The following is a 43,127-nucleotide window of genomic DNA, read 5'->3' on the forward strand; positions in this document are numbered from 1 at the left end:
CACCTTCATCGGCTGGATGAGCCAGCTCGGCGACATCGCGATCCCGTTCGAAGACGAAGCGCAGATTCCGCTGAACCCGTTCTTCGCGCCGAATGCCGGCATCGTGCCGCAGCTCGAGGCGCGCATGGACGAACTGCGCCGCGCCGGCGATTCGTGCGGCGCCCGCATCGAGGTCCGCGCGCGCCAGGTGCCGGTGGGTCTGGGCGAACCGCTGTTCGACAAGCTCGACGCCGACATCGCCTACGCGATGATGGGCATCAACGCGGTCAAGGGCGTCGAGATCGGCGCCGGCTTCGGCGCGGTGGCGCAGCTTGGCAGCCAGCATGGCGACGAACTCACGCCGCAGGGCTTCCGCGGCAACAACGCCGGCGGGGTGCTGGGCGGCATCTCGACCGGGCAGGACCTGGTGGTGTCGATCGCCATCAAACCCACCAGCTCGATCCGCACGCCGCGGGCCTCGATCGACCGCGCCGGCCAGCCGGCCACGGTGGAGACCTTCGGCCGCCACGACCCCTGTGTCGGCATCCGCGCCACGCCCATCGCCGAGGCGATGCTGGCGCTGGTGCTGGTCGACCATGCACTGCGCCAGCGCGCGCAATGCGGCGACGTGCGGCTGCCCGTGCCGCCGATCGCCGGAACGGGCGGCTGACCGACCGCAGGCGGTGCCGGCGCCGCCACCCGCATCCCGTCCGGCTCGGATGCACTTCATCGCATGAGGTGACGCAACTGTCGCGCTGCGGTGCGCTTCGTCACCCGCAAGCCGCGCTTCGTCGCACACTCCGGTGTTCCCGCGGAACTCGAAGCCTAGACTCGCGGCCGCTTCACAAGAGTGGCAAGGACAAGGGGATCGCTCATGCGCAAAAGCCGGTGGATCGGGGGTGGTGTCGTGGTGGCCGTGGTGGTGATCGGCGCGGCGGCCGCGGTGATGATGGGCCAGCGCCAGGCCGGCGCCAAGGTGCCCGAGACGGCGGCCAAGGCCGGGCCGGCCGCGGCCTCGGCACCGTCGCTGGAGTTCCGGCCGACCGAGGTGGTGCAGCCGGCACTTGCCGCGATGCCCCGGACGATCGAGTTCTCCGGCCCGCTGGTGGCGCCGAACACGGCGGTGGTGCGGGCCAAGGCGGCCGGCACGCTGCTGGCGCTGCAGGTGAACGAGGGCGAACGCGTCAGCGCCGGACAGACGCTGGGCCGCATCGACCTGGCCGAGCTGTCCAATCGCGTGGCCGAGCGCACCGCCAACCTCGAGTCGGCCAAGGCCACGCTGGCGCAGGCCGAGCGCACCCATGCGTCGAACGAGCGGCTGGCGGCGCAGTCCTTCATCTCCCCGATCGCGCTGGAGAACTCGCGCGCCCAGGTGGACACGGCGCGGGCTGCACTGAATGCGGCCCAGGCGCTGCTGGACACCACCCGGGTCGGCCTGCGCGAGGCGGCACTGGTGGCGCCGATTTCCGGCATCGTGGCCAAGCGGCATGTGCTGCCGGGCGAGAAGGTGGCCGTCGAGCAGCAGATGCTGACCCTGGTGGACATTGCCAAGCTCGAGCTGGCCGGCACCGTCGGCACGCACGAGGTGGGCGCGCTGTCGCCGGGCATGCCGGTGCAGGTGCGGGTCGAGGGCACCGACAAGCCGGTGCAGGGCCGGCTGGCTCGCATTGCGCCGGCGGCCGAGCCGGGCACGCGCTCGATCGGCGTGACGATCGCGCTGGACAACCCGAAGGAAGTGCTGCGCGCCGGGCAGTACGCGCTGGCCAGGGTGGAATTGAACGATCCGCAGCAGCGCCTGTCGCTGCCCTTGCCGGCGGTGGGCAACACCTCGGGCCAGGACCATGTGTGGGTGATCGAGAACGGCGCGCTGCTGCGCCGCGCCGTCACGCTGGGCCGGCGCGACGATGCGGCCGGCCGTGTCGAGGTGCTCAGCGGCGTCGATGCCGGTGCCACGGTGCTGGCGGCCAAGTTCGACAACCTGCGCGAAGGCGCCAAGGCCTCGGTGGTCGCGACCAAGGCGGCCGCGGTGGCCTCGGCTGCTGCCTCCATACCCGCTAACCTGAAGTAGGAGCGGCACTATGTGGATGACCCGCGTCTCGATCCAGAACCCGGTGTTCGCCACCATGGTGATGGTGGCCCTGTGCGTGCTGGGCCTGTTCTCGTATTCGAAGCTGGGCGTCGAGCAGATGCCCGACATCTCCTTCCCCGGCGCGTGGATCGAGATCGCCTATCCCGGGGCCTCGCCCGAGGCGGTCGAGCGCGAGCTGACCAAGCCGGTGGAAGAGGCGGTCAACAGCATTGCCGGCGTCAAGCGCATCACCTCGCGCAGCCTGGAAGGACGTGCGCAGGCGAGCGTCGAGTTCTCGCTCGACGCCGACATGGCCCGCGCGATGCAGGACGTGCGCGACCGCATCGCGGCGATCCAGTCCGGCTTTCCGCGCGATGCCAAGGCGCCGCTGATCCAGCGCTGGAACAACGACAACAGCCAGCCGGTGGTGAACCTGGCGCTGCTGTCCAAGACCCGTGGCCCGCGCGAGTTGTCGATCCTGGGCGAGAACGCGGTCGGCAAGCGGCTGCAGCGGGTGGAAGGCGTGGCCCGCGTCGACATCAGCGGCCTGACGGTGCGCGAAGTGCGCATCGACCTCGATCCGTCACGCCTGCGCGCCTACGGCGTGACGCCGGCCGAGATCTCGACCGCGCTGCGCGATGCCAATGCCGACGAGCCGGTGGGCCTGCTGTCGGACAACGTGCAGGACACGATCCTGCGCGTGGAAGGCAAGATGCGCGACCCGAAGCTGATGGAAAACATCATCGTCGCGCACCGCAACGGACTGGCGCTGCGCCTGGGCGACCTGGGCCAGCTGGTCGAGCGCGAGAAGGAAGCCGACTCCACTGCCCGCATCAACGGCCAGCGCGCGATCAACTTCAACGTCTTCAAGCAGCAGGACGCCAACATCGTCGCTGCCGGGGACGCCGTCAAGAAGGCGATGGACGAGATCCGCAAGACGCTGCCGCCGGACGTCGAGCTCAAGCTTATCTACGCCTCCAGCGACTGGGTCAAGGGCTCGCTCGAAGGCCTGCGGCACACCCTGATCGAAGGCGCGCTGCTGACGGTGGCCATCGTCTTCCTGTTCCTGCACAGCTGGCGCTCGACCATCATCACCGGGCTGACGCTGCCGATTGCGGTGATCTCCAGCTTCATCGCGGTGTACGCCTTCGGCTTCACGCTGAACTTCATGACGATGATGGCGCTGAGCCTGTGCATCGGCCTCCTGATCGACGACGCGATCGTGGTGCGCGAGAACATCGTGCGGCACGTGCACATGGGCAAGGACCACCACACCGCCGCGCGCGAAGGCACCGAGGAGATCGGCCTGGCGGTGATGGCCACCACCTTTGCCATCGTCGCGGTGTTCGCGCCGGTGGCCTTCATGGGCGGCATCATCGGCAAGTTCTTCTACCCGTTCGGCATCACGGTGGTGGTGGCGGTGCTGGTGTCGCTGTTCGTCAGCTTCACGCTCGACCCGATGCTGTCCAGCGTCTGGAAGGACCCGCCGTCGGTGCGGCTGAAGCGGCTGCCGGTGATCGGCCACGCCATCCGTTTCACCGATGGTGCACTGGACCTGCTGCACCGGGTGTACGAGAAGGCGATCCGCTGGATCTTCTCGAACCGCCGCTGGCGCATCTGGCTGCCGGCCTATGGCCACGGCTTCGTCGGCGGCGTGCGCGACAAGGCCAGCAAGCGGCGCCTGCGCAGCGCGACGATCACGCCGCGCGGCATCGTCGCCGGCGCGGGGCTGCTGAGCTTCGTGATCGCGATCCTGCTGGCGCCGCTGGTCGGCAGCGAGTTCGTGCCGCAGACCGACCAGGGCTTCACGCAGTTGCAGCTGCGCATGCCGGTGGGGTCCAGCCTCGAGCGCGCCGATGCCAAGGTGCGCCAGATCGAGGAGATCATCGGCGCGATGCCCGAGATCGACACGGTGTCCACCTATGTCGGAGGCGCCGGCCAGCGCAACCAGGCGTGGCTGAACATTGCGCTGAAGGACAGGAAGGACCGCAAGCGCAGCCAGAAGGAAGTGGAAGACGCGATCCGCGAGGCCATCGCCAAGGTGCCCGGCACCGATTCGTCGGTGGGCTTCGACCGGCCGATCTACGTGGCCATCCTGGGCAGCGACGCCGAGGGCCTGGCGCGCGTGGCCACCGAGTTCTCCGAGAAGGTCAAGAAGATTCCCGGCATCGTCGATGTCGAGCTCTCGGTGAAGCCCGGCACGCCGGCCTATGCCGTGCGGCTGAAGCCCGGCGCGGTGCGCGAGCTGGGCATCACCGCGCCGCAGCTGGCCTCGTCGCTGCGGGCCTACGTGAACGGTGAAACGGCCACCTACTGGACCACGCCGGACGGCGACCAGGTGGACGTGGTGCTGCGGCTCAACGAGGCGCAGCGCGAGCGTGTGGACCAGCTGCGCGGGCTGCCGGTGGCCTTCGCGAAGGACGGCACGCCGGTGACGCTGGAAAGCGTGGCCGACATCGTGCCGGTGTTCAACCCCGAGATCATCCGCCGCCAGAACCTGCAGCGCCGCGAGGCCGTGTTCGCCGGCGTGCAGGGCCGGGCCGCCGGTGACGTGGGCGCGGACGTGCAGAAGCTGATCAAGCAAACCGTGCTGCCGCCGGGCTACAGCTTCGACGTGGGCGGCCAGATGCAGCAGCAGCAGGAGGCCTTCGGTGGCCTGCTCAGCGCGATGCTGCTGGCAGTGATCTTCATCTACATCGTGCTGGCCAGCCAGTTCGGCAGCTTCCTGCAGCCGATCGCGATCATGGCTTCGCTGCCGCTGGCGCTGATCGGCGTGATGCTGGCGCTGCTGTTCTGGCGCTCGACGCTGAACGTGTTCTCGATGATCGGCCTGGTGATGCTGATGGGCCTGGTGACCAAGAACGCGATCCTGCTGGTGGACTTCGCCAACCATGCGCGCAAGGCCGGCGCCACGGTGGCCGACGCGCTGCTGCAGGCCGGCCTGATCCGGATGCGGCCGATCATCATGACCACCGCGGCGATGGTCTTCGGCATGCTGCCGCTGGCCCTGGCGCTGAACGACGGCGGCGAGATCCAGGCACCGATGGGCCGCGCGATCATCGGCGGCGTGATCACCTCGACGATCCTGACGCTGGTGGTGGTGCCGGTGCTGTACAGCTACCTGGTGCGCGAGAAGAAGCCCGTCGCGAAGGCCGCGCCCGCGCCGCAGGCGGATGGCGCCGCGCTGGGCGGCGGGCTGCTGCCGCAGCACGCCCCCGCCGACAAGGAGTGAGCGTCAGGCAGCCTTGGCGAAGGCTGCCTGGCCGGTCTGCCGATAGACACCGCAGCCGATCACCAGCTGCGGGTCGAGCTGCACGACGAACGAGGCCTTGGGCTGCACCGCGCCCGTACCGGGGTTGACGATGTCGTAGTCGATCCAGCCACCGGTCCCACCGGCGGCGGCGAAGGCGTCCTCGACGAACTTGTCGCCATTGATCCCCGGCACCTCGTGCACGCGCTTGCCTTCCATGGCCGGCTTGGCGCCGTGCACGCGATAGGTGCCCTGGCGATCGACGACGAAGATGTAGAGGTCGCGGTCGACGTAGCCGCTGCCCGCGTCGTGCAAGGTGGCGTGGGCCGCGGCCAGGCCGCGTGACTTCACCAGCGCGAAGGCACGCTCGACGAGTGCCTTGGCCTCGTCTGCACTGCCTTGCCGCAGGCGGATCGAGGCCACCGCGCTGGACAGCGTCTTGGCACGATCCACCAGATCCTGCGAAGCGCCGGCCGATTGCTCGACCATCGTGGCGTTCTGCCGCGTGATCTCGTCGAGCTGGCCGACGCATTGCGACACCTGGTGCAACTCGCCGCTCTGGTGCGCGCTGGCCTCGGCGATCTGCCGCAGCGACTGCGACACATTGCGCACGCCGCCCACCAGTGAATCCAGCACCTGGCCCACCTCACGCGTCTGGCGCACCGAGCTGTCGACCTGTTCGCTGGAGCGGGCGATCAGCTGGCGAATCTCGCTGGCCGCGCCGCTGGAGCGTTGCGCCAGCTGGCGCACTTCGGCCGCCACCACCGCGAAGCCGCGTCCGGCCTCGCCGGCACGCGCGGCTTCCACCGCGGCATTGAGCGCGAGGATGTTGGTCTGGAATGCGATGCCGTCGATCACGCCGATGATCTCGGCCACCCGGCGCGAGCTGTCTTCCAGGCCGGCCATGGCCTCGACCGAACTGCGCATCGCGGCGCCGCCGGTCTCGGCCTCGGTCTTCAGGCGCTCGGTCAGCTGATCGAGCTGGCTGGCCGCCGCCGCATTGGAGGAGACCGCGTCGGTCAGCTGCTGCACCGTGGCCACCGTCTGGCGCAGGCTGGCGGCCTGCTGCTCGGTGCGCTGGGCCAGCGATTCGCTGCTTTCGGCCACCTGCTGGCCGGACATGCCGACACGCGCCGCGCTGCTGCGGATCTCGGCCACCAGCGAGGACAGCCGCATGTTCATCCCTTCGACCTGCGCGCCGATCTGGGCCAGTTCGTCGCTGCCCGGCAGTTCGATCTTGTGCGACAGGTCGCCGCCGCTGACGGCCTTGACGCCTGCGAGCAGGCTGTGCAGGCTGCTGCCCACGCTGCGCAGAAGCGACCAGCCCAGGAAGCCACCGAGGGCCAGCAGGCTGAAGCCGGTGCCCAGCACCCAGGGGGCGGCAGCCGGCGGCGTCCAGCCCAGCGCCACGGCACTGGTCAGTGCCTGGGCACCCGCCAGGGGCAGGCCAACCCAGGCCAGCTTGGTCGGCCAGGAAGCGGCGCGCATGAGCTGCACGCCCGCAGCGAACGGGTTGAGACGAAAACCGGACATCTGGGTACTCCTCGAACTGACGGTCGCAGCCATCCCAACTTGCAGGGGTGTCACGGGATCATCGGCTCGAAAGACCCTGAGTCATCCGCGGAAAAGATCGGCCCGCGGGCACCAATTCGGTGCTTTGCTCAGCACTCGACGATATTGACCGCCAATCCGCCGCGTGCGGTTTCCTTGTACTTGGTCATCATGTCGGCGCCGGTCTCGCGCATCGTCTTGATCACCTTGTCCAGGCTGACGTAGTGCGTGCCGTCGCCGCGCAGCGCCATGCGGGCCGCATTCACCGCCTTGACCGAGGCGATGGCGTTGCGCTCGATGCAGGGGATCTGCACCAGGCCGCCGACCGGATCGCAGGTGAGGCCCAGGTGGTGCTCCATGCCGATCTCGGCGGCGTTCTCCACCTGCGCGGGCGTGCCGCCCAGCACGGCGCACAGCGCGCCCGCCGCCATCGAGCAGGCCACGCCCACCTCGCCCTGGCAGCCGACCTCGGCGCCGGAGATCGAGGCGTTCTCCTTGTAGAGGATGCCGATGGCCGCGGCGGTGAGCAGGAAGTCCATCACGCCGCGCTCGGTGGCGCCGTGCACGAAGCGGCTGTAGTAGTGCAGCACCGCGGGCACGATGCCGGCTGCGCCGTTGGTCGGCGCCGTGACCACGCGGCCGCCGGCGGCGTTTTCCTCGTTGACGGCCAGCGCGTAGAGGTTGACCCAATCCAGCACCTGCAGCGGATCGCGCAGCGCGGCCTCGGGGTTGCTGGTGAGCGAACGGTACAGGGCGAACGCACGCCGCTTGACCTTGAAGCCGCCGGGCAGCACGCCCTCGGTGCGGCAGCCGCGCAGCACGCAGTCCTGCATGGTCCGCCAGATGCGCATCAGGCCGGCGTCGATCTCTTCGTCGGTGCGCCAGTGGCGCTCGTTGCGGCGCATCAGCTCGGCGATGCTGATGCCGTGCTGGCGCGTCGCGGCCAGCAGTTCTTCGCCAGTCTTGAACGGGTAGGGCAGCACCGTGGTGTCGGGCGCCACCGTCTTGTGGCGGCTGCCGTCGGCGGCCACCTCCTCGCTGACCACGAAGCCGCCGCCGACCGAGTAGTAGACCCGGTTGGCCAGCACCGCGCCGGCCCCGTCGAAGGCCTGGAAGCGCATGCCGTTGGCATGGAAGGGCAGCGTCTCGCGGCGGTGGAACACCAGGTCGGTGGCCTCGTTGAAGGCCAGCTGCAGCCCGTCGGCCAGGCCCAGGCACTGGTGGCGACGCACGGTGTCCAGCAGCGCCGGGATCTGCTCGACGTCCACCGTGTCCGGTTCGTGGCCCAGCAGGCCCAGCAGCACCGCCTTGTCGCTGCCATGGCCCTTGCCGGTGGCGCCGAGCGAGCCATACAGCTCGCACTGCAGGCGGGTCACGTCGTCGAGCTGCCCTTCGTGCGCCAGGCGCAGCATGAACAGGCGCGCCGCGCGCATCGGCCCGACGGTGTGCGAACTGCTCGGGCCGATGCCGATCTTGAACAGGTCGAAGACGGAGACGGCCATGGTGTTCTCCACGAGGTCTGGATCACGGGTTCGGGCCAGCGCCGGGCCGCTCCCAAGCGGCCCGAACACCCTCCCGGAGGGTGGCGGCAGTACCCTGCCGCCGGGTGCTCAGGTTATGCAGCTGCAGAAGAGATTGCGGTCACCATACACGTTATCGACGCGGCCCACCGGCGTCCAGTACTTCGCGCGGCGCAGGCCGGGCAGCGGGAAGCCGGCTTCCTCGCGGCTGTAGGCATGCGGCCAGTCGGCCTTCATCAGCGCCTCGGCCGTGTGCGGGGCATTGCGCAGCGGGTTGTCCTCACGCGGCCAGACGCCCTGTTCGACGCGACGGATCTCCTCTCGGATCGCGATCATCGCGTCGCAGAAGCGGTCGAGCTCGACGCGCGGCTCGCTTTCGGTGGGCTCGACCATCAGCGTGCCGGCCACCGGGAAGCTCAGCGTCGGCGCGTGGAAGCCGTAGTCGATCAGGCGCTTGGCCACGTCTTCGGCGCTGATGCCGCTGGCGTCCTTCAGCGGCCGCAGGTCGAGGATGCACTCGTGCGCCACGCCGCCGCCGGCAATGCCGGGCACCGCGCCGCTGAAGTGGATGTCGTAGTGCGGCGCCAGCCGCGCGGCAATGTAGTTGGCCGAGAGGATGGCCGTCTCGGTGGCCTGCTGCAGGCCTTCGGCCCCCATCATGCGCACGTACATCCAGCTGATCGGCAGCACCGCGGCATTGCCCAGCGGCGCGGCCGACACCGGCCCGACGGCGGCCGGGTCGCCGCTGCCCGGCGCGGCCGGCAGGAACGGCACCAGGTCTTCGACCACACACACCGGACCCACGCCCGGGCCGCCGCCGCCGTGCGGGATGCAGAAGGTCTTGTGCAGGTTCAGGTGGCTCACGTCGCCACCAAACTCGCCCGGCGCCGCCACGCCGACCAGCGCGTTCATGTTCGCGCCGTCCACGTACACCCGGCCGCCATGGCGGTGCACCAGCGCGCACAGGTCCTTCACGCCGGTCTCGAACACGCCGTAGGTCGAGGGGTAGGTGATCATCACCGCGGCCAGGTTTGCCGCATGCTGCACGCACTTGGCTTCCAGGTCGGCCAGGTCCACGCTGCCCTGCGCGTCGCACTTGACCACCACCACCTGCAGGCCGGTCATCTGGGCGCTGGCCGGATTGGTGCCGTGGGCGGATTCGGGAATCAGGCAGATGTTGCGGTGGCCCTCGCCGCGCGCCGCGTGCCAGGCGCGGATGGCCAGCAGGCCGGCGTATTCCCCCTGCGAGCCGGCGTTCGGCTGCAGGCTGATGCCGGCATAGCCGGTGGCCTGAGAGAGCCAGCGGCACAGCTGCGCGTTCAGTTCGGCATAACCCGCCAACTGAGCGGCAGGCGCGTAAGGGTGCACCTGGGCGAACTCCGGCCAGGTGATCGGGATCATCTCGCTCGTGGCGTTGAGCTTCATCGTGCAGGACCCGAGCGGGATCATCGAGCGGTCCAGCGCCAGGTCCTTGTCCGACAGGCTGCGGATGTAGCGCAGCATCTCGGTCTCGCTGTGGTGGGTGTTGAACACCGGGTGCGAGAGGAACTCGCTGCGGCGCAGCAGCTCGGGCGGCAGCAGCGGGTCGATGCCGGCTTCGAAGCGGGCGATGTCGGGCAGCGGAGCGCCCTGGGCGAACACCGCCCACAGCGCCTGAAGGTCGGCACGGGTGGTCGTCTCGTCGAGCGTGATCCCCAGGCTCGTGGCACTGGCGCGGCGCAGGTTCAGTCCGGCGGCCTGCGCGGCGGCGAACAGCGCGTCGGCCTGGTCGCCGCAGCGCAGCTCCAGCGTGTCGAAGGCGCTCTCGTGCACCAGGCTGCAGCCCAGCTCGCGCAGGCCGGCGGCCAGCACCGCGGTGTAGGCGGCCACCCGGCGGGCGATGCGCTTCAGGCCCTCGGGCCCGTGGTACACCGCGTACATGCTGGCCACCACCGCCGGCAGCACCTGCGCGGTGCAGATGTTGGAGGTGGCCTTCTCGCGACGGATGTGCTGCTCGCGCGTCTGCAGCGCCAGGCGGTAGGCCGGTGCGCCATGAACGTCGACGCTGACACCCACCAGCCGGCCCGGCAGCGAGCGCTTGAATTCGTCCTTCGTCGCCAGGTAGGCCGCATGCGGCCCGCCGGCGCCCATGGGCATGCCGAAGCGCTGCGTGCTGCCCAGCGCAATGTCGGCGCCCTGTTCGCCGGGCGGCACCAGCAGGGCCAGAGCCAGCAGGTCGGCCGCCACGATGGCCAGGCCGCCCTGCGCGTGCACTGCGTCGCACAGGGGCTTGAGCGCCTGCACGCGACCCGAGACGCCGGGGTACTGGAACAGCGCCGCGAAGCAGGGGGTTTCACCGGCCGCCGCGGCGGGGCCGACGACCACCTCGATGTCCAGCGGCCGGGCGCGGGTGCGCACCACCGCCAGCGTTTGCGGCAGCACGTCGTCGGCCACATAGAAGCGCTGGCTCTTGCTGCGGCCCACGCGCAGCGCCAGCGTCATCGCCTCGGCGGCGGCGGTGGCCTCGTCCAGCATCGAGGCATTGGCAATCGCCATGCCGGTGAGGTCGCAGACCATGGTCTGGAAGTTCACCAGCGCCTCCATGCGGCCCTGCGAGATCTCGGCCTGGTAGGGCGTGTAGGCGGTGTACCAGGCGGGGTTCTCGAGGATGTTGCGCAGGATGACGCCCGGCGTGTGCGTGCCGTGGTAGCCCTGGCCGATGAAGCTGCGCAGCACCTGGTTCTTGGCGGCGATGGTCTTCAATTCGGCCAGCGCCTGGGCTTCGGTGGCCGCCGGCGGCAGCGCCATGGCCTGCGCGCGGCGGATGCTGGCCGGCACGATGGCTTCGATCAGCGCGCGGCGTGAGGCAGCGCCGATCACCGACAGCATCTGCTGCTCGTCGGCGGCATCGGGGCCGATGTGGCGGGCAACGAACTCCGGGGCGTTCTCGAGTTCGGCAAGCGGCAGGCGGGCGGACTGAAGCATGGCAGTGCAGCGAAGCGGCAGATCAGGGGAGGGCGAAACGGGCACGGCGCGCAGCGCGGGGGGGAACTGGGGCGCAGGAGGGGCGCCGTGCCGGGAGGGGGCGAAGGTTCAGAGCGTCTTCAACAGCGCGTCGTAGGCGGGCGGGTCCATCAGCTGGTCGAACTCGCCCATGTTGGTGACATGGACCTTGAAGAACCAGCCGTTGCCCATCGGGTCGGTGTTGGCCAGCGCGGGCTCGGCGCGCAGCGCCTCGTTGACCTCCACCACCTCGCCACTCACCGGCATGTAGATGTCGGCGGCGGCCTTGACCGATTCGACGACGCCGGCCACTTCACCCTTCTTGTAGGTGCGCCCGACTTCCGGCAGGTCCACGAAGACCACGTCGCCCAGCGCGTCCTGCGCATGCAGCGTGATGCCGACGACGGCGGCTTCATGGTCTTCGATGTTGATCCATTCGTGGTCGGGGGTGAACATGGTGGTCATCGGCGTGTTCCTCGGTGTCGGCGGTGAAAGGGCGGGGGCGGTTCGCGGAAGCCCGGCTTCAGCGGTGGTAGCGGTGCGGCGTGAACGGCATCGGCGACACGCGCATCGGCACGCGCTTGCCGCGTACTTCGGCGTATACCTCGTGGTGGGGTTGCGCGTGGTTGGCGGCCAGGTAGGCCATCGCGACCGGCTCGAACACCGTGGGGCCCAGCGTGCCGCTGGTGACATGGCCGAGCTTGTGGCCGTGGCTGTCGAACAGCTGCGCGCCTTCGCGCACCGGCACGCGCTCGAGGCCCACCAGGCCCACGCGCTTGATCGTCGCGCCCGAGGCCAGCTGGCGCTCGATGACGCCGGCACCCGGGTAGCCCCCGGTGCGCGCGCCACCGGGACGCCGCACCTTCTGGATGGCCCAGGTCAGCCCGGCCTCGACCGGCGTGGTGCTGTCGTTGATGTCGTGGCCGTACAGGCACAGGCCGGCCTCGAGCCGCAGCGTGTCGCGCGCGCCCAGGCCCGCGGGCTTGACCTCGGGTTCGTTCAGCAGCGCGCGGGCCAGCGCTACGGCCTGCTCGGCCGGCACCGAGATCTCGAAGCCGTCCTCGCCGGTGTAGCCCGATCGGGTCACAAAGCAATCGGTGCCGGCCAGCAGGAAGTCGCCGCCGGTCATGAAGGTGAGTCCGGCGATGTCGGCATTCAGCCGCGCCAGCACCTTCACCGCCTGCGGGCCCTGCAGCGCCAGCAGCGCGCGCTCGGGCTGCGGCACCACGGTGCAGCGGTGCCCGATGTGGGTGACCAGGTGCTGGATGTCGGCGGCCTTGCAGGCGGCGTTGACGATCAGCAGCAGATGATCCGCGCGGCGCGTGACCATCAGGTCGTCGAGGATGCCGCCACCCGCGTTGGTGAAGAAGGCATAGCGCTGCTTGTGCACGGGCAGGTCGACCACGTCGACCGGCACCAGGGTCTCGAGCGCGGCCGCGGCGTCGTCACCGCGCAGCTGGACCTGGCCCATGTGCGAAACGTCGAACAGCGACGCGAAGTCCCGGCAGTGGCGGTGTTCGGCGAGGATGCCGCCGGGGTAGTGCACCGGCATCGAGTAGCCGGCAAACGGCGTCATCTTGGCGCCGAGTTCGAGGTGCAGGTCGTGCAGCGGGGTCTTCAGCAGGTCGGCGGTCATGACAGCTCTCCGAGGGCAATCCGGCGCCCACCCGGAGGTGGGGGCTGCCCTCGCTGTCCGCTTTACCTGAGAGATTGGCGACACCGGGGATACCGGCGCCGCTTGCCCCTTCGGTGGGCGGGCTCGATGACCCGCCTCTCTCCAGTGAGGAACGCCTCGCGGCAACGAAGCGCTTGCCAGTCCTTTTGCCTGAGCGTTCGAGGTGGCAGCCTCTGCGCCTTCGGCGGCTTCGGGTGAAGCTCTCTCCTGACCAGGTCAGTGTAATGCAAGGCATGCGCAGTGGCAGCAGAATCGCCGGATGATCGAGGAAGCCCCACCCGCCGCCGAACTGCGCCAGTTGCTGCGCCGCACGCGCACGATCGCCGTCGTCGGCCTCTCGGCCGAATGGCACCGGCCCAGCAACTTCGCGGCCAACTACATGCTGCAGCACGGCTACCACGTGATCCCGGTGAACCCGCGCTATGCCGGCACCGAGGTGCTGGGCCAGCACTGCGTGGCACGGCTGGAAGACATTGCCGAGCCGGTGGACATGGTCGACGTGTTCCGCAAGACCGATGACGTCGGACCGATCGCCGACAGCGCGATCGCGATCGGCGCGAAGTGCCTGTGGCAGCAGATCGGCGTGGTGAACGTCGAGGCGGCCGAGAAGGCCCGCGCGGCAGGCCTGGCGACGGTGATGAACCGCTGCGTGAAGATCGAGCACGCCCGGCTGTTCGGCGGCCTGCATTGGGTGGGCGTCGACACGCAGGTCATTTCCGCCAAGCGCCGCGCCTGAGCAGCAACCCGACGACGACACGATGAGCGACCACCGCTTCCGCCCCGAGACGCTGGCCATCCACGCCGGCCAGGTGCCCGATGCCGAGACCGGCGCCCGCGCGCTGCCGATCTACCAGACCACCAGCTTCGTGTTCGACAGCGCCGAGCACGCGGCCAGCCTGTTCAACCTGCAGACCTTCGGCAACGTCTACTCGCGGCTGTCGAACCCCACCGTCGCGGCGCTGGAGGAGCGCGTGGCCGCGCTGGAAGGCGGGCGCGCCGCGGTGGCGTCGGCCAGCGGCATGGCGGCCGAGGCGATGGCGCTGATGACCATCCTGCAGCAGGGCGACCACGTGGTGGCCGCCGGCGCGCTGTACGGCGGCACGGTGACGATGCTGGCGGTGAACCTGGCCAAGTTCGGCATCGAGACGAGCTTCGTCGACGCCACGAGGCCCGAGGCCTTCGCTGCGGCGATGCGACCGAACACCCGTGCGGTGTTCGCCGAGAGCCTGGGCAATCCAAGCCTGGCGGTGCTGGACATCCCGGCGGTGGCGGCGGTGGCGCACGAACACGGCGTGCCGCTGGTGATCGACAACACCGTGCCGAGCCCATTCCTGTGCAACCCCCTGGCGCTGGGTGCCGACATCGTCGTGCACTCGGCCACCAAGTACCTGGCCGGCCATGGCACCACGCTGGGCGGCGTGCTGGTCGAGGGCGGTCGCTTCCCGTGGGACAACGGCAAGTTCCCGGGCATGACCGAGCCCTCGGCCGGTTACCACGGCGTGAGGTTCTACGAGACCTTCGGCGACTTCGGCTTCACGATGCGCGCCCGCATGGAGACGCTGCGCGTCTACGGCGCCGCGCTGCAGCCGATGGCGGCCTGGCAGATCCTGCAGGGCGTGGAAACCCTGCCGCTGCGCATGGAGCGGCATTGCGCGAATGCGCGCGCGGTGGCCGAGTTCCTGCGCAGCCATCCGCGCGTGGGCTGGGTCAACTACCCCGGCCTGCCGGACCACCCGCAGCACGCATTGCTAACGCGGCAGATGCGCGGCGCCTCCGGCCTGCTGGCCTTCGGCGTGAAGGGCGGGCTGGCAGCCGGCGTGCGCTTCATCGAGGCCGCCCAATTCATGAGCCATCTGGCGAACATCGGCGACACCCGCACGCTGATCATTCACCCGGCCTCGACCACGCACCGCCAGCTCGACGAAGCCCAGCAGCTCGCCGCCGGCGTGCCGCCCGACATGGTCCGCATGTCGGTCGGCCTGGAGCACATCGACGACATCCTGTGGGACATCGATCAAGCCCTGGCCGCCGCGGCGGCCTGACACTTCAGCGGCCGTACACCTTGCCGAACAACTGCCAGGTCTTGCCGTCGAAGCGCATCAGCTGCTCGCGCTCGATCGGATAGAAGTCGTCAGGACCTGTCTTGACGATCACGCCCGGCAGCAGCATCGGCAGTGTCAGGTCCAGGCTGGCTGCCTGCTTCATCACGTTGTCGTGCGTCAGGTTGTCGCCGCATTGCTTGAGCACCTGCACCAGCGTCTGCGCCACCGTATAGCCGTAGACGTTGAAGTTGTCCTTCAGGTCGCCCTTGGGGTGGTACTGCTTCATCCAGGCGAGCCAGTCTTCCCACTCCTTTCCCTTCTGGAACTGCGGGTCGGTCGGGTCCTTGATGTAGCCGGCGGTGATGATGCCCAGCGCGTTGTCGACGCCGGCCGGCGTCAGCACCGAGCCGACCGAGCTGGACACGCTGTTGAGGTATTGCGTCGGCTTCCAGCCGATCTCGGCCGCCTTCTTGATGGCCTGTGCCGCGAACTTCGGTGTGGTGATGTTGAAGAAGGTGTCGGCGCCGGAGTTCTTCAGCGTCAGCATCTGGCTGTCGACCGTGGGGTCGGTCACCTCGTAGCTCTGGCGCGAGACGATCATGGTCTTGGCCTTGTCGCCCAGGCCGTCCTCGAAGCCCTTGAGGTAGTCCTTGCCGTAGTCGTCGTTCTGGTAGAGCACCGCGATCTTCGCGTTCGGCTTGGTCTCCAGGATGTGCGTGGCGTAGATCCGCGCCTCGCTCTGGTAGTTGGGCTGCCAGCCCATGGTGTACGGGAAGTTCTTCGGGTCGCCCCACTTGGTGGCGCCGGTGGCCACGAACAACTGCGGCACCTTCTTGGTGTTCATGTACTTGTGGATCGCCGTGTTGCTCGGCGTGCCCAGCGGGTTGAACACCAGCAGCACCTCGTCTTCCTCGACCAGCTTGCGCGTCTGCTCCACGGTCTTGGCCGGGTTGTAGGCATCGTCCAGCGAGATCAGGTTGATCTTGCGGCCGTTGATGCCGCCCTCGGCATTGACCTTGTCGACGTAGGCGCTGATCGCCCTGCCGATCGCGCCATAGGCCGAGGCCGGACCCGAGTAGGGGCCCAGGTGGCCGACCTTGATTTCCTTGTCGGAGGCGCCGGCGTCGTACTTCTTCTGCGCCAGGGCCGGCGTGGCCAGCAGCGTGGCTACCAGACCGAGTGCAGCCAGTTTCCGCGGGATGTATCGCATCGCATGTCTCCTTGTGGGTGATCGACGGACGAAGAAATTCAGCCCACCGAGGTCGCCGGGCGCAGACGGGCCCATAGCGACTTCAACAGGCCCATGGCGCCGGTGGGCATCAGGTACATCAGCGCAATCAGTACCGCACCGTAGATCGCCCACGGCGCGGACTTGGAAATCTGGTCGGCGAGGTTCGGCACGAACTGGATGAAGATGGCGCCGAAGATCGCGCCGGGAATCGAGGCCAGGCCGCCGACGACGACGCCGACGAGGAAGGTGATCGACAGGAACACCGTGAAACTGTCCGGCGAGACGAAGGCCACGCAGATCGCGCCCAGCGCGCCGGCCACGCCGGTGAAGGCGGCCGAGATGCCGAAGGCCATGCTCTTGAACAGCGGCAGGTTGATGCCCATCGCGGTGGCCGCGATGGGATGGTCGCGGATCGCGATCAGCGCCCGGCCGATGCGCCCGCGCAGCAGGTTCCAGGCCAGCAGGAACATGACGGCCGCGACGACCAGCGTGAAGAAGTAGAGCCAGCGGTCGGCGCTGAAGGGCTGGTCGAGGAAGCGGAAGCTGAAGGGCGGCTCGGGCTTGCTGAGCACGATGCCCTGCACGCCACCGGTGTAGCCCTCGATGTTCTTGTACTTCAGCAACTGCGGCACCGCGAGCGCGAACGCGAAGGTGGCCAGCGCGAGGTAGTGCCCGCCCAGCCTCAGTGCCGGAAAGCCCATCAGGAAACCGAGCCCGAAGCACAGCACGCCGGCGATCGGCAGCGTGGCCCAGTAAGGCACCCCAAGCTTGTCCATCAGCATCGCGGCGACGTAGGCGCCGACCGCATAGAAGGCCCCATGGCCCAGCGAGATCTGGCCGTTGAAGCCGGTCAGCAGGTTCAGCCCCAGCACCGCGATGGCATAGATCAGCACCAGGTTGAACTGGAACACGCGGTAGTTCTTGAACAGGAAGGGCAGCACGCACAGGGCGGCCACCGCCAGCAGTGCGACCAGCCACTTGAGCCTGGGATTGGCCATGGCGCTCATACGCGGGTCACCACATGCTTGCCGAACAGGCCGTTCGGCTTCAGCGTCAGGATGCCGACGATGAGCACCAGCGCGACGCTGAGCTTCAACTCGGTGCCGATCACGTAGGCGCCCAGCAGGTTCTCGAGCACGCCGACGATGAATCCGCCGAGCACCGCGCCGCCGGGGTTGTCGATGCCGCCGAGCAGCGCCGCGGCAAAGCCGTACAGCAGGATGCCGCTCATCATGTTGGGGTCGAGATAGACGATCGGCGCCACCATCATGCCGGCCACCGCGCCGATGGCGGCGGCCAGCCCCCAGCCCACCGCCAGCATCCAGCTGACGCGTATGCCCACCAGCCGGGCCGAATCGGGGTTCTGCGCCGCCGCGCGCATCGCCAGGCCCACCGGGGTATAGCGGAAGAACGCATACAGCGCCGCCAGCACGCACAGCATCACCAGCGCCGAGCCGACCTCGTGGGCGGAGAAGTAGCTCGAGGCCAGCAGACCCTTCTGGTCGAACGGGCTCGGGAAGGCCTTGATCGTGTACTCGAAGATCCAGCCGGCCAGCGAGTTGAAGGTCACCAGCAGGCCGATGAAGACGATGACATTGGTGAGCACCGGCGCGCGCTCGACCGGCCGCAGGATGATGCGCTGGATCAGCAGCCCGCCGATGAAGCTGATCGCCACCGTCGCGCAGAAGGCGCCCCAGTACGGCCAGCCCGCCTGCATCAGCGCCCAGGCGATGAAGGTCGAGAAGGTGGCCATCTCGCCCTGCGCGAAATTGATGTGGTGCGTGGCCTGGTAGATCATCACCAGCGCCAGCGCAACGCTGCCGTAGATGCAGCCGTTGGCCAGGCCCGAGAAGATCTGGTGCAGGAAGGCGTCCATGTCGGCGTGGCGGCTGTGGTCAATAGCCCAGGTAGGCGCGGCGCACGTTCTCGTCGCGCTTGATGTCGTCCGCCGGGCCGCTGAGCGCCACGCGGCCGGTCTCCAGCAGGTAGGCGTGGTGCGCCAGGTCCAGCGCGAGGCTGGCGTTCTGCTCCACCAGCAGCATGCTGACGCCTTCCTCGACATTGATGCGGCGCATGATCTCGAAGATGTCGGCCACGATCAGTGGCGCCAGCCCGAACGAGGGTTCGTCCAGCAGCAGCAGCTTGGGCCGCAGCATCAGCGCGCGGCTGATCGCCAGCATCTGCTGCTCGCCGCCCGAGAGCGTGCCGGCCTGCTGGTGCCGGCGCTGGCCCAGGCGCGGAAAGCGGCGGTAGGCATGCTCGATGTCCGCGGCCACCGCGTCGCGGTCGCGCCGCGCGTAGGCGCCGAGCTTGAGGTTGTCCTCCACCGACAGGGCGGTGAAGGTGCCGCGGCCGTCGGGCACATGGGCCACGCCCATGCGCACCACCGATTCGGTGCTCCGGCCCACCAGCTGCACGCCGTTCAGCTCGATGCTGCCGCTGGTGCGCACCATCTGGCAGATCGCGCGCAAGGTGGTGGTCTTGCCGGCGCCGTTGGCGCCGAGGATCGCGGTGATCTGGCCGGGCGCCAGCGCGAAGTCGATGCCGAACAGCACCTGGGTGGCGCCGTAGGCTGCATTCAGTCCGCGCACCGACAGCAGCTCAGACATGGGCGGTCTCGCGCGGTGCGTCGGCCGTGGCGTGGGCCGGCGTGCCGAGGTAGGCGGCAATCACCTCCGGGTGCTGCTGGATCTCGGCCGGGCTGCCTTCGGCAATCTTGCGGCCGAAGTTCAGCGCGACGATGTGGTCCGACACGCCCATCACCAGGCTCATGTGGTGCTCCACCAGCAGCACCGTGATCTTCAGCCGGTCGCGAACGTCGGTGATCAGCCGGCCGAGGTCGGACAACTCCTCGTGGTTCAGCCCGGCCGCCGGCTCGTCCAGCAGCAGCAGCTTGGGGTCGGCGGCCAGCGCGCGCCCCATCTCCACGCGCTTTTGCGTGCCGAAGGGCAGGTCGCCGGCAGGGCGGTCGGCCACCGCGCTGAGGTCGAGGTAGGTCATGATCTGGTCGGCGCGCTCGCGCAGCCGGCGTTCCTCGGCACCGACGAAGGGCAGCCGCAGCGCACTGGCCACGAAGCCGGCCGAAGAGCGCGCATGCGCGCCGATCATGATGTTGTCGCGCACCGGCAGCGTGCGGAACATCGCGAGGTTCTGGAAGGTGCGGCCCAGCCCGAGTGCGGCAATGCGGTGCGTGGGCAGCGCGGTGATCGACTGGCCTTCGAACAGGATGTCGCCGCTCTGGTACGCGTACAGGCGGGAGAGGCAGTTGAACAGCGTGGTCTTGCCCGCGCCGTTGGGTCCGATCAGCCCGCAGACCTGGCCTTGCGCCACGTCAAAGCTCACGCCGTCGAGGGCCACGATGCCACCGAAGCGCACTGTCACATCGCGCACGCTCAGCAGTGGATTTGTGGATACTGCCATCGTCGTCCTGTTCCGCGGCACGAGGCCCCTTGTCGCCGTTGGCGGTTTATAGGGGGCCGGTGCGCGCGGCGGTACGCGTGCTTGCCCTGACTTGGGTGACGTGGAAGAGACAGTTCCAATTCCCCAAACCCTGAGTGTTCACCTGCGAGAAAACCCGATGAGCAGCAACATCTACGAGCAACACCTCGACCGCAACGCGGCCAATTTCGTGGCCTTGTCGCCGGTGAGCTTTGTCGAGCGCAGCGCCGAGGTCTTCGGCGACCTGCCGGCGGTGGTGCATGGCACGCGCCGCTACACCTGGGCGCAAACGCGCGAGCGCTCGGCGCGGCTGGCCGCAGCGCTGCGCGCACTGGGGGTGGGGCGCCTGGGCACCGTGAGCGTGATGCTGCCCAACACGCCCGAGATGGTGGAAGCGCATTACGCCGTGCCGGCGCTGAACGCGGTGCTGAACACCCTGAACACGCGGCTCGACAGCAGCCTGCTGGCCTGGCAGCTGAACCACTGCGAGGCCGCGGTGTTGATCACCGATCGCGAGTTCGCGCCCATCATCGGGCCGGCGCTGCGCGAGCTGCGTGAGCGCTACGGCCGCGACCCGGTGGTGATCGACGTCTGCGACACCGAGTACACCGGCCCCGGCGAGCGCCTGGGCGCGCACGAGTACGAGGCGCTGCTGGCCGCGCACGATCCGCTGCCGCGGCTGGAAGGGCCGCGCGACGAGTGGGACGCCATCGCGGTGAGCTACACCTCGGGCACCACCGGCGACCCCAAGGGCGTGGTCACGCACCACCGCGGCGCCTACCTCAATGCGGTGTGCAACGCGGCCACCTGGACCATGCCGCAGTTCCCGCGCTACCTGTGGACCTTGCCGATGTTCCACTGCAACGGCTGGTGCTTCCCGTGGACCGTGGCGATGCAGGGCGGCACGCACGTGTGCCTGCGCCGCGTCGAGGCGCGGGCCATCTTCGAGGCGATGCGCCTGCACGGCGTCGACCATTACTGCGCCGCGCCGATCGTCCACAACCTGCTGATCGCCGCGCCCGCCGAGTGGCGCGAAGGCATCGCGCAGCCGGTGCGGGGCATGGTGGCCGGCGCGGCGCCACCGGCCGCGATGATCGAGGGCATGGCCCGCATCGGCATCCACATCACGCATGTCTATGGCCTGACCGAGGTCTACGGCCCGGCGGCCGTGGCGGTGCAGCGCCCGTCCTGGGCCGGCGAGAGCCTGTCCGAACAGACGCGCCTGAACGGCCGCCAGGGCGTGCGCTACCCGCTGCAGGAAGGCATGACGGTGCTGAACCCGCAGACGCTGGACGCGCTGCCGGCCGATGGCCAGACCATGGGCGAGATCATGTTCCGCGGCAACATCGTGATGAAGGGCTACCTGAAGAACCCGACCGCCACGGACAAGGCCTTCGAGGGCGGATGGTTCCACACCGGCGACCTGGCGGTGCTGGAGCCCGACCGCTACGTGAAGATCAAGGACCGCAGCAAGGACGTGATCATCTCGGGCGGCGAGAACATCAGCTCGATCGAGGTCGAGGATGCGCTGTACCGCCACCCGGCCGTGATGGCCTGCGCGGTGGTGGCGCGGCCCGACCCGAAGTGGGGCGAGACGCCGGTGGCCTATGTCGAACTCAAGCCCGGCAGCACGGTGGATGCGGCCACCCTGGTCGCGCACTGCAAGCAGCTGCTGGCCGGCTACAAGGTGCCGCGCGAGATCCGCTTCGAGGAGATCCCGAAGACCTCCACCGGCAAGATCCAGAAGTTCCAGCTGCGCGAGCGGGCGAAGTCCGCCAGCGCGATCGAGTAGCGACACGAGCAGGAGAGACCGCCATGCTGAGCACCGACGACCCGCTGCTGCTGCGCACGACCGACGCGCGCGGCGTGATCACGCTGACACTGAACCGCCCGCAGGCCTTCAACGCCTTGTCCGAGGGCCTGCTCGAGGCGCTGCAGACCGAGCTGAACCTCATCGCCCGCGACAGCACGGCCCGCGTGGTCGTGATCGCCGCGGCGGGGCGTGCATTCTGCGCCGGGCACGACCTGCGCGAGATGCGGGCCACGCCTTCGCAGCGTTACTACGAAGGCCTGTTCGCACAATGCGGCCGCGTGATGCTGGCGCTGCAGCAACTGGAGGTGCCGGTGATCGCGCGCGTGCACGGCGTGGCCACCGCCGCCGGCTGCCAGCTGGTGGCGATGTGCGACCTGGCCGTGGCTGCGCGCGATGCGCGCTTTGCCGTCAGCGGCGTCAACCTCGGTCTGTTCTGCTCGACGCCCAGCGTCGCGCTGTCGCGCAACGTCTCGCGCAAGGCGGCGTTCGAGATGCTGGTGACCGGTGGCTTCATCTCGGCCGAAGAGGCGCTGGCCAAGGGCCTGGTGAACCGCGTGGTGGATGCGGCACGGCTGGACGCCGAGGTCGAGTCGCTGGTGGCCAGCATCGTCAGCAAGCCCCGCGTCGCGCTGGCCATGGGCAAGCAGCTGTTCTACCGCCAGCTCGAGATGGGCATCGAAGCGGCCTACGCCGAGGCGGCCGAGACCATGGCCTGCAACATGATGGACCGCTGCGCGCTCGACGGCGTGCAGGACTTCCTGGACAAGAAACCGGCGAAGTCCTGACGCGTGGCGGGCAGGCTCAGGCGGCCGAGGAGACCTTGTGCCGCATCAGGCGGCCTTTTTCGCGCTCCCAGTCGCGCTTCTTCTCGGTCTCGCGCTTGTCGTGCTGGGCCTTGCCCTTGGCCAGCGCGATGTCGGCCTTCACCCGGCCGCCCTTGTAGTGCAGGTTCACTGGCACCAGCGTGAAGCCCTTCTGTTCGACCTTGCCGATCAGCCGCCGGATCTCGGCCTTGTGCATCAGCAGCTTCTTGGTACGGTCCGGCTCGGGGTGCACGTGGGTCGAGGCCGAGCGCAGCGCATTGATGCGCAGCCCGATCAGGTACAGCTCGCCGTCGCGGATGACCACGTAGCCATCGGTCATCTGCACCTGGCCTTCGCGAATGGCCTTGATCTCCCAGCCCTGCAGCACGACGCCCGCCTCGTGGAATTCCTCAAGGTGGTAGTCGAAGCGGGCGCGGCGGTTTTCGGCAATCGTGTTGGACATGGTGCAAGCAAGTGGGGCCGCGAGGTGCGAAACCAAGCGGCCCCTAGAATCTTGCGCATTGTATGAAGCATGTGAAGAAGTCGGTCCTGCTGTGGTACTCGCCGCGCGAGATGTACGACCTGGTGGTCGACATCCAGCGATACCCGGCCTTCCTGCCGTGGTGCGAGAAGGCCGAGCTGCTGGCCGAGGACGACCAGGGCATGACCGCGCGCCTGCACCTGGCCTTTGCCGGGCTGCGACACGCCTTCACCACGCGCAACACGCATGCGCAGGACCAGACGGTCGAGATCGCGCTGGTCGACGGACCGTTCTCGGTGCTCGATGGCCTGTGGCGCTTCCACCCGATCGGCGCGGCCGGCCCGCTGCCGGCCTGCCGCATCGAGTTCGACCTGAGCTATGCCTTCTCCAGCGGCGCGCTGGAGACGGTGCTGAGCCCGGTGTTCGACAAGGTGGCCAACACCTTCGTCGATTCCTTCGTGCAGCGCGCGGAGCAGGTCTATGGCCAGCGCTGAGCACGCGGCCGGCATGATCGACGTCGAGCTGGCCTACGCGCCTGCGCCGCATCGGCTGATGCGCCTGAGCCTGCGCCTGCCAGCCGGTGTCACGGCGGCCGAAGCGCTGCGCGCCAGCGGCTGGCCGGCACAGCTGGGCGAAGCGGCGATGGCGGGCTTGAAGCTCGGGCTGTGGGGCCGGGTGTGCACGCCGGAACAGGTGCTGCGGGAACGTGACCGGCTCGAGCTCTACCGCCCGCTGCAGGTCGATCCGAAGGAGGCGCGGCGCCAGCGCTACCGGCGCGACGGGCTCAAGCGCAAGCCACGCGGCTGAGGGCCGCCGATCAGCGGTTCAGCGGCACTCGGACGCCACCACCTGCCGCGCGCGCTGCATCTCCTCGGCACGCGTCTTGTCGTCGAGGATCTCGCGTTCGCCCTTGTCATTGACGCGAGCCAGCCGCATGCCGCTTTCCAGACCGGCGATCTGCTGCCGGGCGCGGCTGCAGTTCTCGGCGCGCTGCGCGGCAAGCTTGTCGTCCTCGGCCTTCTGCGCCGACTTCCTCTCTTGCTCTTGCTTGGCCTTGCGCGCCTCGATCTCGGGGTCGACGCGCGGCTTGGCATCCGCTGCCGCGGCGCTGGCGGCCGAGGCGGGCGGCGCACTGCTGCTCGTGCTGGCCCGGCGCACGGTGTCGGAAGGCCGCTGCAGCACGTTCTTGTCGGGAATCTCGCGCGGCGGTGGCAGGTCGCTGACGTGGGTCTGGCCCTTCTCGTCCTTCCACTTCCATTGAGCATGCGCGGGCAGGGCCGCCACCAGCAGGCCCAGGGCCAGCCAGCAACTGCCAATCGCACCGATGGTGCTGGGCGCCCGTCTTTGTCGCATCGTCAATCCCCAAACCGAGTGTCAGGCGGCAGTGTACCGGCGGCCTGCCGTGCACAGCGCCACAAATCGTGAACTGCGTCCCGCCGCCCGAGGGCGATTGGGGCGGTCCCTATAATCCGCTTTTGCGTCTGGAGCATTCCCCATGCGCCTTCTCGGCAAAGCGCTCACCTTCGACGATGTGTTGTTGGTGCCTGCCTTCTCCACGGTGTTGCCACGCGACACCAGCCTGGCGACCAAGCTGTCGCGCAACATCACGCTGAACCTGCCGCTGGTGTCCGCTGCAATGGATACCGTCACCGAAGCGCGGCTGGCGATCGCCATCGCGCAGGAAGGTGGCATCGGCATCGTGCACAAGAACCTCACGCCCAAGCAGCAGGCGGCCGAGGTGGCGCGGGTCAAGCGCTATGAATCCGGCGTGCTGCGCGACCCGATCACCATCTCGCCCGGCGTGCCGGTGCGCGACGTGCTGGCGCTGTCCAAGCAGCATGGCATCTCGGGCTTCCCGGTGATCGAGGACGGCCGCGTCGTCGGCATCGTCACCAACCGCGACCTGCGCTTCGAGACCCGGCTCGACGTTCCGGTGCGCGAGATCATGACCCCGCGCGAGAAGCTGGTGGTCGTGAAGGAGGGCGCCAGCCTCGACGAAGGCAAGACGCTGATGCACCGTCACAAGCTCGAGCGCGTGCTGGTCGTCAACGACGATTTCGAACTGCGCGGCCTGATGACGGTGAAGGACATCACCAAGCAGACCAGCTTCCCGAACGCCGCGCGCGACAAGCACGGCAAGCTGCGGGTCGGCGCCGCGGTCGGCGTGGGCGACGGCACCGAGGAACGCGTGGAACTGCTGGTGAAGGCCGGCGTCGACGTGCTGGTGGTCGACACCGCGCACGGCCACTCGGCCGGCGTGATCGACCGTGTGCGCTGGGTCAAGAAGCACTACCCGCAGGTCGACGTGATCGGCGGCAACATCGCCACCGGGGCGGCGGCACAGGCGCTGGTCGAGGCCGGCGCCGATGCCGTGAAGGTCGGCATCGGGCCCGGCTCGATCTGTACCACCCGCATCGTCACCGGCGTGGGCGTGCCGCAGATCATGGCCATCGATTCGGTGGCCAGGGCCCTGGCCGGCTCCGGCGTCCCGCTGATCGCCGACGGCGGCATCCGCTTCTCCGGCGACCTGGCCAAGGCCATCGCCGCCGGGGCCGACTGCGTGATGATGGGCGGTGCCTTCGCCGGCACCGAGGAAGCGCCGGGCGAGGTCATCCTCTACCAGGGCCGCAGCTACAAGAGCTACCGCGGCATGGGCTCGCTGGGCGCCATGCAGCAGGGCTCGGCCGACCGCTACTTCCAGGACAGCTCGGCCGCTTCCACCACGGCCAATGCCACCGCCAAGCTGGTGCCCGAAGGCATCGAAGGCCAGGTGCCCTACAAGGGCTCGGTGGTCGGCATCATCTTCCAGATGGCCGGTGGCCTGCGCGCGTCCATGCACTACTGCGGCTGCGCCAGCATCGCCGAGATGCAGAGCAAGGCCGAGTTCGTCGAGATCACTTCGTCGGGCATCCGCGAGAGCCACGTGCACGACGTGCAGATCACGAAGGAAGCGCCGAACTACCGGATGGAATGACGCAGAGCATGCCGGAAATCGAACGCGGGGCGAGCGCCGGGCCGTCCCAAGCCGGCCCGCAGCCCCTCGGGGTGGCGGCCGGCGTGCCCGCCGCACGGGGGGGCGACCGGAAGGCGGCGATGCCCTTCATCATGGCCGCGGTGCTGATCGACATGATCTCGATCGGCCTGATGGTGCCGGTGCTGCCGCACATCGTCGGCCGCTTCACCCACAGCAACGACGAGCAGACGCTGGCCTTCCTGGTGGTGACGCTGGCCTTCGGGCTGGCCAACTTCATGGGTTCGCCGGTGCTGGGCGCGCTGTCGGACCGCTTCGGCCGCCGGCCGGTGCTGCTGATCGGCTTTGCCGGCCTGGCGCTGAGCTTCTTCGTCACCGCCGCGGCCACCGCGCTGTGGATGCTGGTGGCGGTGCGGCTGTTCTCCGGCGCGATGCAGAGCAACATCTCGATTGCCAATGCGTACGTGGCCGACATCAGCACCCCGCAGGACCGTGCGCGCCGCTTCGGCCAGCTGGGCGCGATGTTCGGCATCGGTTTCATCCTCGGCCCGGTGATCGGCGGCGTGCTGGGTGACCACGACGTGCGGCTGCCCTTCGTCGTCGCCGGCTGCCTGGCGGTGGTGAACTGGTGCTACGGCTTCTTCGTGCTGCCCGAGTCGCTGCCGCTGGAGCGGCGGCGCGCGTTCGACTGGCGGCGGGCCAACCCGGTGGCCAGCCTGCGCGGCCTTGCCGCATTGAAGGGCGTGGGCTCGCTGGTGTTCGTGATCGGGCTGGTGAGCCTGGCCCAGTTCATGTTGCACATGAGCTGGGTGCTGTACACCAAGTTCAAGTTCGGATGGGGGCCGGGCGAGGTGGGCTGGTCGCTGTTCGCGGTGGGCGTCGTCTCGGCCTTCAGCCAGGGCGTGCTGCTCAAGCCGATGCTGGCGCGCTTCTCGCCGCAGCAGCTGGCGGTCACCGGCCTGCTGGTGGGTGCGCTGTCCTACCTGGGTTTCGGGCTCGCGACCCAGGGCTGGATGATGTACATCGTCATCAGCTTCGGCCTGCTGGGGGGGGCCGCACAGGCGGCGATGCAGAGCATCATCTCGAACGCCGCCGATCCGTCCCGCCAGGGCCAGACCATGGGCGCGGTGTCCTCGCTGAACAGCCTGATGGCCGTGGTGGCCCCGGTGATCGCGCTGGAACTGCTGCGCTGGGTGGCGCACCGCCCCACCGGCGACTGGCTGATCGGCCTGCCCTTCTTCGTCTGCAGCGCGCTGCAGTTCACCGCGGCGGTCGTGGCGGCGCGCTTCTTCCGCAGCCATGCCACCCTGGTCGCCAAACCGGCCTGACGCATTCCCGGCCCATCGCCTTGCCATGAACCACGACAAGATCCTGATCCTCGACTTCGGCTCGCAGGTCACGCAGCTGATCGCGCGCCGCGTGCGCGAGGCGCATGTCTACTGCGAGATCCACCCGAACGACGTCTCGGCCGACTTCATCCGCGCGTTCAACCCCAAGGGCATCATCCTCTCGGGCAGCCATGCCAGCACGTACGAGGAGCACGAGCTGCGCGCGCCCGAGATCGTCTGGCAGCTGGGCATTCCGGTGCTCGGCATCTGCTATGGCATGTTCACGATGACGGTGCAGCTGGGTGGCCAGGTGGAAGCGTCCACGCACCGCGAGTTCGGCTATGCCGAGGTGCGGGCGCATGGCCACACCCGGCTGCTCGAAGGCATCGAGGACCACCGCACGCCCGAGGGCCACGGCCTGCTGAAGGTGTGGATGAGCCACGGCGACAAGGTCACTGCGCTGCCGCCCGGCTTCTCGCTGATGGCCAGCACGCCAAGCTGCCCGATCGCCGGCATGGCCGATGAACAACGGCGTTATTACGGCGTGCAGTTCCACCCCGAGGTCACGCACACGCTACAGGGCCGCGTGCTGCTGGAGCGCTTCGTGCTGCAGATCTGCGGCGTGCGCGCCGACTGGATCATGCGCGACCACGTCGAGGAAGCCGTGCAGCGCATCCGCGAGCAGGTGGGCGACGAGGAGGTGATCCTCGGGCTCTCCGGCGGCGTCGATTCCAGCGTCGCCGCGGCGCTGATCCACCGTGCCATCGGCGACCAGCTGACCTGCGTGTTCGTCGACCACGGCCTGCTGCGCCTGAACGAGGGCGCGATGGTCATGGACATGTTCGCCGGCCGCCTGCATGCCAAGGTGATCCACGTCGACGCGAGCGCGCAATTCCTCGGCCACCTGACCGGCCTGACCGACCCCGAGGCCAAGCGCAAGATCATTGGCCGCGAGTTCGTCGAGGTGTTCCAGGCCGAGGCGAAGAAACTGTCGAACGCCAAATGGCTGGCGCAAGGCACCATCTACCCGGACGTGATCGAAAGCGGCGGCGCCAAGACCAAGAAGGCCACGACGATCAAGAGCCACCACAACGTCGGCGGCCTGCCCGAGACGCTGGGCCTGAAGCTGCTGGAACCGCTGCGCGACCTGTTCAAGGACGAGGTTCGCGAGCTCGGCGTGGCGCTGGGCCTGCCGCACGAGATGGTCTACCGCCATCCGTTCCCGGGTCCGGGCCTGGGCGTGCGCATCCTCGGCGAGGTGAAACGCGAGTACGCCGACCTGCTGCGCCGCGCCGATGCCATCTTCATCGACGAGCTGCGCGCGGCGAAGGACGAAGCCAGCGGCAAGAGCTGGTACGACCTGACCAGCCAGGCCTTCGCGGTGTTCCTGCCGGTGAAGAGCGTCGGCGTGATGGGCGACGGCCGCACCTACGACTACGTGGTGGCGCTGCGCGCGGTGCAGACCAGCGACTTCATGACCGCCGACTGGGCGGAGCTGCCGTACAGCCTGCTGAAGAAGGTGTCCAGCCGCATCATCAACGAGGTGCGCGGCATCAACCGCGTCACCTACGACGTCAGCTCGAAGCCACCGGCAACCATCGAGTGGGAGTGAGCGGCCCCGACCGCGGACCATGAGCGCGACCCGCCCTGCAGACGAAACCGCGATGCGCATAGCGCTCGACCAGGCGCTCAATGCGCAACTGGCGGGCGAGGTGCCCGTGGGCGCCGTGATCATGCGCGACGGGCAGGTGATCGCCACCGGCTACAACCGGCCGATCACGACGCACGACCCGACCGCGCATGCCGAGATCGTCGCGCTGCGCCATGCCGCGCAGTTGCTCGAGAACTACCGCCTGCCCGAGTGCGAGCTGTATGTGACGCTCGAGCCCTGCGCGATGTGCGCGATGGCGCTGATGCATGCGCGCTTCAAGCGCGTGGTGTTCGGCGCCCATGACCCGAAGACCGGCGCCGCGGGCTCGGTGGTCGACCTTTTTGCGCAGCCTTTGCTGAATCACCAGACCGAAGTCGTCGGTGGTGTCCTGGCGGATGTGTCGTCCCAGCTCCTGCGCGGCTTCTTCGCCGAGCGCCGGGCGCAGCAGAAGGCCGCGCGGGGGTTGCCGCTCGAGGACGAAGAGGCCGAACGCGCAGCCCCGATCCCGACCGGCGACGCGATCGAACTGCCCGACGCCGACCTGACCTGACCTTGCCCCTGGCCAACCCATGAGCTCAATGATCGTGTTCGCCCCTTCGGGCGTGGAACTGCGCGCGCCGGCGTTGAGGCTCGCGCGTCAGCGGCTGGAGGCGCTGGGCTTCGACGTGACGCTGGATGCCAGTGTGCGGGCCCGGTACCAGCGTTTCGCGGGCGACGAAGCCACGCGCCTGGCCACCCTGCAGCGCGTGGCCGATGCGGCGCCTTCGATCGCGCTGGCCTGCCGCGGCGGCTACGGCCTGACCCGCTCGCTCGATGCCATCGACTGGTCCCGCCTGGCGCGCAGCGTCGAGCGCGGCACGCGCTGGGTCGGCTTCAGCGACATGACCGCACTGCAGCTCGGACTGCTGGCGCACACCGGTGCCGAGAGCTGGCATGGCCCGATGGCCTGCGACGACTTCGGCCGCAGCGACGAGGCGGGCGGTGTCGACGAGGTGGCCCGCGATTGCTTCGTCGAAGCCATGTCCGGCGAACTGGAAGCGGTGGGCTTCCGCACCGAACCCGGCTTCGACGGTCTGCAGGCGCGTGGCGTGCTGTGGGGCGGCAACCTGGCGATGGTGCAGTCGCTGCTCGGCACGCCGCATTGGCCTCGGGTGAAGGGCGGCGTGCTGTTCCTCGAGGACGTCAGCGAGCATCCCTACCGCATCGAACGCATGCTCTTGCAGTTGCACCAGGCCGGCGTGCTGGCGGCGCAGAAGGCGGTGCTGCTGGGGGCGTTCACCGACTATCGCAAGTCGGCCAACGATCGCGGCTATTCCTTGAAGAGCTGCATTGCGCACCTGCGCAGCGTGTGCCGCACGCCACTGCTCACGGGCTTGCCCTTTGGCCATGTGCCGACCAAGGTGACCTTGCCGATCGGCCGTCGCGTCCAGTTGCTGGTCGAGGGCCGCGACGCGCTGATCGGTTGGTAGCGCCCGGCCGCCGGCTCGTCTAGACAGGCATCCCTAATCGGTGCCAGCCCCGGATAACCCCGAGGCACGGGCCTTGCTGTACCCCCTAGAATTCTTTGATCGCCTCGAAACGGGCCGGCCACAAGCCAGTTCTGTCGAGGCGCCACTTTTTTTGGCTTGGCTTCGGGCCCATCCGGCCCCGGTCGATGCATGCACCAGGAGTGCCCGCATGCGCGGAACTGATCTCATCAGGCGGCTGGCCTTGGCACTGGCGGCCGCTGTTGTCGCGCTCGCGGCCGGCTGCAACAACAGCCCGCTGCCGGCGGGGGCCGAGCGGAAAAACGTCCTGTACTACTCGTTCGAGGAGCGTTCACCGCGCTACCTGGACCCCACGGCCTCCTACGCCAACAACGAGAGTGCCTACACGTTCCAGATCTACGAGCCGCCCTACGGTTACCACTATCTGAAGCGGCCGTACACGCTGATCCCGAAGTCTGCCGCCGCCGTGGCGCATCCGGTCTACCTGGACAAGGATGGCAAGACGCTGCCGGACGACGCGCCGGCCGAGGCCATTGCCGAGAGCGTGTACGACGTGCACATCAAGCCCGGCATCAAGTACCAGCCCCACCCGGCCTTCGCCGTGGACGAGAAGGGTCAGTATCGCTACCACCACCTAACGCGCGAACAGCTCGGCAACAAGCGTTCGCCGTGGGACTTCGAGTTCCAGGGCACGCGCGAGCTGGTGGCCGATGACTTCGTCTACGCCCTCAAGCGCCATTCGACGCCCCGCATCGAGGCGCCGGTGTACTCGGTGTTCGCCGAATACGTGATCGGGCTGAAGGAGTACTCCGAGACCATCAAGCGTGAAGACGCCCGGCTGCTGAAGGACCTGCCGAAGGACGTGCGCGACAAGCCCTTCCTGGACTTCCGCAAGTTCCCGCTGGCCGGCACCTACGCGGTGGACAAGTACACCTGGCGCATCCGCCTCAAGGGCAAGTACCCGCAGTGGAGCTATTGGATGGCGATGCCCTTCCTCGCGCCGGTGCCTTGGGAGGCCGATGCCTTCTATGCCCAGGATGGCATGAACGAGAACGGCCTGTCCCTGAACCAGTGGCCGGTGGGCACCGGGCCGTTCATGATGGCCGAGTTCATCCGCGACCGGCGCCATGTGCTCAAGCGCAATCCGAACTACCACGGTGAGACCTACCCGTGTGACGGCATGCCCGAGGACAAGGCCGCCGGCCTGCTGGAGGACTGTGGCAAGCCGCTGCCCTTCGTCGACACGCTGTACGTGACGATGGAAAAGGAGAAGGTCTCGCGCAAGGAGAAGTTCCTGCAGGGCTTCTTCGACGTGCCGGAGATCGAGCGGCCCGAATGGGGTGTCGACTTCCGCAACGACGCCGAGGATTCCGACGCCGTGAAGCGCCAGTACGAACGGCGCGGCTACAAGTTCCCGGTGATGACCGACATCAGCAACTGGTACTTCGGCTTCAACATGCTGGACCCGGTGGTGGGCTGGGGCAGCACGCCCGAACAGCAGGAGAAGAACCGCAAGCTGCGGCAGGCCATCGCCATCGCGATCGACTATGAAGAGGGCTATGGCCGCATCTTCAAGCACAAGGGGGGCGAGGCTGCGCACAGCCCGGTGCCGCCAGGCCTGTTCGGCTCGCGCGAAGGCCAGCCGGGCTACTACAACCCGGTGACGCACATGCTGAAGGACGGCAAGGTCGTGCGTCGCCCGATCGAGGACGCGAAGAAGCTGCTGGCCGAGGCCGGCTACCCCGACGGACGGGATGCCTCGGGCAAGCCGCTGGTGCTGAACTACGACTTCCAGCGCGCGGTGACGCCCGAGTTCAAGAGCGAGAACGACTGGATGGCCAAGCAGTTCGCCAAGCTCGGCATCCAGCTCGAGATCCGTGCCACCGACTTCAACCAGTACCAGGACAAGACGCTCAAGGGCAAGCACCAGCTGTTCTGGGCCGGCTGGCTGGCCGACTATCCGGACGCCGAGAATTTCCTGTTCCTGCTGTACGGGCCGAACTCGAAGTCGAAGTTCAACGGCGAGAACATCGCGAACTACGACAACCCGCAGTTCAATGCGCTGTATCGCCAGTTGCAGTCACTGGACGACGGCCCGCGCAAGCAGGAGGTGATCGACAAGATGGTCGACATCGTGCGGCGCGACAGCCCCTGGTGCTTCGGCTACTTCCCCTGGGGCGGGCTGGCCTTCCAGCAGTGGGTCCACAACGGCAAGCCCAGCATCATGATCCGTGACATGGCCAAGTACTACCGCGTCGACGCCGAACTGCGCGCCCGCAAGCAGGCCGAGTGGAACCATCCGATTGCCTGGCCCCTGGCCTTGCTCGCGCTGGCCGCGGCGGCGCTGGCCTGGATCGCGCGGCGCAGCTTCCGCCTGCGGGAGACCGCCACCGCGCGCGGCACCCCCGTCGCCAACCAGGCGTCCTGATCATGGGCAACTACATCGTCCGCCGTATCGGCTACGGCGTGCTGATCCTGATCGGCGTCAACCTGCTGACCTTCTTCCTGTTCTTCACCGTCAACACGCCCGATGACATGGCGCGGCTAAACATCGGCGGCAAGCGTGTCACGCAGGAACAGATCGACAAGTGGAAATCCGAGCGCGGCTATGACAAGCCGCTGTACTGGGCGGACAAGGAAGAGGGCAGCCACAAGCTCACGAACACCGTGCTGTGGGAGCGCTCGATCTCGCTGATGGCGCTGGACTTCGGCCGCAGTGATTCGGCCCGTGCGGTGGACATCGGGCACGAGGTCGCCACGCGCATGGGCGTGAGCCTGCAACTGGCCGTGCCCTTGTTCGCGCTGCAGCTGATCGTCAGCGTGTCGTTCTCGCTGATGCTGGTGTTCTTCCGGCACTCCCGCATCGACTTCTGGGGCGTGGTGCTGTGCGTGCTGATGCTGTCGATTTCGAGCCTGTTCTACATCATCGTCGGCCAGTACCTGTTCTCGCGCGTGCTGCGCCTGGTGCCGATCTCGGGCTTCGCGCCGGGGCTGGACGCGGTGCGCTTTCTCGCGCTGCCGGTGGTGCTCTCGCTGCTGGCGCGGCTGGGTGGCGAGGCACGGCTCTATCGCGCGATGTTCCTGGAGGAGATCGGCAAGGACTACGTGCGCACCGCGCGCGCCAAGGGCCTGAGCGAGCAGGTGGTGCTGTTCCGCCATGTGCTGCGCAATGCGCTGATCCCCATCGTCACCAGCGCCGGAGCCTACCTGCCGTATGTCTTCCTCGGCAGCCTGGTCTTCGAGAGCTTCTTCGGCATTCCCGGCCTGGGTGCCTTCGTGATCGAGGCCATTGCGGGCCAGGACTTCGCGATCGTGCGCACGATGGTGTTCCTCGGCTCGCTGCTGTACATCGCCACCAACGTGCTGCTCGACGTCGCCTACACCTGGATCGATCCGCGCGTGCGCCTGTCCTGAGCCCCGGGAACCGACATGTCCTTCAAATACGTTCTGCTGTGGACCGATGCGGCGCTGTGGCTGCTGTTCGTCGCGCTGGGCCTCTACGTCTGGCGCATCGCGCGCCACGAGCAACTGCGCGTGACCTGGGGCAAGGTGCTGCGCGATCCGGCGGCGCTGTGCTCGGCGCTGGTGCTGCTGCTGTTCCTGGGTGTCACGGCGCTGGACAGCGTGCACTTCCGCCGCGCGCTGCCGCCCAGCCCGGGCCAGGCGGCCGACCAGGTGTTCTATGACACGCGTTCGGAGTCGCTGCTCGACCTGGTGCTCTCGCGCCAGATCCGCATGCGCGAGGCCACCTATTCGGCACCGCTGGCCTACGAGGCCTTGACCAAGCAACCGGTCGAACGCGACGGCCAGATCGTGCGCGAATTGCCGCGCCTGGCCTACGGCGGCGCGCACCTGAAGGACCCGGCGCAGGAATGGGCTCGCGACGTGGCCACCCGCGCCGTCAGTGGGGCCCTGGCCGGGCTGCTGCTGGCGGCGCTGTGTGGCCTGGTGGCGGCCTGGCTGCTGCGCCGTGCGCACGGTGGCGTGGCCGCTGCGTGGCGGGCCATCGCGGCCGACCGCACCGCGCTGCCGGTGCGCGCGCTGGTCATCACGATGGGCGTGACCTGCCTGCTCGGCGGCGTGGTGGGCGCACTGATGGGCCACTACCACGTGTTCGGCACCGACCGCACCGGCAACGACGTGCTGGTGCTGACGCTCAAGAGCGTTCGCACGGCCTTCGTGATCGGCTCGCTGTCGACGCTGGCCACCTTGCCGATCGCCGTGACCCTGGGCATCCTGGCCGGCTACTTCAGGGGTTGGGTCGACGAGGCGGTGCAGTACCTGTACACCACGCTGTCCTCGGTGCCCAGCGTGCTGCTGATCGCCGCCTGCGTGCTGATGGTGCAGGTGGGCCTGGACAAGCACCCCGAATGGTTCGAGACCGGCGTCGAGCGCTCGGATCTGAAGGTGTTCATGCTGTGCGCCATCCTCGGCGTGACCGGCTGGGCCACGCTGTGCCGCCTGGTGCGGGCCGAAACGCTGAAGCTGCGCGAGCTCGACTTCGTGCAGGCCGCCACGGCCTTCGGTGTCAGCCCGGCCCGCATCATGGCGCGGCACATCCTGCCGAATGTCGTGCACCTGATCCTGATCACGACGGTGCTGAACTTCAGCGACCTCATCCTCTATGAAGCAGTGCTGACCTACGTGGGCGTCGGTGTCGACCCCTCGACCAGCAGCTTCGGCGGCATGATCAACCTGGCCCGCTACGAGATGAGCCGCGATCCGCTGGTCTGGTGGTCCTTCCTGTCCGCCTTCGGCTTCATGGTCGCGCTGGTGCTGGCCGCCAACCTGTTCTCCGACGGCGTGCGCGACGCCTTCGATCCCCGCTCGCGTGCGCTGCGCGCGCGCCTCGCCTCGCGCAAGCCTGCCTGAAGAGACCCGTTGCCATGCTGACGATCGACAACCTCAAGGTCTCGCTGGATGCGGATGCCGGCCTGGTCAAGGCCATCGACGGGCTCGCGCTGTCGATCAAGCGCGGTGAAACCTTCGCGCTGGTCGGCGAATCCGGCTGCGGCAAGAGCATGACGGCGCTGGCCTTGATGCGCCTGCTGCCCGACAACGGCCAGGTCGACGACGGCCGCGTCAACCTCGATGGCGGCACCGATGTGCTCGGCCTTACCGAAGCGCAGATGCGCGGCGTGCGGGGTGGTCGCATCGGCATGATCTTCCAGGAGCCTTCGACCAGCCTGAACCCGGTGATGAAGGTGGGCGACCAGATCGTCGAGGCGATCGAGGCCCACACCGCGCTGCGCGGCGCGGCGGCGCGGGCCAAGGCCATCGAGTGGCTGCGCAAGGTCGGCATTCCCGAGCCCGAGCGCCGCATCGACGACTATCCCTTCCGCATGAGCGGCGGCCAGAAGCAGCGCGTGATGATCGCGATGACCCTGGCCTCCGAGCCCGACTACCTGATCGCCGACGAGCCGACCACCGCCCTGGACGTGACGATCCAGAAGCAGATCCTCGACCTGCTGCAGCAACTGCAGCGCGAGCAGGGCATGGGCCTGCTGCTGATCACGCACGACCTGGCCGTGGTGGCCGGCATGGCCCACCGCGTGGCGCTGATGTACGCGGGCCAGATCATCGAGGTGGCGACGGCCGATGCCTTCTTCGCGTCGCCGCAGCATCCCTATGCGCGCGCGCTGCTGCAGGCGCTGCCGGATGCCGATCGGCGCGGGCAGACACTGGCCGCCATCCCCGGCACCGTGCCGCCGCTAACGCTTCAGTTCAGCGGCTGCCGTTTCGCGCCGCGCTGCGCCTATGCGCAGTCGCAGTGCGAGAACACGCCACCCGCGCTGGCCACGCTGGCCGATCGCCAGGTGCGCTGCCTGCTGCTGCAGCCCGGCGGGCCGGGACTCGGCATGCCGAAGCAGCCGGTCACCGCGCCGGCGGCTGCGCCGGCCGCGGCGGCCAGCGACGCGGTGCTGCTGGACGTGCAGGACCTGCGTGTGCGCTTTCCCATCCGTGGCGGCCTGCTGCAACGCGTGCGGGCGCATTTCGATGCGGTGGGCGGCGTCTCGTTCCAGGTGCCGGTGGGGCGCACGCTGGCGCTGGTGGGCGAATCGGGCTGCGGCAAGACGACCACTGGCAAGGCCATCGTGCAGCTGCTGCGGCGCGTCGGCAGTGTGAGTGGCCGCGCGCTGATGGCTGGGCAGAACCTGTTCGAGCTGGATGGCGAGGCGCTGCGCCGCGCGCGGCGCGACGTGCAGATCATCTTCCAGGACCCGTTCGCGTCACTGAATCCGCGCATGCGGGTGTTCGAGATCCTCGAAGAGGGCCTCGCCGCGCTGCAGCCAGACACCACGCCGGCCGATCGCCGCCAGCGCGTCGAACGCATCACCGACCAGGTGGGCCTGCGGCGCGATGCGCTGGAGCGCTTTCCGCACGAGTTCTCCGGCGGCCAGCGCCAGCGCATCGCCATTGCGCGCGCGCTGGCGGTGAATCCCAAGCTGATCGTCTGCGACGAGCCGACGTCTGCCCTGGACGTGTCTGTACAAGCGCAGATCCTGAACCTGCTGCGCGAGCTGCAGCGCGAGCTGGGGGTGTCCTACCTCTTCATCACCCACAACATCGGCGTGGTCGAGTACATCGCCGATCGGGTGGCGGTGATGCAGTCCGGGCGCATTGTCGAGCAGGGCAGCACGGCGCAGGTGCTGCAGCAGCCGCAGCACGACTACACGCGTACCTTGCTGGCCGCCGTGCCGCGGCTGGTCCAGCCCGCGTAGCGGCTGCGTGACGTATCGGCAGCAATGTAAAGCTGTGTTGGCTACAGTGCCAGTTGCTTCGAGCCAACGAATTGTCAACACGGCGCTAGGTGCTTCACCCTAGCCCAACCAGCATTCGGAGTCCAAAAGCACGCAGCTTGGTCCGAATAGCGTTGATTTGCCTGGGGCTGGCGCCATAAGAGTGCGCCAATGCACCGCCGGCGACTGTGTGCGCCGCACAACTAGAGGCATTCCCTAGTCGGGCCGGCAAAGAGGCTTCAGTGACAATTCCACTACACAACCCGTACACAAGGCCGGCATGTGACTTGCACCGGGGCTGGGTCTATCGATCGGAAAGTGAAAATGTTCATCGGCTTACGAGGCTTACGAGGCCGGCATGTGACTTGCACCGGGGCTGGGTCTATCGATCAACTGACTTCGACAGAGGAGTGAAAATGTTCAAGCGAAACAAGCTGAGCGCGGCCGCCTTGCTGGCCATGAGCAGCGTGCTGTCCATGGGCGCATGGGCGCAGCAAACCCAGCGCATCGAGATCACCGGTTCGGCGATCAAGCGCATCGACGCCGAGACATCCGTCCCTGTGACGGTGATCAAGATTGACGACCTGAAGGCCCAGGGCGTCACGTCGGTCGAGCAGATCATGCAGAACCTGAGCGCGGTGCAGCTCACGGTGAATGCGGCGCAGGCCATCGGCTCGGGCAGCGGCGGCGCGACCTTCGCCGACGTGCGCGGCATCGGCCAGGACAAGACGCTGGTGCTGCTTAACGGCGAGCGCATCGCCAACAACGCGGTCGATGGCTCGGCGCCTGACCTCAACATGATCCCGTTCGCGGCGATCGAGCGCATCGAAGTGCTGCGCGACGGCGCCTCCTCGCTGTACGGCACCGACGCGATCGGCGGCGTGATCAACTTCATCACCAAGCGCAATTTCGCCGGTGGCACGGTCTCGGTGGGCTACGACTCGCCGCAGCATCCCGGCGGCAAGGTCACCAGCGCCAACGTCGGTTTCGGCTACGGCGACCTGGACAAGCAGGGCTTCAACGTCTTCGGCTTCGTCAGCGGTCGCAAGGAAGACGTCATCAACGGCATGCAGCGCGACTTCAACAAGCGCATCGTCGGTGGCCTGTCGAACAGCACGGATCCTGCCAACTACACGCAGGACTTCTCCGCCCTGTACAACCCGGCCGCGCCGGGTTGCTCCGGCACTGCGCTGATCCCGGTCAATGGCGGCACGCAGTGCAAGATCGTGACGCCGAGCTTCGTCGACTTCTCGCCGAAGTCCGAGACGATTTCCGCGATGGTGAAGGGCACGCTGCGCGTCAGCAGCGCGCTCGACCTCGGTCTCGAGGCCTTTGCCACGCAGAACAAGGTGACGACCCAGATCGCCCCGGTGCCTTACGGCGGCTATCTGATGAACCCGACGATGCCGAACGGGCAGCCCAACCCGTACTACCCGAAGACGCACGTCGACCCCACCTTCGACGATGGCACGGCAGGCGCAGCCGCCTTCAATCCGTCCAGCGCCTTCCCGCACCCCGTCGATGTGCAGCCGGGCTTCGTCTACGTCTTCTGGCGTGACTTCCCGAACGGTTCGCGCGCGCAGACCAACAAGAACACCCAGAGCCGGATCATGTTCTCGGCCGACGGCTCTGCGGCCGGCTGGGACTATTCGGCCAAGGTCTCCTACAACAAGAACCAGGTCGACCAGAACCTGGTCGGCGGCTACGGCAACGGCGACATCATCGGCGAAGGCCTGCTGGAAGGCGTGATCAACCCCTTCGGCGCCCAGAGCGCCGCCGGCAGCGCGCTGCTGGATTCGGCCCTGCTGACCGGCATGCTGCAAACCGCCACCGGCAAGGTGACGATCGCCAAGGCCAGCGCCAGCCGCGAACTCGGTGACTGGCTTGGCGCCGGCCGCCCGGTCCAGCTGGCCATTGGCGCGGAGTACCGCAAGGAAGACTTCGTCTCGAAGGCCAACACGCCGTTTGCGGAACTGGTGTCGGCTTCGACGGGCCTGGATCCGACCTTCATCGCCGAAGGCAAGCGCAACGTGACGGCCGTGTTCGCGGAAGTCAATGTTCCGCTGATGAAGACCCTGGATGTCACCGGCTCCGTCCGCTACGACAAGTACAGCGACTTCGGCAACACCACGAACCCGAAGCTGAGCTTCCGCTTCCAGCCGATGAAGCAAGTGCTGATCCGCGGCTCCGCCTCCACCGGCTTCCGTGCGCCGACGCTGTTCGAGCTGTACGGTTCGCAGTCGTACACCAACACCGCGGGCAACTTCAACAACCCGATCAACTGCCCGGGCGGCACGCCGATCCCCGGCGCCTCGGCGGGTGCCAACTGCGCGGTGCAGTTCCAGGTGCTCAACGGTGGCAACGTCGACCTGAAGCCGGAAGAGTCGAAGAACTACACGCTGGGTGCGGTGTTCGAGCCGATCAACAACCTCAGCGCTGGCGTCGACTTCTGGTGGCTGAAGATCACGAACTCCATCTCGTCGCTGCCGCAGTCGACGCTGTTCGCGAACTACAACCAGTTCCAGCAGTACTTCCACTTTGCCCCGGGCAACCTGCTGTCGATCACCAGCAACTGCCCTGGCTCCAAGTGCGGCTACGTCGACCAGCGCCTGCAGAACCTGGGCGGTACCAATACCAGCGGTATCGACCTGAGCCTGCAGTACCGCCTGCGCACGGAGATCGGCCAGTTCGATACCGCGCTGAACAGCACCTACGTCACCAAGTACGAGTACCAGGACTACCAGGGTGGGCCGTTCAACCAGAACGTCGGCGTGTACGTCGGCAATGGTCCGGTGTTCCGCTGGCAGCACAACCTGACCTTCAACTGGAGCAAGGGCGCGTTCTCGGCAGGTCTGGCGGCCCACTACAAGTCGGGCTACCTGGACTTCATCCCGACGAACACCGTCGGCGACTTCACCACGGTGGACATCTTTGGCAGCTGGCAGCCGATCAAGGCCGCGACGCTGACCTTCGGTATCCGTAATGTGGGCGACAAGGCGCCGCCGTTCACCAACCAGGCGGACCTGTTCCAGTCGGGTGGCTGGGATTCGCGCTTCGCAACCGCGATCGGCCGCACCTACTACGTGCGCGGCTCGTACTCGTTCTGACGCGCCAGAAGTGCGATGGGCGCAAGCCCATCGAACAACAGAAAGGGGAGCCGAGGCTCCCCTTTTTTCTTGATCACGCCCCAGTCGCTGACGCCTTACTTCGGCGCCATCCGGATCGCCCCATCCAGCCGGATCACCTCGCCATTGAGCATGTCGTTGGTGATGATCTGGTGCACCAGCTTTGCGTAGTCCTCGGGCTTGCCCAGGCGGCTGGGGAAGGGCACGCTGGCGGCCAGCGCGTCCTGCACGTCCTGCGGCATCGAGAACAGCATCGGCGTGCCGAAGATGCCGGGCGCAATCGTCATCACGCGGATGCCGTTGCGCGCCAGATCGCGCGCGATCGGCAGCGTCATGCCGACCACGCCACCCTTGGAAGCCGCATAGGCGGCCTGGCCGATCTGGCCGTCGTAGGCGGCGACGCTGGCGGTGTTGACGATCACGCCGCGCTCGCCAGTGGACTCGGGCGCGTTCTTGCACATGGCTTCCGCCGCCAGGCGGATCATGTTGAAGGTGCCGATCAGGTTGACGCCGATCACCTTGCTGAAGCTGGCCAGCGGGTGGGCGCCGTTCTTGCCGACGGTCTTGATCGCCGGTGCGATGCCGGCGCAGTTGACCAGGCCGCACAACTTGCCGAGCGCCAGCGCCTGGGCCACCACGGCCTGGCCATCGGCCTCCTGGCTGACGTCGCAGCGCACGAAGGCGCCGCCGAGTTCCTTGGCCAGCGCCTCGCCCTTGTCGGCCTGCAGGTCGGCGATGACGACCTGGGCGCCTTCACGCGCCAGCATGCGCGCCGTACCCTCGCCGAGGCCGGAGGCGCCGCCGGTGACGATGAAGACCTTGCCTTGAATCTCCACCTCAGCCCTCCAATGCGGCCATGGCCCGCGCGGTGATCTCGTCCACCGTGCCGAGACCGAGGATCTTGCGATAACGAGGTGCCTGAGCGTCACCGGTGGCGCTCCAGGCCGAGTAGTAGTCGACCAGCGGGCGGGTCTGGCTCTGGTAGACCGCCAGGCGCTTGCGCACGGTGTCTTCCTTGTCGTCGTCGCGCTGGATCAGGTCTTCGCCGGTCACGTCGTCCTTGCCGGCCACCTTGGGCGGATTGAACTTGACGTGGTAGCTGCGACCCGAGGCCACGTGGAACAGCCGGCCGGTGATGCGTTCGACGATCGCGCTGTCGGGCACGTCGATCTCCAGCACCACGTCGAGCTTGACGCCGGCGGCCTTCATCGCGTCGGCCTGCGGGATGGTGCGCGGGAAGCCGTCGAACAGGAAGCCCTTGGCGCAATCCGGCTGCGCGATGCGTTCCTTCACGAGGCCGATGATGATGTCGTCGCTGACGAGACCACCCGCATCCATCACCTTCTTGGCCGCCACGCCCAGCGGCGTGCCGGCCTTGACGGCCGCGCGCAGCATGTCGCCGGTGGAGATCTGCGGTATGCCGTACTTCTGGCAGATGTAGGCCGCCTGTGTGCCTTTGCCTGCGCCGGGTGCCCCCAACAGAATCAGTCTCATCCGTTCCTCGATGGTTTTGTGATGTGGCTGCCACGGGGTCGGGCCAAGCAGGCCGGTGCGGCAGAACGTTCGAATCCTGTCGATTATCGCGCGAGGGTCCCTGCGCGAAACTGACGGCCGCCGCGGTGGTCGTCAGGCGGCGCCGGAGGCGCTGGCGGCGAACAGTGCGCGCACCCGCGCCAGGTCTTCCGGGGTGTCGACACCCGGGCCGGGGCGAGCCGTGCTCACGTGAACGGCAATGCGTTCCCCGTGCCACAGCACGCGCAACTGCTCCAGCGCCTCGGTTTGCTCGAGCGGCGCCTGGGCCAGGCCCGGAAAGCCCCGCAGAAAGCGGGCGCGGTAGGCGTACAGGCCGACATGGCGCAATGGCGCCGGCATGGGCAGGCGGCTGATGCCGTTGGCGAACCCATCGCGCCACCAGGCAATGGGTGCGCGAGAGAAGTACAGCGCTCGATGCTGTGAATCGAGCACCACCTTCACGACATTTGGATTGGCGAACTCGGCGACATCGTCGATCGCGTGGGCCACGGTGGCCATCACGCAATCGGGTCGGTCGCGCAGCAGCGCGGCGCAGGCATCGATCATCGAGGCGCCGATCAGCGGCTCGTCGCCCTGCACGTTCAGCACCAGGTCCTCGCCGTCCAGGCCCAGGATCGTGCAGGCTTCGGCCAGGCGGTCGCTGCCGCTCGGATGATCCGGGCGCGTCAACACGGCCTGAACGCCATGGGCGGCGCAGGCCTCGGTGATGCGGGCATCGTCGGCGGCCACCACCACGCGCTCGGCCGCGCTGGCGCGTGCAGCCTGGGCCACGCGCACGATCATCGGCAGGCCGGCAATGTCGGCCAAGGGCTTGTTCGGCAGGCGCGAACTGGCCATCCGCGCTGGGATCAGGACCGTGAAACCCATCGCCGTCGCGATCAGGGCTGCATCGGGGCGGGCACGCTGTCGGCCTCGATGCCGCGCGCTTCGCTCTCCAGCATGATCGGGATGCCGTCGCGGATCGGGAAGCCCAGCCGATCGGCCGGGCACTGCAGTTCGCGGGGCTGGTTCTGCGCATCGCGCGCCAGCGTCAACGGGCCCTTGCACAAGGGGCAGACCAGCAGTTCGATCAGTCGATGATCCAGGCTCATGGCGAGGGCGGCGGCAGCTCGCGCTGCAGCGCGGTGGTGAAGTCAGAAGGCAGGGCGAAGTCTAGCGTCGCGACCCAGACGCGGGTGCTGCCGGTGCGCTGCGGCTTGATCTTCACGGCATCCTTCTCGGTCAGGATGACGTCGGGCGTGCCGACTGGCCAGGGCAGGGTGGCGTAGTCGAAATGGTCGGGCAAGGGCAGGGTCTGGATGTCCAGTCCCTGCGCCCGCAGCATCGCGAAGAACCCGTCGGGCTTGGCCAGCCCGGCAACGGCCAGCAGCGGCCGGTCGCGCAGGCGCACCACGCGGCTGGTGACGGCCTCGGTCACCCACCAGTCCTGCAGCGAGCAGATGGTGCCCAGGCGCCGCCA

The 43,127-nt window shown here is 68.2% G+C and carries 36 protein-coding genes and 2 riboswitches; of the genes, 19 read left to right on the plus strand and 17 right to left on the minus strand.

Annotated elements, in window-relative coordinates:
* From ACILR4_RS19875 to ACILR4_RS19885, 3 genes are all read left to right on the plus strand, one after another.
* Window positions 1-649, plus strand: a 649-nt coding sequence (locus ACILR4_RS19875) for a chorismate synthase (protein WP_395702608.1), incomplete at its 5' end; no start/stop codon positions are given.
* A 204-nt stretch (window positions 650-853) separates the two neighbouring features.
* A complete protein-coding gene (locus tag ACILR4_RS19880) occupies window positions 854-2,047 on the plus strand; it encodes an efflux RND transporter periplasmic adaptor subunit (protein WP_395702609.1) in 1,194 nt (397 codons plus the stop codon).
* A 10-nt stretch (window positions 2,048-2,057) separates the two neighbouring features.
* Complete coding sequence (locus tag ACILR4_RS19885; protein ID WP_395702610.1) at window positions 2,058-5,279, plus strand: efflux RND transporter permease subunit; 3,222 nt, start codon at window positions 2,058-2,060, stop codon at window positions 5,277-5,279.
* 3 nt (window positions 5,280-5,282) lie between these two features.
* Here ACILR4_RS19885 and ACILR4_RS19890 read toward each other — a convergent pair whose 3' ends face one another.
* From ACILR4_RS19890 to gcvT, 5 genes are all read right to left on the minus strand, one after another.
* Window positions 5,283-6,830, minus strand: coding sequence for a methyl-accepting chemotaxis protein (locus ACILR4_RS19890; protein WP_395702611.1), 1,548 nt, complete (start codon window positions 6,828-6,830; stop codon window positions 5,283-5,285).
* 128 nt (window positions 6,831-6,958) lie between these two features.
* On the minus strand, window positions 6,959-8,350 hold the full coding sequence (locus tag ACILR4_RS19895; protein WP_395702612.1) for an L-serine ammonia-lyase: 1,392 nt from the start codon (window positions 8,348-8,350) through the stop codon (window positions 6,959-6,961).
* Between the two features lie 108 nt (window positions 8,351-8,458).
* Complete coding sequence (gene gcvP / locus ACILR4_RS19900; RefSeq protein WP_395702613.1) at window positions 8,459-11,332, minus strand: aminomethyl-transferring glycine dehydrogenase; 2,874 nt, start codon at window positions 11,330-11,332, stop codon at window positions 8,459-8,461.
* Window positions 11,333-11,440: 108 nt separating this feature from the next.
* Complete coding sequence (gene gcvH / locus ACILR4_RS19905; protein ID WP_395702614.1) at window positions 11,441-11,815, minus strand: glycine cleavage system protein GcvH; 375 nt, start codon at window positions 11,813-11,815, stop codon at window positions 11,441-11,443.
* Window positions 11,816-11,873: 58 nt separating this feature from the next.
* On the minus strand, window positions 11,874-12,986 hold the full coding sequence (gene gcvT, locus ACILR4_RS19910; protein WP_395702615.1) for a glycine cleavage system aminomethyltransferase GcvT: 1,113 nt from the start codon (window positions 12,984-12,986) through the stop codon (window positions 11,874-11,876).
* Between the two features lie 43 nt (window positions 12,987-13,029).
* Window positions 13,030-13,141, minus strand: a riboswitch (glycine riboswitch).
* A gap of 12 nt (window positions 13,142-13,153) precedes the next feature.
* A riboswitch (glycine riboswitch) is annotated at window positions 13,154-13,245 on the minus strand.
* 39 nt (window positions 13,246-13,284) lie between these two features.
* Here gcvT and ACILR4_RS19915 point away from each other — a divergent pair.
* Window positions 13,285-13,761: a CoA-binding protein gene (locus tag ACILR4_RS19915; protein ID WP_395702616.1), complete on the plus strand. Its 477-nt coding sequence runs from the start codon at window positions 13,285-13,287 to the stop codon at window positions 13,759-13,761.
* A gap of 22 nt (window positions 13,762-13,783) precedes the next feature.
* Entirely contained in the window at window positions 13,784-15,067 is a 1,284-nt protein-coding gene (locus ACILR4_RS19920; RefSeq protein ID WP_395702617.1) for an O-acetylhomoserine aminocarboxypropyltransferase/cysteine synthase family protein, read from the plus strand.
* A gap of 4 nt (window positions 15,068-15,071) precedes the next feature.
* Here the strand turns inward: ACILR4_RS19920 and ACILR4_RS19925 are convergent, their stop codons facing one another.
* Genes ACILR4_RS19925 through ACILR4_RS19945 form a run of 5 tightly spaced genes read right to left on the minus strand, consistent with a single transcriptional unit; the run spans window position 15,072 to window position 19,718 of the window.
* The gene (locus ACILR4_RS19925; RefSeq protein WP_395702618.1) at window positions 15,072-16,277 is read right to left on the minus strand and encodes an ABC transporter substrate-binding protein; all 1,206 of its coding nucleotides are present in this window, start codon (window positions 16,275-16,277) and stop codon (window positions 15,072-15,074) included.
* A 38-nt stretch (window positions 16,278-16,315) separates the two neighbouring features.
* On the minus strand, window positions 16,316-17,296 hold the full coding sequence (locus ACILR4_RS19930) for a branched-chain amino acid ABC transporter permease (protein ID WP_395702619.1): 981 nt from the start codon (window positions 17,294-17,296) through the stop codon (window positions 16,316-16,318).
* Between the two features lie 5 nt (window positions 17,297-17,301).
* Window positions 17,302-18,174 (minus strand): branched-chain amino acid ABC transporter permease, encoded by an 873-nt coding sequence (locus tag ACILR4_RS19935; RefSeq protein WP_395702620.1) that lies wholly within the window; start codon window positions 18,172-18,174, stop codon window positions 17,302-17,304.
* 19 nt (window positions 18,175-18,193) lie between these two features.
* Entirely contained in the window at window positions 18,194-18,907 is a 714-nt protein-coding gene (locus tag ACILR4_RS19940) for an ABC transporter ATP-binding protein (protein ID WP_395702621.1), read from the minus strand.
* A complete protein-coding gene (locus ACILR4_RS19945) occupies window positions 18,900-19,718 on the minus strand; it encodes an ABC transporter ATP-binding protein (RefSeq protein WP_395702622.1) in 819 nt (272 codons plus the stop codon). Before ACILR4_RS19945 ends, ACILR4_RS19940 begins: the two co-directional genes overlap by 8 nt.
* 157 nt (window positions 19,719-19,875) lie before the next feature.
* Between ACILR4_RS19945 and ACILR4_RS19950 the strand changes: the two genes are divergently transcribed.
* Window positions 19,876-21,528 (plus strand): acyl-CoA synthetase, encoded by a 1,653-nt coding sequence (locus ACILR4_RS19950; protein WP_395702623.1) that lies wholly within the window; start codon window positions 19,876-19,878, stop codon window positions 21,526-21,528.
* 23 nt (window positions 21,529-21,551) lie between these two features.
* A complete protein-coding gene (locus tag ACILR4_RS19955; RefSeq protein ID WP_395702624.1) occupies window positions 21,552-22,334 on the plus strand; it encodes an enoyl-CoA hydratase in 783 nt (260 codons plus the stop codon).
* Window positions 22,335-22,350: 16 nt separating this feature from the next.
* Here the strand turns inward: ACILR4_RS19955 and smpB are convergent, their stop codons facing one another.
* The gene (gene smpB / locus ACILR4_RS19960; RefSeq protein ID WP_395702625.1) at window positions 22,351-22,815 is read right to left on the minus strand and encodes an SsrA-binding protein SmpB; all 465 of its coding nucleotides are present in this window, start codon (window positions 22,813-22,815) and stop codon (window positions 22,351-22,353) included.
* Window positions 22,816-22,877: 62 nt separating this feature from the next.
* On the opposite strand from smpB, the gene ACILR4_RS19965 reads away from it, so the two are divergent.
* Together ACILR4_RS19965 and ACILR4_RS19970 are read left to right on the plus strand one after the other, a co-directional pair.
* A complete protein-coding gene (locus ACILR4_RS19965; RefSeq protein ID WP_395702626.1) occupies window positions 22,878-23,327 on the plus strand; it encodes a type II toxin-antitoxin system RatA family toxin in 450 nt (149 codons plus the stop codon).
* Window positions 23,314-23,640 (plus strand): RnfH family protein, encoded by a 327-nt coding sequence (locus ACILR4_RS19970; RefSeq protein ID WP_395702627.1) that lies wholly within the window; start codon window positions 23,314-23,316, stop codon window positions 23,638-23,640. The genes ACILR4_RS19965 and ACILR4_RS19970 overlap by 14 nt, the downstream gene beginning before the upstream one ends.
* Before the next feature lie 18 nt (window positions 23,641-23,658).
* On the opposite strand, the gene ACILR4_RS19975 is transcribed toward ACILR4_RS19970, so the two are convergent.
* Window positions 23,659-24,186 carry a DUF4124 domain-containing protein gene (locus ACILR4_RS19975; RefSeq protein ID WP_395702628.1) on the minus strand — a complete coding sequence of 176 codons (528 nt, stop codon included), beginning with the start codon at window positions 24,184-24,186 and terminating at the stop codon, window positions 23,659-23,661.
* Between the two features lie 142 nt (window positions 24,187-24,328).
* On the opposite strand from ACILR4_RS19975, the gene guaB reads away from it, so the two are divergent.
* The 10 genes from guaB (at window position 24,329) to ACILR4_RS20025 (ending at window position 40,117) form a co-directional block, all read left to right on the plus strand.
* Window positions 24,329-25,807, plus strand: a complete 1,479-nt coding sequence (gene guaB, locus ACILR4_RS19980; RefSeq protein WP_395702629.1) for an IMP dehydrogenase — start codon at window positions 24,329-24,331, stop codon at window positions 25,805-25,807.
* 119 nt (window positions 25,808-25,926) lie between these two features.
* Complete coding sequence (locus tag ACILR4_RS19985) at window positions 25,927-27,132, plus strand: MFS transporter (protein ID WP_395702630.1); 1,206 nt, start codon at window positions 25,927-25,929, stop codon at window positions 27,130-27,132.
* 25 nt (window positions 27,133-27,157) lie between these two features.
* Window positions 27,158-28,744, plus strand: a complete 1,587-nt coding sequence (gene guaA / locus ACILR4_RS19990; RefSeq protein WP_395702631.1) for a glutamine-hydrolyzing GMP synthase — start codon at window positions 27,158-27,160, stop codon at window positions 28,742-28,744.
* Window positions 28,745-28,763: 19 nt separating this feature from the next.
* Window positions 28,764-29,333, plus strand: coding sequence for a tRNA adenosine(34) deaminase TadA (gene tadA / locus ACILR4_RS19995; RefSeq protein WP_395702632.1), 570 nt, complete (start codon window positions 28,764-28,766; stop codon window positions 29,331-29,333).
* Between the two features lie 19 nt (window positions 29,334-29,352).
* Window positions 29,353-30,252: an LD-carboxypeptidase gene (locus tag ACILR4_RS20000; RefSeq protein WP_395702633.1), complete on the plus strand. Its 900-nt coding sequence runs from the start codon at window positions 29,353-29,355 to the stop codon at window positions 30,250-30,252.
* Window positions 30,253-30,460: 208 nt separating this feature from the next.
* Window positions 30,461-32,698: an ABC transporter substrate-binding protein gene (locus tag ACILR4_RS20005; RefSeq protein WP_395702634.1), complete on the plus strand. Its 2,238-nt coding sequence runs from the start codon at window positions 30,461-30,463 to the stop codon at window positions 32,696-32,698.
* A gap of 2 nt (window positions 32,699-32,700) precedes the next feature.
* On the plus strand, window positions 32,701-33,684 hold the full coding sequence (locus ACILR4_RS20010) for an ABC transporter permease (RefSeq protein WP_395702635.1): 984 nt from the start codon (window positions 32,701-32,703) through the stop codon (window positions 33,682-33,684).
* A gap of 15 nt (window positions 33,685-33,699) precedes the next feature.
* Entirely contained in the window at window positions 33,700-35,142 is a 1,443-nt protein-coding gene (locus ACILR4_RS20015) for an ABC transporter permease (protein WP_395702636.1), read from the plus strand.
* Between the two features lie 14 nt (window positions 35,143-35,156).
* On the plus strand, window positions 35,157-36,992 hold the full coding sequence (locus ACILR4_RS20020; protein ID WP_395702637.1) for an ABC transporter ATP-binding protein: 1,836 nt from the start codon (window positions 35,157-35,159) through the stop codon (window positions 36,990-36,992).
* Between the two features lie 434 nt (window positions 36,993-37,426).
* Window positions 37,427-40,117, plus strand: coding sequence for a TonB-dependent receptor (locus tag ACILR4_RS20025; protein WP_395702638.1), 2,691 nt, complete (start codon window positions 37,427-37,429; stop codon window positions 40,115-40,117).
* 95 nt (window positions 40,118-40,212) lie between these two features.
* Here ACILR4_RS20025 and ACILR4_RS20030 read toward each other — a convergent pair whose 3' ends face one another.
* The 5 genes from ACILR4_RS20030 to ACILR4_RS20050 form a co-directional block, all read right to left on the minus strand.
* Window positions 40,213-40,971, minus strand: coding sequence for a 3-hydroxyacyl-CoA dehydrogenase (locus ACILR4_RS20030; protein WP_395702639.1), 759 nt, complete (start codon window positions 40,969-40,971; stop codon window positions 40,213-40,215).
* 1 nt (window position 40,972) lies between these two features.
* Window positions 40,973-41,629: an adenylate kinase gene (gene adk, locus ACILR4_RS20035; protein WP_395702640.1), complete on the minus strand. Its 657-nt coding sequence runs from the start codon at window positions 41,627-41,629 to the stop codon at window positions 40,973-40,975.
* Window positions 41,630-41,761: 132 nt separating this feature from the next.
* Window positions 41,762-42,535, minus strand: coding sequence for a 3-deoxy-manno-octulosonate cytidylyltransferase (gene kdsB, locus ACILR4_RS20040; RefSeq protein WP_395702641.1), 774 nt, complete (start codon window positions 42,533-42,535; stop codon window positions 41,762-41,764).
* An 11-nt stretch (window positions 42,536-42,546) separates the two neighbouring features.
* Window positions 42,547-42,753: a Trm112 family protein gene (locus tag ACILR4_RS20045; protein WP_395702643.1), complete on the minus strand. Its 207-nt coding sequence runs from the start codon at window positions 42,751-42,753 to the stop codon at window positions 42,547-42,549.
* Between the two features lie 2 nt (window positions 42,754-42,755).
* Window positions 42,756-43,127, minus strand: a 372-nt coding sequence (locus ACILR4_RS20050) for a tetraacyldisaccharide 4'-kinase (protein WP_395702642.1), incomplete at its 5' end; no start/stop codon positions are given.

Source organism: Aquabacterium sp. (genome assembly GCF_044226965.1).
Taxonomy (GTDB): domain Bacteria; phylum Pseudomonadota; class Gammaproteobacteria; order Burkholderiales; family Burkholderiaceae_C; genus Pseudaquabacterium.

Coding starts and splice junctions, on each gene's coding strand:
- ACILR4_RS19880 (WP_395702609.1), top strand. CDS start 854: ATGCGCAAAAGCCGGTGGATCGGGGGTGGTGTCGTGGTGGCCGTGGTG.
- ACILR4_RS19885 (WP_395702610.1), top strand. CDS start 2,058: ATGTGGATGACCCGCGTCTCGATCCAGAACCCGGTGTTCGCCACCATG.
- ACILR4_RS19890 (WP_395702611.1), bottom strand. CDS start 6,830: ATGTCCGGTTTTCGTCTCAACCCGTTCGCTGCGGGCGTGCAGCTCATG.
- ACILR4_RS19895 (WP_395702612.1), bottom strand. CDS start 8,350: ATGGCCGTCTCCGTCTTCGACCTGTTCAAGATCGGCATCGGCCCGAGC.
- gcvP (WP_395702613.1), bottom strand. CDS start 11,332: ATGCTTCAGTCCGCCCGCCTGCCGCTTGCCGAACTCGAGAACGCCCCG.
- gcvH (WP_395702614.1), bottom strand. CDS start 11,815: ATGACCACCATGTTCACCCCCGACCACGAATGGATCAACATCGAAGAC.
- gcvT (WP_395702615.1), bottom strand. CDS start 12,986: ATGACCGCCGACCTGCTGAAGACCCCGCTGCACGACCTGCACCTCGAA.
- ACILR4_RS19915 (WP_395702616.1), top strand. CDS start 13,285: ATGATCGAGGAAGCCCCACCCGCCGCCGAACTGCGCCAGTTGCTGCGC.
- ACILR4_RS19920 (WP_395702617.1), top strand. CDS start 13,784: ATGAGCGACCACCGCTTCCGCCCCGAGACGCTGGCCATCCACGCCGGC.
- ACILR4_RS19925 (WP_395702618.1), bottom strand. CDS start 16,277: ATGCGATACATCCCGCGGAAACTGGCTGCACTCGGTCTGGTAGCCACG.
- ACILR4_RS19930 (WP_395702619.1), bottom strand. CDS start 17,296: ATGGCCAATCCCAGGCTCAAGTGGCTGGTCGCACTGCTGGCGGTGGCC.
- ACILR4_RS19935 (WP_395702620.1), bottom strand. CDS start 18,174: ATGGACGCCTTCCTGCACCAGATCTTCTCGGGCCTGGCCAACGGCTGC.
- ACILR4_RS19940 (WP_395702621.1), bottom strand. CDS start 18,907: ATGTCTGAGCTGCTGTCGGTGCGCGGACTGAATGCAGCCTACGGCGCC.
- ACILR4_RS19945 (WP_395702622.1), bottom strand. CDS start 19,718: ATGGCAGTATCCACAAATCCACTGCTGAGCGTGCGCGATGTGACAGTG.
- ACILR4_RS19950 (WP_395702623.1), top strand. CDS start 19,876: ATGAGCAGCAACATCTACGAGCAACACCTCGACCGCAACGCGGCCAAT.
- ACILR4_RS19955 (WP_395702624.1), top strand. CDS start 21,552: ATGCTGAGCACCGACGACCCGCTGCTGCTGCGCACGACCGACGCGCGC.
- smpB (WP_395702625.1), bottom strand. CDS start 22,815: ATGTCCAACACGATTGCCGAAAACCGCCGCGCCCGCTTCGACTACCAC.
- ACILR4_RS19965 (WP_395702626.1), top strand. CDS start 22,878: ATGAAGCATGTGAAGAAGTCGGTCCTGCTGTGGTACTCGCCGCGCGAG.
- ACILR4_RS19970 (WP_395702627.1), top strand. CDS start 23,314: ATGGCCAGCGCTGAGCACGCGGCCGGCATGATCGACGTCGAGCTGGCC.
- ACILR4_RS19975 (WP_395702628.1), bottom strand. CDS start 24,186: ATGCGACAAAGACGGGCGCCCAGCACCATCGGTGCGATTGGCAGTTGC.
- guaB (WP_395702629.1), top strand. CDS start 24,329: ATGCGCCTTCTCGGCAAAGCGCTCACCTTCGACGATGTGTTGTTGGTG.
- ACILR4_RS19985 (WP_395702630.1), top strand. CDS start 25,927: ATGCCCTTCATCATGGCCGCGGTGCTGATCGACATGATCTCGATCGGC.
- guaA (WP_395702631.1), top strand. CDS start 27,158: ATGAACCACGACAAGATCCTGATCCTCGACTTCGGCTCGCAGGTCACG.
- tadA (WP_395702632.1), top strand. CDS start 28,764: ATGAGCGCGACCCGCCCTGCAGACGAAACCGCGATGCGCATAGCGCTC.
- ACILR4_RS20000 (WP_395702633.1), top strand. CDS start 29,353: ATGAGCTCAATGATCGTGTTCGCCCCTTCGGGCGTGGAACTGCGCGCG.
- ACILR4_RS20005 (WP_395702634.1), top strand. CDS start 30,461: ATGCGCGGAACTGATCTCATCAGGCGGCTGGCCTTGGCACTGGCGGCC.
- ACILR4_RS20010 (WP_395702635.1), top strand. CDS start 32,701: ATGGGCAACTACATCGTCCGCCGTATCGGCTACGGCGTGCTGATCCTG.
- ACILR4_RS20015 (WP_395702636.1), top strand. CDS start 33,700: ATGTCCTTCAAATACGTTCTGCTGTGGACCGATGCGGCGCTGTGGCTG.
- ACILR4_RS20020 (WP_395702637.1), top strand. CDS start 35,157: ATGCTGACGATCGACAACCTCAAGGTCTCGCTGGATGCGGATGCCGGC.
- ACILR4_RS20025 (WP_395702638.1), top strand. CDS start 37,427: ATGTTCAAGCGAAACAAGCTGAGCGCGGCCGCCTTGCTGGCCATGAGC.
- adk (WP_395702640.1), bottom strand. CDS start 41,629: ATGAGACTGATTCTGTTGGGGGCACCCGGCGCAGGCAAAGGCACACAG.
- kdsB (WP_395702641.1), bottom strand. CDS start 42,535: ATGGGTTTCACGGTCCTGATCCCAGCGCGGATGGCCAGTTCGCGCCTG.